The 54,834-nt window shown below is 68.6% G+C and carries 56 protein-coding genes and 1 pseudogene; 33 read left to right on the top strand and 24 right to left on the bottom strand.

Annotated features, from left to right (window positions below; genetic code table 11):
- A pseudogene (locus ACQ7HM_RS11485) lies at positions 1-704 on the bottom strand (DUF222 domain-containing protein); the annotation flags it as partial.
- Between the two features lie 298 nt (positions 705-1,002).
- Entirely contained in the window at positions 1,003-2,235 is a 1,233-nt protein-coding gene (locus ACQ7HM_RS11490) for a multidrug effflux MFS transporter (protein WP_434216415.1), read from the bottom strand.
- Between the two features lie 121 nt (positions 2,236-2,356).
- Between ACQ7HM_RS11490 and ACQ7HM_RS11495 the strand changes: the two genes are divergently transcribed.
- The 3 genes from ACQ7HM_RS11495 to ACQ7HM_RS11505 all read left to right on the top strand — a co-directional run bounded on the left by ACQ7HM_RS11495 (position 2,357) and on the right by ACQ7HM_RS11505 (position 4,354).
- On the top strand, positions 2,357-2,635 hold the full coding sequence (locus tag ACQ7HM_RS11495; protein WP_434216416.1) for a YrhK family protein: 279 nt from the start codon (positions 2,357-2,359) through the stop codon (positions 2,633-2,635).
- A 119-nt stretch (positions 2,636-2,754) separates the two neighbouring features.
- Positions 2,755-3,162, top strand: coding sequence for a YciI family protein (locus ACQ7HM_RS11500; RefSeq protein WP_434216939.1), 408 nt, complete (start codon positions 2,755-2,757; stop codon positions 3,160-3,162).
- A 28-nt stretch (positions 3,163-3,190) separates the two neighbouring features.
- On the top strand, positions 3,191-4,354 hold the full coding sequence (locus ACQ7HM_RS11505; protein WP_434216417.1) for an RNA polymerase sigma factor: 1,164 nt from the start codon (positions 3,191-3,193) through the stop codon (positions 4,352-4,354).
- A gap of 11 nt (positions 4,355-4,365) precedes the next feature.
- Here ACQ7HM_RS11505 and ACQ7HM_RS11510 read toward each other — a convergent pair whose 3' ends face one another.
- Entirely contained in the window at positions 4,366-4,650 is a 285-nt protein-coding gene (locus tag ACQ7HM_RS11510) for a hypothetical protein (protein WP_434216418.1), read from the bottom strand.
- Between the two features lie 208 nt (positions 4,651-4,858).
- Between ACQ7HM_RS11510 and ACQ7HM_RS11515 the strand changes: the two genes are divergently transcribed.
- From ACQ7HM_RS11515 to ACQ7HM_RS11550, 8 genes are all read left to right on the top strand, one after another.
- The gene (locus ACQ7HM_RS11515) at positions 4,859-5,425 is read left to right on the top strand and encodes an RNA polymerase sigma factor (protein ID WP_434216419.1); all 567 of its coding nucleotides are present in this window, start codon (positions 4,859-4,861) and stop codon (positions 5,423-5,425) included.
- Positions 5,422-5,925: a hypothetical protein gene (locus ACQ7HM_RS11520; RefSeq protein ID WP_434216420.1), complete on the top strand. Its 504-nt coding sequence runs from the start codon at positions 5,422-5,424 to the stop codon at positions 5,923-5,925. Before ACQ7HM_RS11515 ends, ACQ7HM_RS11520 begins: the two co-directional genes overlap by 4 nt.
- Positions 5,922-6,770 (top strand): ANTAR domain-containing protein, encoded by an 849-nt coding sequence (locus ACQ7HM_RS11525; protein ID WP_434216421.1) that lies wholly within the window; start codon positions 5,922-5,924, stop codon positions 6,768-6,770. Before ACQ7HM_RS11520 ends, ACQ7HM_RS11525 begins: the two co-directional genes overlap by 4 nt.
- 95 nt (positions 6,771-6,865) lie before the next feature.
- Positions 6,866-7,036, top strand: a complete 171-nt coding sequence (locus ACQ7HM_RS11530; RefSeq protein WP_434216422.1) for a CsbD family protein — start codon at positions 6,866-6,868, stop codon at positions 7,034-7,036.
- A gap of 317 nt (positions 7,037-7,353) precedes the next feature.
- On the top strand, positions 7,354-8,061 hold the full coding sequence (locus ACQ7HM_RS11535) for an aquaporin (protein WP_434216423.1): 708 nt from the start codon (positions 7,354-7,356) through the stop codon (positions 8,059-8,061).
- A 43-nt stretch (positions 8,062-8,104) separates the two neighbouring features.
- The gene (locus ACQ7HM_RS11540; protein ID WP_434216424.1) at positions 8,105-8,356 is read left to right on the top strand and encodes a DUF1049 domain-containing protein; all 252 of its coding nucleotides are present in this window, start codon (positions 8,105-8,107) and stop codon (positions 8,354-8,356) included.
- Between the two features lie 4 nt (positions 8,357-8,360).
- Positions 8,361-9,188: a hypothetical protein gene (locus tag ACQ7HM_RS11545; RefSeq protein ID WP_434216425.1), complete on the top strand. Its 828-nt coding sequence runs from the start codon at positions 8,361-8,363 to the stop codon at positions 9,186-9,188.
- A 70-nt stretch (positions 9,189-9,258) separates the two neighbouring features.
- The gene (locus ACQ7HM_RS11550; protein WP_434216426.1) at positions 9,259-10,332 is read left to right on the top strand and encodes an SDR family oxidoreductase; all 1,074 of its coding nucleotides are present in this window, start codon (positions 9,259-9,261) and stop codon (positions 10,330-10,332) included.
- Here ACQ7HM_RS11550 and ACQ7HM_RS11555 read toward each other — a convergent pair.
- The gene (locus ACQ7HM_RS11555; protein ID WP_434216427.1) at positions 10,322-10,966 is read right to left on the bottom strand and encodes a TetR/AcrR family transcriptional regulator; all 645 of its coding nucleotides are present in this window, start codon (positions 10,964-10,966) and stop codon (positions 10,322-10,324) included. The two genes, ACQ7HM_RS11550 and ACQ7HM_RS11555, sit on opposite strands and share 11 nt — an antisense overlap.
- A 71-nt stretch (positions 10,967-11,037) precedes the next feature.
- On the opposite strand from ACQ7HM_RS11555, the gene ACQ7HM_RS11560 reads away from it, so the two are divergent.
- The 7 genes from ACQ7HM_RS11560 to ACQ7HM_RS11590 all read left to right on the top strand — a co-directional run bounded on the left by ACQ7HM_RS11560 (position 11,038) and on the right by ACQ7HM_RS11590 (position 19,839).
- Positions 11,038-12,492, top strand: a complete 1,455-nt coding sequence (locus ACQ7HM_RS11560; protein WP_434216428.1) for an MFS transporter — start codon at positions 11,038-11,040, stop codon at positions 12,490-12,492.
- 38 nt (positions 12,493-12,530) lie between these two features.
- Entirely contained in the window at positions 12,531-15,134 is a 2,604-nt protein-coding gene (locus ACQ7HM_RS11565) for an alpha/beta fold hydrolase (RefSeq protein WP_434216429.1), read from the top strand.
- Positions 15,131-16,084 carry an ABC transporter permease gene (locus ACQ7HM_RS11570; RefSeq protein ID WP_434216430.1) on the top strand — a complete coding sequence of 318 codons (954 nt, stop codon included), beginning with the start codon at positions 15,131-15,133 and terminating at the stop codon, positions 16,082-16,084. Before ACQ7HM_RS11565 ends, ACQ7HM_RS11570 begins: the two co-directional genes overlap by 4 nt.
- Positions 16,085-16,236: 152 nt before the next feature.
- Complete coding sequence (locus ACQ7HM_RS11575; RefSeq protein ID WP_434216431.1) at positions 16,237-17,100, top strand: hypothetical protein; 864 nt, start codon at positions 16,237-16,239, stop codon at positions 17,098-17,100.
- Between the two features lie 147 nt (positions 17,101-17,247).
- Complete coding sequence (locus ACQ7HM_RS11580; RefSeq protein WP_434216432.1) at positions 17,248-17,826, top strand: TetR/AcrR family transcriptional regulator; 579 nt, start codon at positions 17,248-17,250, stop codon at positions 17,824-17,826.
- 2 nt (positions 17,827-17,828) lie between these two features.
- Positions 17,829-19,001, top strand: coding sequence for an NADH:flavin oxidoreductase (locus ACQ7HM_RS11585; protein ID WP_434216433.1), 1,173 nt, complete (start codon positions 17,829-17,831; stop codon positions 18,999-19,001).
- A gap of 16 nt (positions 19,002-19,017) precedes the next feature.
- Positions 19,018-19,839, top strand: coding sequence for an SDR family NAD(P)-dependent oxidoreductase (locus ACQ7HM_RS11590; RefSeq protein WP_434216434.1), 822 nt, complete (start codon positions 19,018-19,020; stop codon positions 19,837-19,839).
- Here ACQ7HM_RS11590 and ACQ7HM_RS11595 read toward each other — a convergent pair.
- Positions 19,827-20,678, bottom strand: a complete 852-nt coding sequence (locus tag ACQ7HM_RS11595) for a 3-hydroxybutyryl-CoA dehydrogenase (protein ID WP_434216435.1) — start codon at positions 20,676-20,678, stop codon at positions 19,827-19,829. The two genes, ACQ7HM_RS11590 and ACQ7HM_RS11595, sit on opposite strands and share 13 nt — an antisense overlap.
- Before the next feature lie 214 nt (positions 20,679-20,892).
- Here ACQ7HM_RS11595 and arr point away from each other — a divergent pair, with 214 nt between their 5' ends.
- On the top strand, positions 20,893-21,318 hold the full coding sequence (gene arr, locus ACQ7HM_RS11600) for an NAD(+)--rifampin ADP-ribosyltransferase (protein ID WP_434216436.1): 426 nt from the start codon (positions 20,893-20,895) through the stop codon (positions 21,316-21,318).
- 35 nt (positions 21,319-21,353) lie between these two features.
- Here the strand turns inward: arr and ACQ7HM_RS11605 are convergent, their stop codons facing one another.
- Positions 21,354-21,560: a three-helix bundle dimerization domain-containing protein gene (locus ACQ7HM_RS11605; RefSeq protein WP_434216437.1), complete on the bottom strand. Its 207-nt coding sequence runs from the start codon at positions 21,558-21,560 to the stop codon at positions 21,354-21,356.
- Positions 21,561-22,092: 532 nt separating this feature from the next.
- Here ACQ7HM_RS11605 and ACQ7HM_RS11610 point away from each other — a divergent pair.
- Together ACQ7HM_RS11610 and ACQ7HM_RS11615 are read left to right on the top strand one after the other, a co-directional pair.
- On the top strand, positions 22,093-22,791 hold the full coding sequence (locus tag ACQ7HM_RS11610) for a hypothetical protein (RefSeq protein WP_434216438.1): 699 nt from the start codon (positions 22,093-22,095) through the stop codon (positions 22,789-22,791).
- Positions 22,792-22,900: 109 nt separating this feature from the next.
- Positions 22,901-23,620 (top strand): GNAT family N-acetyltransferase, encoded by a 720-nt coding sequence (locus ACQ7HM_RS11615; RefSeq protein WP_434216439.1) that lies wholly within the window; start codon positions 22,901-22,903, stop codon positions 23,618-23,620.
- On the opposite strand, the gene ACQ7HM_RS11620 is transcribed toward ACQ7HM_RS11615, so the two are convergent.
- Genes ACQ7HM_RS11620 through ACQ7HM_RS11630 form a run of 3 tightly spaced genes read right to left on the bottom strand, consistent with a single transcriptional unit; the run spans position 23,611 to position 25,468 of the window.
- Positions 23,611-24,030, bottom strand: a complete 420-nt coding sequence (locus tag ACQ7HM_RS11620) for a low molecular weight phosphatase family protein (protein ID WP_434216440.1) — start codon at positions 24,028-24,030, stop codon at positions 23,611-23,613. The genes ACQ7HM_RS11615 and ACQ7HM_RS11620 overlap by 10 nt on opposite strands.
- Positions 24,027-25,106, bottom strand: a complete 1,080-nt coding sequence (arsB, locus tag ACQ7HM_RS11625) for an ACR3 family arsenite efflux transporter (RefSeq protein ID WP_434216441.1) — start codon at positions 25,104-25,106, stop codon at positions 24,027-24,029. Before arsB ends, ACQ7HM_RS11620 begins: the two co-directional genes overlap by 4 nt.
- Positions 25,103-25,468, bottom strand: a complete 366-nt coding sequence (locus ACQ7HM_RS11630) for a metalloregulator ArsR/SmtB family transcription factor (RefSeq protein WP_434216442.1) — start codon at positions 25,466-25,468, stop codon at positions 25,103-25,105. Before ACQ7HM_RS11630 ends, arsB begins: the two co-directional genes overlap by 4 nt.
- 116 nt (positions 25,469-25,584) lie before the next feature.
- Here ACQ7HM_RS11630 and ACQ7HM_RS11635 point away from each other — a divergent pair, with 116 nt between their 5' ends.
- Complete coding sequence (locus ACQ7HM_RS11635; protein ID WP_434216443.1) at positions 25,585-26,163, top strand: LGFP repeat-containing protein; 579 nt, start codon at positions 25,585-25,587, stop codon at positions 26,161-26,163.
- A 19-nt stretch (positions 26,164-26,182) separates the two neighbouring features.
- Here the strand turns inward: ACQ7HM_RS11635 and ACQ7HM_RS11640 are convergent, their stop codons facing one another.
- The gene (locus ACQ7HM_RS11640; RefSeq protein ID WP_434216444.1) at positions 26,183-28,507 is read right to left on the bottom strand and encodes a transketolase-like TK C-terminal-containing protein; all 2,325 of its coding nucleotides are present in this window, start codon (positions 28,505-28,507) and stop codon (positions 26,183-26,185) included.
- 132 nt (positions 28,508-28,639) lie between these two features.
- On the opposite strand from ACQ7HM_RS11640, the gene ACQ7HM_RS11645 reads away from it, so the two are divergent.
- A complete protein-coding gene (locus tag ACQ7HM_RS11645) occupies positions 28,640-29,125 on the top strand; it encodes an Lrp/AsnC family transcriptional regulator (protein WP_434216445.1) in 486 nt (161 codons plus the stop codon).
- Positions 29,126-29,236: 111 nt separating this feature from the next.
- Positions 29,237-30,703 (top strand): MFS transporter, encoded by a 1,467-nt coding sequence (locus ACQ7HM_RS11650; protein ID WP_434216446.1) that lies wholly within the window; start codon positions 29,237-29,239, stop codon positions 30,701-30,703.
- 34 nt (positions 30,704-30,737) lie between these two features.
- On the opposite strand, the gene ACQ7HM_RS11655 is transcribed toward ACQ7HM_RS11650, so the two are convergent.
- On the bottom strand, positions 30,738-31,574 hold the full coding sequence (locus ACQ7HM_RS11655; RefSeq protein ID WP_434216447.1) for a LysR family transcriptional regulator: 837 nt from the start codon (positions 31,572-31,574) through the stop codon (positions 30,738-30,740).
- 78 nt (positions 31,575-31,652) lie between these two features.
- Here ACQ7HM_RS11655 and ACQ7HM_RS11660 point away from each other — a divergent pair, with 78 nt between their 5' ends.
- Entirely contained in the window at positions 31,653-32,600 is a 948-nt protein-coding gene (locus tag ACQ7HM_RS11660; RefSeq protein WP_434216448.1) for a DMT family transporter, read from the top strand.
- Positions 32,601-32,644: 44 nt separating this feature from the next.
- On the opposite strand, the gene ACQ7HM_RS11665 is transcribed toward ACQ7HM_RS11660, so the two are convergent.
- Positions 32,645-33,559, bottom strand: a complete 915-nt coding sequence (locus tag ACQ7HM_RS11665) for a mechanosensitive ion channel family protein (RefSeq protein WP_434216449.1) — start codon at positions 33,557-33,559, stop codon at positions 32,645-32,647.
- 252 nt (positions 33,560-33,811) lie between these two features.
- Between ACQ7HM_RS11665 and ACQ7HM_RS11670 the strand changes: the two genes are divergently transcribed.
- Positions 33,812-34,285, top strand: a complete 474-nt coding sequence (locus ACQ7HM_RS11670; RefSeq protein ID WP_434216450.1) for an SRPBCC family protein — start codon at positions 33,812-33,814, stop codon at positions 34,283-34,285.
- Positions 34,286-34,303: 18 nt separating this feature from the next.
- Here the strand turns inward: ACQ7HM_RS11670 and ACQ7HM_RS11675 are convergent, their stop codons facing one another.
- The gene (locus ACQ7HM_RS11675; protein ID WP_434216451.1) at positions 34,304-34,855 is read right to left on the bottom strand and encodes a pyridoxamine 5'-phosphate oxidase family protein; all 552 of its coding nucleotides are present in this window, start codon (positions 34,853-34,855) and stop codon (positions 34,304-34,306) included.
- Positions 34,856-34,908: 53 nt separating this feature from the next.
- Complete coding sequence (locus tag ACQ7HM_RS11680; protein ID WP_434216452.1) at positions 34,909-35,739, bottom strand: alpha/beta fold hydrolase; 831 nt, start codon at positions 35,737-35,739, stop codon at positions 34,909-34,911.
- Positions 35,740-35,917: 178 nt separating this feature from the next.
- Between ACQ7HM_RS11680 and ACQ7HM_RS11685 the strand changes: the two genes are divergently transcribed.
- Entirely contained in the window at positions 35,918-37,069 is a 1,152-nt protein-coding gene (locus tag ACQ7HM_RS11685; protein ID WP_434216453.1) for a diguanylate cyclase domain-containing protein, read from the top strand.
- 11 nt (positions 37,070-37,080) lie between these two features.
- Here the strand turns inward: ACQ7HM_RS11685 and ACQ7HM_RS11690 are convergent, their stop codons facing one another.
- The 4 genes from ACQ7HM_RS11690 to ACQ7HM_RS11705 all read right to left on the bottom strand — a co-directional run bounded on the left by ACQ7HM_RS11690 (position 37,081) and on the right by ACQ7HM_RS11705 (position 40,169).
- A complete protein-coding gene (locus tag ACQ7HM_RS11690) occupies positions 37,081-38,163 on the bottom strand; it encodes a 2Fe-2S iron-sulfur cluster-binding protein (protein ID WP_434216454.1) in 1,083 nt (360 codons plus the stop codon).
- A gap of 2 nt (positions 38,164-38,165) precedes the next feature.
- A complete protein-coding gene (locus ACQ7HM_RS11695) occupies positions 38,166-39,098 on the bottom strand; it encodes a ferritin-like domain-containing protein (protein WP_434216455.1) in 933 nt (310 codons plus the stop codon).
- A gap of 175 nt (positions 39,099-39,273) precedes the next feature.
- Positions 39,274-39,699, bottom strand: coding sequence for a GAF domain-containing protein (locus ACQ7HM_RS11700; RefSeq protein ID WP_434216456.1), 426 nt, complete (start codon positions 39,697-39,699; stop codon positions 39,274-39,276).
- Entirely contained in the window at positions 39,696-40,169 is a 474-nt protein-coding gene (locus tag ACQ7HM_RS11705) for a hypothetical protein (RefSeq protein ID WP_434216457.1), read from the bottom strand. Before ACQ7HM_RS11705 ends, ACQ7HM_RS11700 begins: the two co-directional genes overlap by 4 nt.
- 100 nt (positions 40,170-40,269) lie before the next feature.
- On the opposite strand from ACQ7HM_RS11705, the gene ACQ7HM_RS11710 reads away from it, so the two are divergent.
- A complete protein-coding gene (locus ACQ7HM_RS11710; protein ID WP_434216458.1) occupies positions 40,270-40,692 on the top strand; it encodes a winged helix-turn-helix transcriptional regulator in 423 nt (140 codons plus the stop codon).
- Entirely contained in the window at positions 40,673-41,665 is a 993-nt protein-coding gene (locus ACQ7HM_RS11715; RefSeq protein ID WP_434216459.1) for a hypothetical protein, read from the top strand. The genes ACQ7HM_RS11710 and ACQ7HM_RS11715 overlap by 20 nt, the downstream gene beginning before the upstream one ends.
- On the opposite strand, the gene ACQ7HM_RS11720 is transcribed toward ACQ7HM_RS11715, so the two are convergent.
- A complete protein-coding gene (locus ACQ7HM_RS11720) occupies positions 41,614-43,182 on the bottom strand; it encodes a hypothetical protein (protein ID WP_434216460.1) in 1,569 nt (522 codons plus the stop codon). The genes ACQ7HM_RS11715 and ACQ7HM_RS11720 overlap by 52 nt on opposite strands.
- Before the next feature lie 137 nt (positions 43,183-43,319).
- Between ACQ7HM_RS11720 and ACQ7HM_RS11725 the strand changes: the two genes are divergently transcribed.
- Positions 43,320-43,733 (top strand): hypothetical protein, encoded by a 414-nt coding sequence (locus ACQ7HM_RS11725; RefSeq protein WP_434216461.1) that lies wholly within the window; start codon positions 43,320-43,322, stop codon positions 43,731-43,733.
- Positions 43,734-43,763: 30 nt separating this feature from the next.
- Here ACQ7HM_RS11725 and ACQ7HM_RS11730 read toward each other — a convergent pair whose 3' ends face one another.
- Positions 43,764-45,026 (bottom strand): EAL domain-containing protein, encoded by a 1,263-nt coding sequence (locus ACQ7HM_RS11730; protein ID WP_434216462.1) that lies wholly within the window; start codon positions 45,024-45,026, stop codon positions 43,764-43,766.
- A gap of 127 nt (positions 45,027-45,153) precedes the next feature.
- Here ACQ7HM_RS11730 and ACQ7HM_RS11735 point away from each other — a divergent pair, with 127 nt between their 5' ends.
- On the top strand, positions 45,154-46,473 hold the full coding sequence (locus tag ACQ7HM_RS11735) for a serine/threonine-protein kinase (protein ID WP_434216463.1): 1,320 nt from the start codon (positions 45,154-45,156) through the stop codon (positions 46,471-46,473).
- Positions 46,474-46,486: 13 nt separating this feature from the next.
- Here ACQ7HM_RS11735 and ACQ7HM_RS11740 read toward each other — a convergent pair whose 3' ends face one another.
- From ACQ7HM_RS11740 to ACQ7HM_RS11755, 4 genes are all read right to left on the bottom strand, one after another.
- The gene (locus ACQ7HM_RS11740; RefSeq protein ID WP_434216464.1) at positions 46,487-48,370 is read right to left on the bottom strand and encodes an FAD-dependent oxidoreductase; all 1,884 of its coding nucleotides are present in this window, start codon (positions 48,368-48,370) and stop codon (positions 46,487-46,489) included.
- Positions 48,367-49,005, bottom strand: coding sequence for a VOC family protein (locus ACQ7HM_RS11745; protein WP_434216465.1), 639 nt, complete (start codon positions 49,003-49,005; stop codon positions 48,367-48,369). The genes ACQ7HM_RS11740 and ACQ7HM_RS11745 overlap by 4 nt, the downstream gene beginning before the upstream one ends.
- 16 nt (positions 49,006-49,021) lie before the next feature.
- On the bottom strand, positions 49,022-49,978 hold the full coding sequence (locus ACQ7HM_RS11750; protein WP_434216466.1) for a fumarylacetoacetate hydrolase family protein: 957 nt from the start codon (positions 49,976-49,978) through the stop codon (positions 49,022-49,024).
- A gap of 84 nt (positions 49,979-50,062) precedes the next feature.
- Positions 50,063-50,743: a TetR/AcrR family transcriptional regulator gene (locus ACQ7HM_RS11755; RefSeq protein WP_434216467.1), complete on the bottom strand. Its 681-nt coding sequence runs from the start codon at positions 50,741-50,743 to the stop codon at positions 50,063-50,065.
- Positions 50,744-50,804: 61 nt separating this feature from the next.
- Between ACQ7HM_RS11755 and ACQ7HM_RS11760 the strand changes: the two genes are divergently transcribed.
- Positions 50,805-51,800 (top strand): amidohydrolase family protein, encoded by a 996-nt coding sequence (locus ACQ7HM_RS11760; protein WP_434216468.1) that lies wholly within the window; start codon positions 50,805-50,807, stop codon positions 51,798-51,800.
- Between the two features lie 227 nt (positions 51,801-52,027).
- Positions 52,028-54,499 (top strand): alpha/beta fold hydrolase, encoded by a 2,472-nt coding sequence (locus tag ACQ7HM_RS11765; RefSeq protein WP_434216469.1) that lies wholly within the window; start codon positions 52,028-52,030, stop codon positions 54,497-54,499.
- Positions 54,500-54,834 lie beyond the last annotated feature (335 nt).

Raw genomic sequence — 54,834 nt, forward strand, 5'->3', positions numbered from 1 at the left:
ATCGGACTTCCGGGCCGCAAGGGTTCTGTCGTCTTTCCCGCAGACCGCTCGAGCCAGCGCCTCCACCCGCCGCGACACCTGGATCGCTTTCTCCGCAGTGGTGGTGGTTTCGACGCGTGCCATGCCGTCCTCGAGGCGTTCGATCCAGAATCCGCGAGCATCGACCGCGGTCTTGCGGCGGGCGCGGACGGCGTCGGGGTCGACGCGGTAGACGCTGCGGTCGACCATGTCCCGGATCCGCGACGGCGACCAGGAACCCCGCCGCCGAAGAGCGGCCGCGATCTCTGCGTCGACGATTTGTTGGGCCTCGCGGTCGATGAGCAGGTCGGTGCGTTCGTGCGGACGTAGCGCGGTGCGAGCCGACCGTCCCGCAAGCACGTCGCGACCTTGGGTAGGCGGTCTCGGAGCGCGACGGCGGTGTCGACGAGTCGTTCGGCTGCGCCCTGTGACATCGCGTGGGTGACCGCGATCCGGGCTGCGCACTGCATCAAGGCGTCGAAGGTGCGGCGGTCCGATGCTTCCTCCGGCACCACGAGTCGGCGGTGGAGCTCTCCGGCGTCGCGGTAGCGGGTCCATTCCAGGAATGCCTGCCCGGCTGCGGCGTGAACCATGTTGTCCAACAACGAGTTCACCGGTGCGTCAGCGTGATCGGTGAGCAACCCCACCGACCCCGCATCCACCCCGACCCAACCCCCGTCGACCATGAACCCACTCTAGAACAGGGGTACGACAATCCCCGGTTGCACAAGTTCCGGGCTGTGGACAACGATGGTCAGGCGCGCAGGTGGGAGTGTGAAACATCGCGGTGTGGTCACGCTTCCGTCTGAGTCCGGACGAACTGAGTCCGGACGAATCGTGTTGGCGCCGAACACGATCATGGTCACGTCAGCGACAGATCGCTCGTCGATCGATCGCTGACCGAGCACGACACACGTCACCCCGCTGACCTCGACCCCGGGTACGAAGCCACGCCGAGGCGGCACACACCCTGGAGTGACCCAGTCAGCCAGTGCGTCGACCCGCCGCCGCGAAGGCACCCAGCGCGATCAGGGCGCAGGTGACCATCACGATCGCCAGGGGCAGAGGGTCGTTCTCGCCGCCGAGACTGACCAGCGGCGAGACGGCGGCGCCGAGCCCGAACTGCAACGCGCCCAACAGGGCCGACCCCGACCCCGCCGCGCGGGGAACCGCCTGCAGGGCCATCGCCGTGGCGTTGCCGAGCACGAGTCCGAGGCCGGACACGGCGACGAAGATCGGGATCGGGATGAGCCAGTGGGGTGCGCCGATCACGACGACGACGAGCAGCGCGACGGTCGCGACGCCGACCACCGACAACCCGAGTCCGAGCATCCCGCGGATCGAACGGGTCGTGGCCAGCCGTGCCGCCACACTGCCGACGATCACGAGTCCCGCCGCGTTCGCGCCGAACGACACCCCGTACGCGATCTCGCTCATGCCCAGCAGCACCTGGTACAGGAACGGCGACGCCGCGATGTAGGCCATCATCACCGCAAAACCGAATCCGTAGGCCAGAGTGTTGCCGACGAACTCGCGTGACAGGAGATCCCCTGCGCTCGTGCCGTTCTCGGTGCGTTCGGTACGGGCCTGTTCCCGTCGGCGCGGTGTGTGGGTCTCGCGCACCACGGCGACGACCGCGACGAGCATCACGGCGGTCAGCGCGAAGACCACCCAGAGGACCCCACGCCACCCGATGCCGCCCACGAGCAGGCTGCCGACGAACGGGGCGAGAATCGGCGCGACGCCGGTCACCAACGTCATGATGCTGAACGCCCGGGCAGCGGCGGGCCCGACGGCGAGGTCACTGATGATCGCTCGTCCGATCACCATCCCCGCTGCGCCGGCCAAGCCCTGGACGAAGCGTGCGGCGACGAGCAGTTCGATCGACGGTGCGAGCGCGGACAGGGCGCTGGCGACCACGCAGATCACCGCACCGCCGAGCAGCGGTCGGAGGCGTCCCACCCGATCCGACAACGGGCCGAAGACGAGCTGGCCCACCGCGACACCCACGAGGAAGGCGGTGAGCGTGAGTTGGACTGCGGTGGCGCCGGTGGCCAGATCGCCGGTCATGGTCGGGAACGCCGGCAGGTAGAGGTCGGTGGCGATCGGTGCGATCGCCGACAGCAACGCCAGCACGATCAGCAGAAGGGTGCCGATCGGCGCGCGGTCGTCCGTGGTGTCGCCGGGACGGGCCCCGGAACGGGATGTGGTCGTCATGGGTGCCTCCTGGTCGGTTCCGGACATACCTACCACGCGAATCTCAACAGCTGTTGAATCGGGTGTCGAGCCGAAGGAGAGAAGCGCACGACCGACGAGGACACCGATGGAAGATGGGGCCATGAGCAACGAATTGACCTTCACCATCGGCCGCGAGGAACTCGTGATCCGTCAGCGCTGGGAGGTGGTCAGCATCGTCAACGACATCCTCGTGGCGATCTGGTTCATCGTCGGCAGCATCCTCTTCTTCGGAGAGTCCACCGCGTACGCCGGGACATGGCTGTTCCTCGCCGGCAGTGTCGAGCTGTTGATCCGCCCCGTCATCCGCCTCGCGCGCCGCGTCCACCTGCAACGACTGAGCCCCACAGGCACCGCGGTCGACACCTCGAACGACTACTAGGGCCCATTCGGCGGGATCCGGCGAAAAAATCTTCCGCGGTGATGTCGAGAACCGCCGAACGGTTCCGTCTCTGTGTCGAGCGCGGCCAGAATGGGCCGCACCGCACCGAGGAGAACATGATGGCGAAGTACCTGCTGCTGAAGCATTACCGCGGAGCCCCGGCGCCCGAGAACGACGTGCCCATGGACCGGTGGACCGAGGACGAGATCTCGGCACACATGCAGTACATGCGCGCGTTCGCGGACCGACTCGAGGGCACCGGCGAGTTCGTCGACGGTCAGGCGCTGGCACCCGAGGGGGCGTGGGTCCGCTACGACGGCGAGGGCAGGCCGCCGGTGACCGATGGGCCGTTCGCGGAGACCAAGGACCTCATCGCGGGCTGGATGATCATCGACGTCGAGGACTTCGACCGCGCGGTGGAGTTGGCCGGTGAACTCTCCGCGGCCCCCGGTCGTGGCGGAGAGCCCATCCACGAGTGGCTCGAGGTGCGTCCGTTCCTCACCGAGCCCCCGGCGATCACGGAGTGACCGCCAGATGACTGTGACGGGGTGACCGGTGCCGTCGAACGCGGTCGACGGCGACCTCATCCGATCCCTCGTGCCGGGGGTGATCGAGGTGGTCGTCGGCCGCGGCGCGGATTTCGCCCGCGCCGAGGACGCGGTGCAGGACGCGGTGGTCGAGGCGCTGCGTGTCTGGCCCGAGGATCCACCGCGTGAACCGCGCGGGTGGTTGATCACGGTGGCGTGGCGCAAGTTCGTCGACGCCACACGCGCCGACTCCTCGCGCCGTCTGCGTGAGGAGCGGGTGGAGGACGAGCCGACGCCCGGACCTGTGCCCGCCACCGACGACACCCTCGCGCTCTACCTGCTGTGCGCACACCCGTCCCTCACGCCCGCGTCGGCGGTGGCATTGACGCTGCGCGCCGTCGGCGGGTTGACCACACGGCAGATCGCGGAGGCGTACCTGGTGCCGGAAGCGACCATGGCGCAACGCATCAGCCGCGCCAAATGCACGATCGCCGGAGTCCGATTCGACGCCCCGGGCGACGTGGCGACCGTGGTGCGCGTCCTGTACCTCGTCTTCAACGAGGGGTATTCGGGGGACGTCGATCTCGCCGCGGAGGCCATCCGGTTGACCCGCGCACTGTGTGCGGTCACCGACCACGAGGAGGTGGTCGGGTTGCTCGCGCTGATGCTGTTGCACCACGCCCGGCGCCCGGCCCGATACGCGCGCGACGGCTCGCTGGTGGCGCTGGCCGATCAGGACCGGAGCCGTTGGGACACAGCACTCATCGGTGAGGGGGTGTCGCTGCTCCAGACCGCGCTGGCTCGAGATCGGTTGGGGGAGTACCAGGCTCAGGCCGCGATCGCGGCGCTGCACGCCGACGCGCCCTCGGCGGCGGAGACCGACTGGGTGCAGATCGTCGAGTGGTACGACGAGCTGATAGCGATCACCGACAGTCCGGTCGCACGACTCAACCGGGCGGTCGCGGTCGGGGAGGCCGATGGTGGCCCGGCCGGTCTCGCCGCCCTGGCGGGTCTCGATCCGGACCTCCCGCGGCACACCGCCGTCGCCGCCCATCTGCACGAACGCGCCGGCGACCCGGTGACGGCCGCGGCGCTGTATGCCCGCGCCGCGACGCAGGCGTCGAACCTGCTCGAGCGTGACCACCTGACCCGTCAGGCCGCACGACTCCACGCCACCGCCCGAGAGCGCTGACCACCGGCGCGTCAGTGCTCGAGGATCTCCTCGATCGTCACGTCGACCCGACCTCCGGTCACGCGGTGGGCCGCATCCTGCACGTTCTGCGCGGTAGTCGTCGGGTCGTGGGCGTCGGTGACCGTCACGTGCACGTGGGTCGCGCCGGGGAACCCGCGGTCGGCCGTCACGCGGCCCGGGGCGCCGGCATCACGGTCGTCTGTGCCGCCGGGGTCGTCGACGATCGCCACGACGCCGTCGACGGCGAGGACCGCATCGACCAGCGCGGCAGCGGTGTCACCGCGTTCGGGGTTCATGGCCGAGCCTCCTCACGGGGATGTCGGGATCGCCCGACATGGGCGTAGTCGTCCACTGTCCTCGCCTTCGCATGCCCGGGCGGTGTGACACACGCCACGTTCGTTCTCGCCCCCTGCGTACATCGCCGCGTCGAACGACATAGTGTTGGTCTGCCTCTTCCACGTGATGGCTTGTCGAGCGGAGCCATCGCTGTGAAGGGGTTTTTCTGTGTGGGGAGATGACCAGGACGCCGTCGTCCTGACCGATCGTGAGCTCGTCGAGCGCGCGCGCCTCGGTGATCGTGGCGCTTTCGACCGCCTGGTTGATCGGTTCGGTCCGCGTCTGCACGGTTATGCGCGCCGCATGCTCTCCGACGAGTGCACCGTGCAGGAGGTGGTGCAGGACTCCTTCGTCGCGGCGTGGCGCGGGCTCGATCACTTCCGACACGACAGCTCGATCCAGACGTGGCTGTTCGCCATCTGTTCCCGCAAGATCGTCGACGCCTATCGCAAGCGGTCGCCGATCCCCATCGGCGATGACATCCTCGATCTCGGTGGACCCTCCACGCTGGGGCTGCCGCTCTCGGCGACCACCTCCGACGCGTTCGTCGACGCACTCGAGAAGGAGTTGTCGGTCTTGCCCCCTCGCCAGCGTGCGGCCTGGATCCTCCGCGAGGTCGAACAGATGCCGTTCGGCGACATCGGCGAGGTGCTCGGCGTCGCGTCGGCGGCCGCGCGTGGCCACTACGTCCGCGCCCGCACCGCGCTGCGCGGATCGATGAGGAGTTGGCAGTGAGCTCGACACCCGACGCCCCCGACGACGACGTCGTCACCCGACAGATCGTCGCCGACCTCCGTGACCGTGCCCAGGCCAGTTGGGACGCCGTCGCCGACAGCGTCCTCGAACGGGTGCGGACCACCGCCCGCAGCGGACGGCTGCTATCGCTCGGCACCCCGGCCGACGGGGATCGTGGGGACCTCACCGTGCGGGAGCACGCGCTGCGCGCCGTCCTCGCGCGCGCTCTGCGCGGTGACTCCCATCGACCGTCGGCGGTCGACCTCGACATCGACGACGGACAGCTCACCGGCGTCCGGGTCGGGCTGCGCGGACCGGAACCCACCGACCTCGACGCGCTCATCGCGCGAGTCCGGAGACTCGTGCTCGACGTCGTCCGCGATGTGCTCGGCGACGCCCGCCACGCGGTGCTGACGCAGTCGGTCGACGTGCACGTGCGGAGCACGCCCGAGCCCCTGCGGCGTACCGACACCCCACCCGACGAGGAGATCTCGCGATGACCACTCAGATCAGCGGTGACGATCCGGCGTCGGATCCCCGGACCAGCACGTCGCTGCTGGCGGCGACGCCCGACGGCGCCACCGAGGAGGCCGTCGAGGTCGCGACCGCCGTCGCCGCCTCCGACGCGACGCCGGCGACGCTCGCGACCATGCTCGTCGCCCTCGGCGGCAGCATCGTCGACGAGGACGACCTCGTGGTCCTGCTGCAGCGGGTCGTCGATGTGGCCCACCAGGCCATCGACGGGGCCACCTGCACCAGCATCACCATCGCTCTGGGCGGCCGCACCTACACCGCGGTGCACACCGACTCGCGCACCCTGAGGGTCGACCAGGAGCAGTACGACGCCGGCGACGGTCCGTGTCTGCACGCGGCGCGCACCGGCGAGACCGTGCTCGTCGACGTCGATGCCGGCACCCAGCGGTGGCCCGAGTTCGCCGCGTCGGCCGCGCAGGAGGACATCCATTCGTTCCTCGCCGCAGCCCTCGCGGCCCAGGACCAGCCCCTCGGCGCCCTCAACCTCTACGGCCAGGGTGCCGCGGCCTTCGACACCGTCGACGCCGACATCATCGAACTGCTGACGACCACGGTGTCGCGGGCCATCGGCGACTTCGCGCGGTTCAAGTCCGCGGTCGAGGTGGCCGACGCGCTGCGTGCCGCGCTCAACTCCCGCGCGCCGATCGAGCAGGCCAAGGGCATGATCATGGGCCGCCACGGGGTGAGCGCCGAGCAGGCGTTCGCGATGTTGCGGGCACAGTCGCAGAACACCAACCGCAGGGTGCGCGACATCGCCGCCGAGATGATCGCCGGTCACACCGCCGTACCCGATGCCGATCCCGCCGTGTGACTCACTTCACAGAACTCGCGCGTGCACAACGCGGGGTGCGCCCCGACTACCTCATCGTGACCCCACACAGGGGCCCCAGACGAAAGAGGTTTGCTATGGGAATCGTTGACAAGGCGAAGAACGCCGCCGAAGACGCCGTCGGCAAGGCCAAAGAGGTCATCGGGGACGTCACCGACAACTCCGACCTCGAGGCAGAGGGCAAGAAGGACCAGGGTTCGGCCGGCGTGAAGAAGGTCGGCGAGAACATCAAGGACACCTTCAAGTAATCGCTTCCGCGTCACCCGGTCCGGCGTCTGCGCCGGCCGGGTGACGACCGCGGCCTCACCGGCCGCGCGGGCGTGTGCAGGGCACCGCCCACCACCCGACGGGCCACTCGGCCGCGTCGCCTCTCATTTCGCACCCACCTCTCGGCCGTCGCCCACCGGGCCCCGGCCGGATGACGCGTGCGCAGAACAAGTTCGGAGACACCGATGAGTGAACACAGGAGCGTGGCGAGCCGGCTGTACGCCGGACTGGGCCGCGTCACATGGGGATACGCCAAGAAGAAGTGGAACGAGCGCCGCGAGAACCGCTCGAAGCAGAAATGAGCGAGGTGTCGACGGCGCGCGCCGCGACCGCCGAGGGCATCGGGACCGGTCTGCTCGTCATCGGCGGCGTGGGTACCGCGGTACTCGCCGGTGACAGCGTCGGCACCATAGGCATCGCGCTGGCCTTCGGCCTCACGCTGCTCGCGCTGGTCTTCGCGATCGGGCCCATCTCGGGCTGCCACGTGAACCCCGCGGTGACGCTGGGCGTGCTGCTCAGCAAGGGCATCGAACCGGCACGTGCGGCGGCCTACGTCGTCGCGCAGGTCATCGGCGGCATCGTCGGTGCCGCCGTGGTCCTCGTGGTGGCCGCGGGGCGCCCGGGTTACAGCATCGACTCGGACGGCCTGGGCACCAACGGATTCGGTTCGGCCTCGACCGGTGGCTACGGACTCCTGCCCGTCGCGATCATCGAGGTCGTCGCGACCGCGATCCTGGTGTTCGTGGTGCTGTCGGCGACATCACGCACCGCCGCGGCGCCTCAGGCCGCGGGTGTCCCCATCGGCCTCACCCTCACCGTTCTCCATCTGGTGGCGATCGGCATCGACTCCACGTCGGTCAATCCGGCGCGGTCCATCGGTCCGGCCGTGCTCACCGGAAACCTCGCGCTGTCACAGCTCTGGGTGTTCATCGTCTTCCCGCTCGTCGGCGCCGTGATCGCGGCGGCGGTGCACCGGTTGCTCGTCACACCTGCCCGCACGGCCTGATCCACACCCATCACCAGCTCGACCCTCCCGAAAGGAACCGTTCATGACCACCTCCACTCCCGCGAAGCGTTCCGGCACCAGTGCGTTCACGAAGATCTCGCTCGTCGTCGCACTGATCCTGATCATCGCCCTCGTCGTGTTCGTCCTGCAGAACACGGTGCACACCACCATCACGTTCATCAGCTTCGACTTCGATCTCGGCGTGGGCGTCGCGCTCCTCGGTGCCGCCGTCGTCGGTGCGGTCATCGCCCTCATCGTCAGCGCTGCGGTACGGGTTCGCCGCGCGGTCAAGTGATCTTGTGAAAGACCTGACCGACGCCGAGGTCGCCGGGATCCTGCACCGGGCCACCGGAATGATCTCGCCCGTCCTCGACGTCCTCGAGAACAGTCATCCCTTCGGCGAGGAGCGCCCCGACTCCGGGGTGACCACCGAACCCGAGGACGGCACGACCGACGATCTCGCCGACGGCGACGAGGACTCCTTCTCGGACAGGGCCATCGCGAAGGTGGCCGACTCCCTGGCGTGGGTCACCAATGCGGCGTCGGCCCCGGGGTCGGCGAAATGGGAGCGGCTCGACACCGACGAACGCACCGACTGGTGGGTCGACCGCGTCGGGTCGCTCACCGCGGTGCTGGTGGCCTACCCGGGCGTGTTCGGCGCGGCGGCCGACCGGCTGCCGATCCAGGACGTGCTCGGGTTCACCCAGCAGGCGTTCGTCCTGTGCGCCGTCGCCCGCGTGCACGGTGTCACCGACCGCACCAAGCAAACCGATCTGCTCGCGGCCGTGCTCTGCGGCCGGGAGATCGCCTCGGCGGACCTGCTCGAGCCCGCCACCGCCGACGCCGACATCGAACCGCTCGAGGCCGACGCGGCCGACGACGACGACCGGTCGGTGGTCCGCTCGGCACGTGCGGTCGTGAAGCGGATCTGGTCGACCGCGCAACTCCTGCGCAAGGTCGCCGGCGAGGCGAAGCGCCGCCCCCGCCCGTCGCGCCTGTGGCGGACGCTGAGCGCGGTGCCGGTGGTCGGAGCTGCCGCCGACTATGTCGGCGAACGGTCGGCGCTGAAGGAGGCCGTCGGTGCGGGCGTGGAATGGTTGCGGGCCGACAAGCCCACCGTCGCCTGAGTGCGGCACGTCCTGTACTGGTCACGGTCGCGATGGAACAAACCGACCCGCCGGGCGTGCTGCACAGGGCATGACTGAACACACCCCAGGTGTCGCGCTCGTGGTGGGCGCCACCGGTATCTCCGGGCAGGCCATCAGCCGGCGACTCGTCGACGAGGGCTGGACGACCTACGGGCTGTCGCGCCACGACACGCTGCCGGTCGAGGGCGTGACCCCGATCGCGGCCGACCTCCTCGACGTCGACGACCTCACAACGAAACTGCGCGACGTCCGGCCCGAGGTCGTGTTCCTCGTGGCGTGGATGAAGAAGGACACCGAGGCCGAGAACATCGAGGTCAATTCGCAGTTGCTGCGCAACGTGTTCACCGCGCTGCAGGGCACGTCGGTACGGCACGTCGCGCTGATGACCGGACTCAAGCACTACCTCGGACCGTTCGAGGACTACGGCACCGCGGTGATGGCCGAGACGCCGTTCCACGAATCCGAGCCGCGCCTCGACAACGAGAACTTCTACTACGCACAGGAAGACGAGCTGTTCGCGGCCGCCGAACGCATGGGCTTCACGTGGAGCGTGCACCGGGCGCACACCATCTTCGGGTTCGCGGTCGGCAACGCCATGAACATGGCGCTCACGTTGTCGGTGTACGCCACCCTCTGCAAGCAGAACGGTCGACCGTTCGTCTTCCCCGGGTCGAAGACCCAGTGGGACGGGCTCACCGATGTGACCGACGTCGGGTTGCTGGCCGAGCAGATGATCTGGGCCGCAACACATGACGCCGGAGCGAACGAGCCGTTCAACGTCGCCAACGGTGACGTGTTCCGGTGGCGGTGGCTCTGGCCGCAGATCGCCGCATTGTTCGACGTGGAGCCGGTGGGCTTCGACTCCGAGCCACGACCACTCGACGACCGGATGGATTCCGCCGCCGCCGAATGGGCCGAGATCGCACAGGCCCACGAGCTCGTCGAACCCGATGTCGACCGTCTCGCATCGTGGTGGCACACCGACAGTGACCTCGGTCGCGACATCGAGTGCCTCACCGACATGACCAAGAGTCGTCAGGCCGGTTTCCTCGGATTCCGCTCCACGCCCGACAGTTTCGCCGACGCTGTCGCCCGCTATCGGGAGGCGCGCATCATCCCGTGACGCCGGTGCGCGCGATGGTGGCGGCGATCTCGGTGAGGACCGAACGCAGCTCGGGTGTGCCGGTGGCGTCGAAGACGCTGTCGGGCAACGCCGAATGCAGCGACACGACCCCGATCATCATGGCGAAGAGCAGTGCACCGCGCAGGCGCGCCTCCTCGCCGGTCACGTCACCCTCGGCGATGTCGTCGGCGAACCGCGCGATCACCGCGTCGAGGGTCCGCCGGCGGAGGTGCGCCGTCGCCTCGTCGCCCGCAGCATCGCGCAGCAGCAACAACAGCGGGTTCTCGTGTCCGAACTCCGGCCACGCGTCGGGATCGAGACCGGCGAGCACCTCGTCGACGACGGTCTCCGGACGCGCTGCGCCGACGGTCGGTCGGCCGTCGAACACGAGCGCGGTCTCGGCCAGTACGGCGGCGAGCAGACCGTCCTTCGACCCGAAGTAGCGATTGATCAGCGACACGTTGGCGCCGGCGTCGGCGGCGATCTCGCGCACCGTGGTCCGCTCGAAGCCGTAGACCGTGAATCGGCGTTTGGCGGCTTTGAGCAGCTCCGCGCGGGTGGCGTCGGCGTTGCGCTCGCGGCCCGCTGTCTCGCCGGAGCCGGCCGAGGGCTGCGACGGCTCATGTAAACGCATGTTGACCAGGATGCCACAGCGGTCTACCGTCACTGTGTAAACAAGCGTTTGCACAGTGAGGGAGTGACGGCATGGCGAAGGCGACTCGTACGCAGGGAGAGGTGCACGCCGGATCGGCGTGGCGGGCGAACCTCGAGATCATCGCGATCGGACTCGGGGCACTGATGGCGGCGCTCGCGCAGACCCTCGTGCTCCCCGTGCTGCCGACGATCTCGCGCGACATCGGCGCCTCGACCACCGAGGCGCAGTGGCTGCTGACCTCGACCTTGCTCGTCGGCGCGGCGGCAGTACCGGTGATCGGTCGTCTGGCCGACATGTACGGGCGACGACTGATGCTCGTCGTCGCGCTCGGGGCGTTGCTCGTCGGCTCCGTCATCGATGCCCTGACCGACGACATCCGCGTGATGATCGTCGGTCGTGCCATCACGGGACTGTCCAGCGCCGCCATCCCCCTGGGCATCAGCCTGCTGTCGGCGGTGCTGCCCGAGGCCCGTAAGGGCTCGGCCGTCGCGCTCGTGAGCGCGATGCTGGGTGTCGGTGGCGCACTGGGTCTCCCGCTGGCCGGGATCGTCGCCGAGCACTTCGACTACCACGCGCTGTACTGGATCGGCGCGGTCGGCGCGCTGGCCAGCATCGGTTTGGTGCTCGCCGTCGTCGGCAACCCGCGCGGCGAGCGTCCCGGCGCCATCGACGTCCCCGGGATCGTGCTGCTCGTCGGCGGTCTGGTCTGCCTCGTGCTGCCGCTGTCGCAGGGATCGTCCTGGGGCTGGGGTTCGTTCGCGACCATCGGTCTGCTCGTCGCGTCGGTGGTGTTGCTCGCGCTGCTCGTGCTCGTCGAGAAGCGTTCGCACGACCCGCTCGTCGACATGCGTGCCCTGTCGAACCCGCCGGTCGCCATCACCAACGTCGCCTCGATCTTCGTGGGGTTCGCCCTGTTCGCCAGCTTCGTGGGCACGGCGAACTACGTGCAGGCGCCCGAGGCGACCGGCTACGGATTCGGGTCGTCGGTCCTCGTCGCGGGCCTGTGCCTCATGCCCAGCGGCATCCTGATGCTCCTGCTCGCGCCGGTCGCGGCCCGGTTGATGGCCGCGTGGGGCCCCGGCAAGGTGCTGTTCGCCGGTGGTCTCATCATCGCCGCGGGGCTCGTGGTGCGCATCGTGCTCACCGATTCGCTGTGGCAGATCATCCTGGGCAGCACCATCGTCGGTGCCGGCACGGGTATCGCCTACGCGTCGCTGCCCTCGCTGATCAACGTGCACACCCCCGCCGCGGATCTCGCCGCCGCCAACGGGATCAACACCCTGGCCCGGTCGTTGGGCAGCACGCTGGCCAGTGCGGTGGGCGGCAGCCTCCTCGCCGCGATCACCGTCACCGTCGGCGGTGCGGCGCTGCCGTCGCTGGGCGGCTACCAGGTCCTGTTCACCATCTGCGCGGTGGCGGCCACCCTCGCCGCGCTCGCGGGCCTGGTGGTGTCGTCGCCGGCGCTCGCGACCCACGATCGCGAGGATGTGCTCGAACCGGTCTGACGCCTGTCGCCCGGGAGCACCGATCGTCGATTACGGGCATGATCGACGGAGACGACCCACCGGGGTCGCGGGCATCGAGGGAGGACAGCATCGGTATCTGCCAGACGGTGCGCGGGGGTCGTCGACTCTGGCTGATCGTGGCCGCGCTCGTGGTCGTGGTGCTGGCGGTGGTGATCACCGTGATCGCGACCTCCGGCGGCGACGATCGGTCGATCTCCGAACGGTCGATGACCATCGCAGGGGTCCCCGAGGGCACGACCCCGGTCTCGCTCGACGCCTCGGTGTTCCTGCCGGCCACGCTGCCCGCCCCCGCGGTGATCCTCGCGCACGGCTTCGGCGGTTCGAAGGACGACCTGACCTCGCAGGCCCGCACCCTGGCCGGCCGCGGGTACGTGGTGGTCGCATACTCGGCGCGCGGCTTCGGCGCGTCCGGCGGCCTCGTCCATCTCGACAGTCCCGACTACGAGATCGCCGACGCCCGGCGCATCATCGACCGCCTCGCGACCATGCCCGAGGTCGAACGCGACGGACCGAACGATCCCCGCGTGGGCATCGCCGGCGGTTCCTACGGCGGCGGCGTCGCCCTGCTGACCGCGGCCTACGACCGGCGCGTCGACGCCATCGCGGCCGACATCACGTGGAACGACCTGTCGCAGGCACTCTTCCCCAACGGCGTGTTCAAACGCGCGTGGGCCGGGCAGCTGTTCAGCCAGGCCGCGAGCACCGCCACCGAGAACGGCTGCGGGAAGTTCGCGCCCGACGTCTGCGCCGCCTACCAGGCGTCGGCCACGGCCGGGTCACCGACACCCGCGCTGCAGGCGCTCATGCGTGCATCGAGCCCGGCGTCGGTGCTGGGCCGCATCACCGCCCCGACCCTGCTCACCCAGGGCCAGCAGGATTCGCTGTTCCCGATAGACCAGGCCGTGCGCAACGCCACCGGCATCGCCGCGAACGGCACCCCCGTGCGGATGCAGTGGCGGACTGGTGGCCACGACCAACCCGGTGGAGACATCTCCTCGGCGGTGCAGTCGTGGTTCGCGACGGTGTTGCAGGACAAGCAGACCCCAAAGAGCGGTTTCTCCGCCGATGTCGCCGACGGTGCCCTGTCGTCGGACACGGGCCGCGCGACGGCGCGACCGCTGAGCGCGCCGTCGCTCGCCGATGCCCAGACGACCCGTCAGATGCCGCTTCTCGGCGGAACCCAACTCGTGAACGCACCCGCCGGCGGCACCCCGACGGCCATCACGGCGGTGCCGGGTATCGGAAGCCTGTTGGCGACAGCGACCTCGGTGACCGGTGGGGTGTCTCTGTCGGCGCTCCCCGGCCAGGCCGGCGGATTCGTCTCGGCGCCGTTGTCATCGGACACCCTCGTCGGCGGCTCGTCGACCGTGCGGCTGCGCATCACACCGCAGACCACCACCGACGCAACGCTGTTCGTCTCGCTGGTCGACGTCGACGGCGAGGGCAAGCGCACCCAACCCTCGGGGCTCGTGACGCCGGTCCTGCTGACCGGACTCACCCCCGGGCGATCGACGTCGGTGACGGTGAACCTGCCGACGGTGGTGCGAACGGTCGCCGCGGGACATCGCGTCGCGGTGCAGGTGTCGACCACCGACCTCGGGTTCGCCCTGCCCACCGACGCCCGAACCTATTCCATCGCACTGGATTCGCCGACGCTGTCGCTCACCACACTCACCGGTGAGGCGCGCTCGGCGCCGTTCCCGTGGGCCTGGCCGATCGCCGGCATCGTCGTGCTGCTGGCCCTCATCGCGGGGATCTCCTTCGCCGGCTGGCGTCGTGGTCGTGCCGAGAGCGCCGACGTGCCCTCCGATGACGTGTCGCCGATCGTCGTCGAGGGTCTGGTGAAGGAGTACGGCGACTCCTATCGCGCGGTCGACGGGGTGTCGTTCAGCGTCGAGAAGGGCCAGGTGGTCGGACTTCTCGGTCCCAACGGCGCGGGCAAGACCACCGTCCTGCGCATGATGGTCGGGCTCATCTCACCCACCGCCGGATCGATCAGGCTGTTCGGTCAGCACGTCGGACCCGGGTCGGCCGTCCTGGCCCGCGTCGGCGCGTTCATCGAGGGTCCGGGCCTTCTCCCGCATCTGTCGGGCCGCGAGAACCTCGACCTCTACTGGGCCGCCACCGGCCGTCCTCGCGCCGAGGCCGATGTCGAGACCGCCCTCGAGATCGCCGGTCTCGGAGCTTCGGTCGACCGCAAGGTCCGCAAGTACAGCCAGGGCATGCGACAGCGTCTCGCCATCGCGCAGGCGATGCTCGGGCTGCCGGAGCTGCTGATCCTCGACGAACCGACCAATGGCCTCGACCCGCCCCAGATCGCCGAGATGCGCGAGGTCATGCGGCGGTACGCCGCCACCGGACGCACGGTCGTGGTGTCGAGTCACCTGCTGTCGGAGGTCGAGCAGACCTGTAGCCACGTGGTGGTCATGCACAAGGGCCGGCTCATCACCGCCGGGTCGGTGGAAGAACTCGCCGGTGCGGCGACCTCTACCCTCGCCGTCGCGGATGTGGCCGCGGCACGACGAGTCCTGACCGCCGCCGGTATCGACGCCGACGTCGTCGAATCCCGTCGGCACCTCGAAGAGGCGTTCCTCGACCTGATCGGAGAGGAGTCCTCGTGACCGATCCATCGTCCACTGACGAGACCGCTACGACGCGGGTGGCCGCGACCCGAAAGGGGGTGCACGACCGACTCGACTCCATCGGCCCGGTCGCGCCGGTCGAGTTCCGCTCACGTCGCACACTGGGGCTGCGCGTGGAAGCGGTGCGTCAGCTGCGTCGTCGCCGTACGCAGGTGGCCGCGCTGCTCGTGCTGATCCTGCCGCCCATCATCGCGATCGCGTTCTCGCTCAGCTCCGATGATCCCTCGACCGCCGGCGGCGACCAGGGTGGTCGGCAGACCTCGGCGCTGTACGGCCTCGCCACCGCGGGTGGCGCGAACTTCGCCCTCTTCACCGAGTTCGCCGCGGGCTCGTTCCTGCTGACGGTGCTGGTCGCGCTGTTCTGTGGCGACACCGTCGCCGGCGAGGCCGGCTGGGCATCATTGCGCTACCTGCTGGTGATCCCGGTGCGACGCTCACATCTGTTGCGGCAGAAGCTGTTCATCGGGCTGGCGTCGAGCGCGATCGTGCTGATACTCCTCCCGGTGTGGGCGTATGTGATCGGTGGGCTGTTCTTCGGATGGGGGCCGGCACAGTCGCCTCTCGGAGGCGACTTCACCGGTTCCGAGACGCTGCAGCGCCTGGCGATCGTGGTGGGGTACACGCTGATCCAGTCGATGGTGGTCGCCGGGTTCGCGTTCCTGCTGAGCGTCCTCACCGACGCCCCGCTCGGCGCGGTGGGTGGCGCGACGATGCTGGTGATCCTGTCGAACATCCTCGACTCGATCTCCGCCCTCGACCCGTACCGACAGTTCCTGCCCACCCACTACCAGTTCGCCTGGCTGGATGCGTTGGGACCGAACGTGATCTGGGAGGACATGGCCCGCGGGGTCGGCATCTCGCTGATCTACTCCTCGGTCCTCTTCGGTGCAGCCTGGTGGTGGTTCCACCGCAAGGACATCGTCAGCTGACCCTCCGCCGACCGTGCACTCAACGGCGTCGATCGGGCAGCAATCTGCGTCGATCGTGCACTTAACCGCGTCGATAGGGCAGTTCTGCTCGTCGATCGGGCAGTTCTCGATTCAGGAGAACCGTTTCGGGTGTTCTGAACGTCCAAGCTGGCATGACCATCGACAAACCGTTCCTGATCACGTCCTCGGAATTGCCACAGCCGGTGGTCGCCCGCGACTTCCAACGGATTCATCGCGGGGTGTACGCAGACCCCCGGGTTGAACTCGCTCCGATCGACGCCATCCGCGCCGCGTGGTTGCGCGCCGGTCCGGGTGCTGTCGTCGGTGGCGTGAGCGCCGCGACGATGTACGGAGTGTCGTTCTACCGGGACGCGGGTCGCCTCGAACTGTTTCGCTGCCCGACCGGCCAGGGGCGTGAACTCGACAGAATCAAGGTGGTTCGGACCGACCTCGATCCGCGCGACGTTCTCACGCTTGACGGTATGCCGGTGACATCGCCGATCCGAACGGCCTACGACCTGGGTCGCCGGACGCCGACATGGTCCGCGTTGGGATACCTCGACGCACTCGTTGCCGCCACCGACCTGGACCGCGGTCAGTTGTGGCGGTTCATCGTCGACCATCCGCGGACGCGCGGGATCCGCCAGATCCGCGGACTGGTCCCATGGATCGATCCGCAGGCGGAGTCGTTCGGCGAGAGTTGGATGCGACACCTCGTGCTGGCCGCCGACCTGCCTCGACCGGAGACCCAGGTCGTGATTCGCGGCGCGTTCGGACGAAAGATCGCCCGGTTCGATCACGCCTACCGCGCCGAGAAGATCGCCTTCGAGTTCGACGGGTTCGACTACCACTACTCCGAGGAGCAACGCGAGTCCGATGCCGCCCGCGATCGGGCCACCGCCGAACTCGGATGGCACACGGAACGCCGCAACAGCGTGCAACTGCGCGACGATCCCCTCGGCTTCGTCACCCGGATCGGGCGCCTGCGCGACGAACGACGGCCCCGACGACGGTGATGTGCCCGATCGATCGCGACAACTGCCCGGTCGACGAAGTCAACTGCCCGGTCGACGAAGATAACTGCCCGGTCGGCGCGGGGCGCGTCGCATCGTGGTTGTCAATCAGTGATTGAACTACTGATTGAAACGTGTTCTACTCGATCGATGGAACAAGCCGAGGTCGACACGCGCGAACGACTGCTGGTGGCCGCGGAGTCGTTGCTGCTGCGATCGGGGTACGACGCGGTGTCGGTGCGCGCGGTGTGCACCGAGGCCGGGATGAACGCCGCTGCGGTGCACTATCACTTCGGATCAAAGGAACGTCTCGTCGCCGCATTGCTTGAGGCCCGTCTCGGCCCTGCGTGGTGGGAACCGGTGTCGCGGATGGACACCGAGGCCCTCGACGTGCGTGAGATCGTCGACGGCGTCGTCGCGCCGCTGATCACCTTGGCCGCCGACCCCGCGGGTCGCCTCTATCTCCATCTCCTGGCCCGGGTGGTGCTCGGCCGCCGCGAGATGGCCTGGACCGATCGCTGGTTCGGCCTCGACCCCTTCGTGGAGATGCTGCGCCGCAACGTCTCCGGACTGTCGGTGGGAGAGGCGCGGCAGCGCTGGGCGCTTGCGTTCGAGTTGATCCTTGGGCAGTTCGGCGACCCGCTCGCCGGCGACCGTGTGCTGTCTCCGCGTCAGGTCGAGTCCCTGTGTCGGTTCGTGTCCGCAGGTCTGTCCGAGGAAAGTGAGTGACGATGAGCGACATCTTCGAGCCGGCGAGGTTGGGGCCGATCACGCTGCGCAACAGGGTCATCAAGTCGGCGACCTTCGAGGGGCGCACACCTGATGCGCTCGTCACCGACGATCTCATCGAGTACCACCGCGTGCCCGCCGCCGGTGGCGTCGGGATGACGACGGTCGCGTACTGCGCCGTCGCGCCCGGGGGACGTACCGACCGACACCAGATCTGGATGCGACCCGACGCCGTGCCCGGGTTGCGGCGACTCGCCGACGCCGTCCACGCCGAAGGCGCCGCGGTCAGTGCCCAGATCGGTCACGCCGGACCCGTGGCCAACGCCGCGTCGAACCGGTCGCCGGCCCTGGCCCCGACACGACTCTTCAGCCCGCTGAGCATGAAGATGATGCAGCGCCCCGACGCCGCCGCGCTCCGCGAGGTGGTGCAGGCGCACGCCGACGCCGCGGGATACGCCCAGCGGGCCGGCTTCGACGCCGTCGAGATCCACTTCGGCCACAACTATCTCGTGAGTTCCTTCTTCAGTCCGCTGCTCAACCGACGCCGCGACGACTACGGCGGCTCGCTGCGCAACCGGGCCCGTCTGGCCCGCGACATCGCGACCGCCGTACGGGACAGGGTCGGCGACCGCCTCGCCGTCACGGCGAAACTGAACATGGACGACGGTGTCGCACCCGGCCTGCACATCGATGAGAGCCTGCAGATCGGTCGCTGGCTGCAGGACGACGGCGCTCTCGATGCACTCGAATTGACCGCCGGGAGTTCGCTTCTCAATCCGATGTACCTGTTCCGCGGCGACGCCCCGCGGCGTAGCTTCGCCCGGGCGTTCCCGCCGCCGCTCGGATGGGGGATGCGACTGGCCGGTCCGTTCCTGCGTGCCTACCCGTACGAAGATGCGTTCCTGCTCGACATGGCCCGGCAGTTCCGACACGAGCTCACGATGCCGCTGATCCTCCTCGGCGGTATCACGTCGCGGGAGACGATGGACCTCGCGCGCAGTGAGGGTTTCGAGTTCGTGGCCATGGCGCGGGCCCTGCTGCGGCAACCGGATCTCATCAACCGCATCCAGGCGAACGACCGCCCGCGGTCGCTCTGCACGCACTGCAACGAATGCATGCCGACCATCTACAGCCGGACCCACTGCGTGTTGACCCGTGATCGCGTCGCCGGGTGACCGCGGTACGAACGCGGTGACCCCGACGATCCTCATCACCGGAGCCGGTGGGGGACTCGGCGGGTCCGCTGCCCGACTGTTCGCCGAACGCGGATGGCGCGTGCTCGCCGCCGACCTGCGGCCGCCGCCCGCTGCGGAACGCACGATCCCCATCGAGATCGACGTCACGCGAGCCGAATCCGTCGAGACGGCGATGGAGATCGTCCGCCGCGAAGCACCCGAGGGGCTCGACGCCGTCGTCACCTTCGCCGGTGTGATGCGCGTCGGTTCCGTGGCCGAGATCGATGAGGCCGAGCTCGTCGGGCTTCTCCAGGTGAACCTGCTCGGCACCTATCGGGTGGTGAAATCCGCGCTACCGCAGGTGATCCAGGGGAGGGGGCGGGTCATCACCATCAGTTCCGAGACCGGTTGGCAGAGCGCGCTGATGCTCAACGGACCGTATGCGATCACCAAGCACGCGATCGAGGCCTACTCCGACGCCCTGCGTCGCGAACTGATGTTCCTCGGGATACCGGTGAGCACCATCCGCCCCGGGCCGTTCCGTACCGACATGGTCGACGGGATAGGCCGTGCCTTCGCGCACGCACGCGACAGCACGACCCATTTCGGTGCGCTCATCGACAGGGTCGGAGCACTCGCGATACGAGAGCAGGAACGCGCACACGACCCGCACCTGCTCGCCGAGGTGGTGTGGCGCGCGGCCACCGCGAGGCGACCGCGGGCGCACTACTCCGTCCGCGCCGATCTACGGCGCAGCGTGCTCCACCACCTGCCGACGCCTGTGGTGGATCGACTCCTGGTGCAGCTCTTCCGATCTACCCGCGTTCAGCGCGAGTAGTCGTAGAAACCTCGGCCCGACTTCTTGCCCAGGAACCCGGCATCGACCATCCGACGCAACAGCGGCGGCGCGGCCAGGTGGGGTTCGGCGAACTCGGCGTACAGCGATTCGGAGACGTCGAGGACGACGTCGAGACCGACGGTGTCACAGAGGGTCAGCGGTCCCATCGGGTGCGCACACCCGTTGACCATGCCGGTGTCGATGTCCTCCTTGGTGGCGTATCCGCTCTCGCACATGCGGATCGCCGACAGCAGGTAGGGGATCAGCAGCGCGTTGACCACGAAACCACCGCGGTCGCCGGCGGCGATCGTGCGCTTGCCGAGATGGTCACGCGCGTAGGCTGTCACGGTCTCGACGGCGTGATCGGAACTCACGAGGCTGGAGATGATCTCGACGAGAGGCATCACCGGGACGGGGTTGAAGAAGTGCACACCCACCACGCGGCTCGGGTCGGCGACGTCCTTCGCGACCCGGATGATCGGGATGGACGAGGTGTTGGTGGCGAGGATGGCCTCGGGTGCGGTCGCCTTGTCCAGATCGGCGAAGAAGCCGATCTTCAGTGACTCGATCTCGGGAAGCGCCTCGATCACCAGCTCGCGATCGCCGAGATCGCCGATCGAGGTGGTGGTGCGCAGGCGGCCGAGTGCGGCACCGGAATCGTCGTCGCCGAGCTTGCCGGACTTGACCGCGCGCGCCAGCGACTTCTCGATACGCGCCGTCGCGGCATCGGCGGCGGTCTGATCGCGTTCGAGGACGATGACCTCGTCACCTGCGCGTGCAGCCACTTCTGCGATACCCGCGCCCATCGTGCCGCCGCCGACCACTCCCAGCAATGTCATGGCTGTCCTTCGTCCTCGTCGATCGTGAAACGCGCAGCGCGAACGCCGGCAACTGATGAGGACAATCTATCGGGCGCCACCACACGGCGACGCACACGACCGTTGCTCTCAGGATATGCGGCAGAGGGGGTCTTGCGGCAAGACCCCGGTGGGGGCGCATCATCTGGCGTGCTCGCGTCTGGACCCGACGCGGCCCGATGAGGGGAGTCCATTCATGGCTCAGGTACCGACACCGTTCGAGGTGCACGAATCCGGTGCGTGGCTGCACGGCACCAAGGCAGATCTGGTCGTGGGGGACAGGCTCGTGCCGGGTCATCGGTCGAACTTCCGCGAACGACCGCTGCGTCACGTCTACATGACGAGAACCCTCGATGCCGCCGTGTGGGGTGCGGAGATGGCGGTCGGCGACGGTCCGGGCCGCATCTATCTCGTCGAGCCGACCGGAGCGGTCGAGGACGACCCGAACGTGACCGACAAGAAGTTCCCCGGCAACCCGACGCAGTCGTTTCGCACGATCGATCCCGTTGTCGTCGTCGGTGAGCTCACCGACTGGGTGGGCCACCCGCCGGAGCGGATCCAGGCCATGCGGGACGGCCTCGCCACGCTGCGCCGCGAGAACAGCGCGGTCATCATCGACTGAGCAGGGCCGGCGGAACGTCAGGCCAGGTCTCGGGGTCAGTCGATCGGTGTGCGATCGAGGTCGCGCAGGGCGCGACGCTCCACCAGCAGCGGCACGAAGTCGCGGATCCGGTTCTGTTCGAGTTCTCGATAGGCCTTGTCGACAACACCGGCCACACGTTCGCGAGGTAGTTCCCTGCTCGCGGCGATGCGGTCGATGACCATGTCGATCTGTTGGCGTTCTTCTACACCGTCGGTCGTCATGCGTTCCACGGTACGTGGAGCCTGTCGTCCGATCCGTGGACAGCGAGCCGTCGGCCGATGGCCGGCCACCCGCACCCGCGCGCACGATGACACCGCTGCCGTCCACGACCGATCGCGACGCGTCGCAGTGATCACAAGGGTGTCCGGGCGGACCACGACAACACCGTGTCCGCCCGGGCACCCATGAGATCACTCCGTCCGACCCGACGAATCGACGTCCCTATCAAGTTGGCACGCAACGCTTTCACGAGTCGCATGAGCTCGTCGCCTGGTCGATCGTCATGAAGTCGTTCGTTGCCGCGCCGACGCCGGATGGGTCATGAGCCGCATGAGCGGAAGAAAACGGGACAAAGCTCCGCCGATGCGGAGAAAATTGAGAAACTTGCCGTCGGGACCAAGCCGAACGGTTCGGCGTGCCGAATGCTCTGTGTACACACTCTGATGGCCCAGCGGCCGTCGTCTGCGCAGTGTGTCACAGAGTCGCCACGAAATCCGTTGCGACCGAACACGTTCATGAACGGAAATCACACCCATGATGCTCAAGTCCCGCAAGATCGTGGTCGCCGCGGCGATCGCTGCCATCGCCGTTCTTCCGGCGGCTGCCTGCTCGAGTGACGACTCGTCGGATTCGGCGTCGTCGTCGACCGCCGCGACCTCCTCGGCGTCGTCTGCGGCCGAGTCGAGCGCTCCGGCCCCCGTGGCGACCATCCCGACCCTCACCGGCCGCGACACGGCCGTCGCTCTCGACACCGGGTTCACCGATGCACTCACCGCGCTCAAGCTCACCCCGGGTGTCGTCGGTGGCGCGAAGCTCGAGAACGGTTCGCTGGTCTTCCCGATCACCGGCGGAAACGTCACGTACTACACGCCCGGATCGATCCAGCCGTACGTGCAGGGCAAGATCGAGCACGCCAACGCCGGCTTCTCCCTGACCGCGGGCCAGACCGTCGTCGACATCACGAATCTGACCATCGACCCGGGCACCTCCAAGCTCATGGCCGACGTGTCGGTCAACGGCCAGGTCGCCGCGACCCAGGCGATCGTCTTCGATCTAGACGGCAGCACGCTCAAGCCGCTGCAGACCAACCCCGACGGCACCGCAGTTCTCGAGGGCACTCGCGTCCTGATCTCGGACACCGCCGCAGGCCTGCTCAACAAGACCTTCAACACCGACGCCGTCAAGGCCGGTCTGCTGGTCGGAATCGCGAAGATCACCGTCAACACCAAGTGATCTCGTCGCCCTGAGCGATCGGGGTCTCCCAGCGGCGGTCGTCGGCGTCATGCCGGCGGCCGCCGCTGTGCTTGTCTGACGTACCGGTCGTCGTGGACACTGATCACTCGTGAACGCCTCGGACTACGCCGCACTCGACTTCCCGGTGAGAGGCGCGCTGCGAGGTCGCCATGCGCATCTCGCCCGAACGGTCGGCAGCGCATCGGGTTTCGCTCCCGGCGTGTGCAGTTTTGTCGCCGTCGACCCCTCCGATCCACGGCGGTGGGGTGACCTGGCCACACTGCTGGGGCCGGGTGGGTTCGCCGACATGTTCAGTGCGCCCGACCGCCCGCCGGACGGCTGGGAGCAGGTGTTCGGACTCGAGGGTCGGCAGATGGTGCACGACGGCTCGCCACCACCGCGGGGGCCTTCGCCCGACGCGATCCTGACGCTGGGACCCGACGACCTGCCCGACATCCTCGATCTCGTCGAACGCACCAGGCCGGGACCTTTCGGCCCCCGGACTCCCGAACTCGGTGTGTATCTCGGGATCCGCGACCAGGGGAGGCTCGTGGCGATGGTGGGCCAACGGCTGCGTCCGCCCGGATGGACCGAGATCAGCGCCGTCTGCACGGCGCCGGAGGCCCGCGGTCGCGGACTGGCCGCGCGGCTGCTCGCCGCGCAGGTCCGCCTCGTCGCCGCGACCGGCGACCGCCCGTTCCTGCATGTCGCCGAGACGAATTCGGGTGCCATCTCGGTCTACGAGCGTCTCGGTTTCCGTACTCGATCGTCGGTGGTCTTCCGTGGCTATCGGGTCCCCGACGACCGGTCCGGCCCGCGTCAGACCTGAGGGTGGTGGCTGTCGACGAAGGCCTGTACCCGCGCTGCGATGTCGTCCCGCACCAGACGCATGCGCTCGAGTCCCTCGATGCCGCGGGTCGATGGTTCGTCGGTGTCCCAGTTCTCGACTCCGGCGCGGTGGGCCGGATCGATGTGGGCCTCGCGCCCGAGGGTGATCACGTGGTCGACGCGGGAGAGCAGTCGAGGATCCACGGCGCGGGGTGTCTCACCGGAGATGTCGATGTCCCACTCGGCCAGGACCCTGTTCGACAGTGCGTTGACCTCTGTCCCCGGATGCGTTCCCGCAGAGTGCACCTCGATACGGTCGCCGACGAGCGAACGTAGAAGTGCTGCCGCCATCTGGGACTTGCCGGCGTTCTTCACGCAGACGAACAGCACGCTCGGCGGATCCTGACTCATCGCACCCCCTCGGTCCTGAGGCGACGCCGCAGCGCCAGCGACACGTAGACCAGCCCCACGAGCACCGGCACCTCGATCAGCGGGCCGACGACACCGGCGAGCGCCTGCCCGGAGGTGGCGCCGTACGTGGCGATCGCGACGGCGATCGCGAGCTCGAAGTTGTTGCCCGCAGCGGTGAATGCGAGTGTGGTCGTGCGCTCGTAGCTCAGCCCCAGGGCGGTGCCGACGGCGTATCCGCCACCCCACATCACCGCGAAATACGCCAGCAGCGGCAGGGCGATCCGCAGCACGTCGACGGGCTGCGAGGTGATCTGCCGTCCCTGGAGTGCGAACAGGACGACGATCGTGAACAGGAGCCCGTAGAGCGCCCACGGGCCGATGCGCGGCAGAAAACGTGTTTCGTACCAGTCCCGCCCGCGGGTGCGCTCGCCGATCCTGCGGGACAGATAACCCAGTACCAGTGGTACCCCGAGGAACACGAGAACCGATGTCGCGATCTGCCACGGCGACGTCGAGATCGTCGTCCGGGGGAGGCCCAACCAACTCGGGAGCACCGACAGGTAGAACCAACCGAGAACGGCGAACATGACCACCTGGAACACCGAGTTGATCGCGACCAGAACGGCCGCGGCGTCGGTGTCGCCACATGCGAGATCATTCCAGATGATGACCATGGCGATGCAGCGCGCGAGGCCCACGATGATCAGACCGGTGCGGTACTCCGGCAGATCGGGGAGGAGCAGCCATGCCAGTGCGAACATCACGGCCGGCCCGACGATCCAGTTCAGGGCCAACGACGCGATCAGCATCCTCCGGTCGGCGGTCACCGAGTCGAGCCGGTCGTAGCGCACCTTCGCGAGAACCGGATACATCATCACGAGCAGGCCGATCGCGATCGGCAGCGAGACCCCGTCGACGGAGACCGCCGACAGTGCGTCCCCCAGTCCGTCGACCAGGCGACCGAGGACCAGTCCGACCACCATGGCGACACCGATCCACACCGGCAGCCAGCGGTCGAGGACCGAGAGTCGACCCACGACGCGCGGCGGCCCCGCGGTCGAGACGTCCGAGGTCATGTCGGCACGGCCGCAGAGCTCGACGCGGAACCGAGGAACGACGACAGCGTCTGCAGGGCAGCGGGAACGACACGGTAGTGGACCCAGGTCCCGCGTCGCTCGCTCTCGAGGAGTCCTGCCTCGCGCAGCACCTTGAGGTGGTGCGACACGGTCGGTTGTGAGACGTCCACCGCTCCGGAGATGTCGCAGACACACGCTTGTCCGCCGTCGTGGGCGGCCACCTGACTCAGGAGTCGCAGGCGCACGGGGTCGGCGATCGCCTTGAACATGGTCGCGAGCTCCACTGAGGAGGTGGGCGTGAGCGGTTCGCGGACCAGTGGCGGGCCGCAACGCTCGGCCGAGAGCGCCGTTTGATTCGACATCTGTCTATATTGACACACATCGAATCAGGTTCGGGTCCCGTCGCCGCGTACTCCGATCGGACCACACCTCCCGGCAACGGGCAGACCAGTTAGCGTCCGTATGTAAGGATCCGACAATGCAGATCAAGAAGCGTGCAACTGCCCTGACCGTGGCGGCGATGGCGGCGGTGCTGGTGGGCTCGGCGCAGACCACCGCGATCGCCGGTGCCGACGAGATCGGCGAGTACACCGTCGGTGGTCGGATCCTCGAGGCGTTCAAGGCCACCGGTGGTGTGGAGAAGTGGGGAGAGCCCACGATGGACGAGGCGTTCGCGGCCGACCGCGGGCGGTTCCAACGATTCGACAAGGGCACGTCGTTCTACTGGAAGGCCAACGTCAGCAACGGGATCGCGCACCCCGTCAGCGACCCGATCCGGACCAAGTGGGGCAGCCTGGGATTCGAGCGCGGCGCGCTGAAGTTCCCGACGACCAACGAGATCGACGCCGCGGGCAAGGGCCGCAAACAGTTCTTCCAGGGCGGCAACGTCTACAGCGGCGACAAGACCGGACAGTTCGCCGTGTGGGGCGGCATCCTCGGCAAGTACGCCGCCGTGGGCGGTCCCGGCGGCAAATACGGTATGCCCACCAGCAATGAGTACCGCATCGGTCGCAACTACGCGCAGAACTTCGAGGGTGGGCGGCTCGTCTGGCCGTGATCCGGCCACGCCGGGGCCGTCAGGCGGTGACGTCGAGGGCGGCGCGCACGATGCTGTCGGTGTCGATACCGTGGAGTCGATAGACGTCGTCGAGTGATCCGACCTGACCGAAACTGCTGACGCCCAACGACACCGACGCAACCCGGTTGACACCGGCGAGGAACGCCAGGGTGTGCGGGTGCCCGTCGAGGACGGTCACCATCGGGGTCGCGCGATCGGCGGGGAGCACCTGATCGAGGATCCAGGTCGGCGCCGAACCCTGCCCGCGTCGTGCCTGCAGCGCCTCGAACAACAGTCCCGCACTCGTCACCACCAGGACGTCGGCCGCGACACCGGCCTGTTCGAGGCGGTCGGCGGCGGCGAGTGCCTCGGGGACCACCGCCCCCATCGCGACCAGCGTGACGGCCGGGTTCGCTTGGCGCACCAGCGGATAGCCGCCGGCGACCACCTGACGGCGGCGGCGTTCGCGTGCCGCCGGATCGTCGGGGACGTTCGCCATCGACTGGTCGACCGGTCGGGTCGACAGCCGCAGGTACGCCGACGTGCCGTCCGGGCGGCCCAGACGTCCCATGCTGGCCAGTAGCGTCCACTCCACGTCGATCCCGAACGCCGGCTCGTAGGCGACACAGCCCGGCTGCTCGAGTCCGATCGACGGGGTCGTGATCGATTGGTGCGCGCCACCTTCGGCAGCGAGGCTCACCCCCGACGGCGTCCCGACGAGGATCGACTGACCGCCCGCGTAGATGCCGTACGACCACGGCTCGAGGGCGCGTTCGACGAACGGGTCGTACATGACGCCGATCGGGAACAGCGGCTCACCCCACCGACTCCACGTCGCACCCAGTTCGCCGATGAGGCCCACCAGGTTGGTCTCGGCGATACCCAACTCCATGTGTTGCCCGGTCGGCTTCTCCCTCCAGTGCATGAGGGTCTCGGGATCGTCGTCGAACCAGTTGTGGCGCTCGGCCGCCGACCACACACCGACCTTGTTGACCCAGCCGGCGAGGTTGGTGGTCGAGCTGACGTCGGGGCTCACGGTGACGACCCGCCGCGCGATCTCGGGGGCGCTGCGGTTCAGGTCGAGCAGCACCCGACCGAGACCGGCCTGTGTGCTCGAGGTGCCCTTCGGGGTGCGCCCGCTGTCGGTGGGCACCTCGAGCCGCGGTGCGGTCGGCACCGGATCGCGTCGAAGCCGTTCGGCGGTCGCGGCGCACAGTCGACCGGGTGCGCTCTCGTCGTCGAAGCGTTGCCAGGGATGCGCTGGGTCGTGGCCGAGATCATTTGCGAACGAGGCGAATTCGTCGACGGTGAGCAACGACGAGTGGTTCTGCGGGTGGCCCTCGGTGGGCAGTCCGTAGCCCTTGATCGTGTAGGCGATGATGGCGGTCGGACGGGTGTCGTCGATCTCGCGGTACGCCCGGATCAACGCCGACATGTCGTGGCCGCCGAGATTGCGGATCGCCGCGGCCAGTGTCGTGTCGTCGAGATCGGCGATCAACGCCGCGACCTCGGCCGCGCCGGCGCCGTCACCGGGGAGGCGGTCGCGTACCTCGGCGGGCGAACACCGCAGCAGGCGTTGGTATTCGGCGTTGGGCATGCCCAGGATCCGGTCGCGCAGCTCGGGGCCGCCGACGCGCGTGAAGAGCGACTCGAGCAGTGCGCCGAAGGTGACGGTGATGACCTGCCAACCGGCGGCGGCGAACATGGCCTCGAGTCGACCGCTGGCGATCATGGGCACCACCCGGTCGAGCGACTGCCGGTTGAGGTCGATGATCCACACGACCTCGCCGAGTTCGGCGACACCGGGATCGAGGATCGCCTCCCACACCGCACCCTCGTCGAGCTCGGCGTCTCCGACGAGGGAGTACTGACGCCCGCTGGCCGTCTGGCCGGTCGAGGTCTGCACGTAACGTCGCGCCATCGCACCCCAGATCGGTGCGGTGGCACCGATTCCCACCGAGCCCGTCGAGTAGTCGACGGTGTCGGGATCCTTCGATCGACTCGGGTACGACTGCAGCCCGCCGAACTCGCGCAGTGTGGTGAGGTATTTCTCCTCGAGATCCCCGAGGAGGTAGTTGAGGCTGTGCAGGACCGGCGATGCGTGTGGCTTCACCGAGACCCGATCACCGGGCTGCAGTTGGTCGAACCACAGCGCCGTCATGATCGACACCATCGACGCGCACGACGCCTGGTGACCACCGACCTTCAGTCCCGACGGGTTGGGCCGCACCCGGTTGGCGTGGTGGATGATCGCCGTCGACAGCCAGAGGACGCGCTCACCGATCTCGTCGAGGTGCTCGGGCGAGGCCTGGTGAACGGGGTCGGTGTGGCTGGGTGATGACATGGGCACTCTCCTCGACACTGGCGATCTGTCCTTCGAACGGTGCTCTCGGTTGGCCGATTGCGCAACCACCCCGCCGCGGGCTGCGCATAATGCACATATCAGCGACGCACGACCAGGACCGAGGTGTGCACAATGACCCATCCGCGCAGTGTCGACGCAACCGATGCCCGACTCCTGATGGCGCTGAACGCCGAACCGAGGGCGACCACGCTCGCCCTCGCCGAACGCGCACACCTCTCCCGCAACACCGTGCAGTCGCGTGTGGCGAGACTGGAGAAGGGGCATGTGCTCCGCTCGTTCGAGAGGCGTGTCGACCCGGCCGCGCTCGGGTACCCGGTGCGGGCGTTCATCATGACCAACCTCCGTCAACGGGAACTCGACGCCGTCGGCGCCGCGCTCGCGCTGATCCCCGAGGTGGTCGAGGTTCACGGGCTCAGCGGGGTGGCGGATCTGCTGATCCAGGTGGTTGCCCGACACGTCGAGGACCTCTATCGGATCGCCGGGGAGATCCTCGCGATCGACGGGGTGGAGCGCACCACGACCGGGCTGGTGATGCGGGAGATGGTCGACTTCCGCGTCTCGCCCCTGCTGGAGGAGCTCGCCGGCGACGCGACGTGAGATCGACGGGCCGGCGGGCGCGACAGACCGGCGACAGCGCGCGACAGGCCCACGACAGCGACAATTCCTAACGTCTGGTCTCGACACCGACCTCACACGTCAGGAGACCTCATGACCACGACACCCGCGCCCACCACGCCGGCGCCGATCGCGTCGGCGCGCACCTACACCTCACTCGCCGCGGCCTGGATCCCCCTCGCCGCCCTCTGCCTCGCCTTCTTCGTCGAGATGGTCGACAACACGCTGCTGTCGATCGCCCTGCCCACCATCGGTCGCGACCTGGGCAGCAGCACCACCGCGCTGCAATGGATCACCGGCGCCTACTCGCTCACGTTCGGCGGACTCCTGCTGACCGCGGGATCCATCGCCGACCGGTTCGGCCGCCGTCGCGTGCTCCTCGTCGGACTCGCGGCGTTCGGCACGCTGAGCCTGCTCGTCGTCGCGGTCACCAGCACCGGTGAACTCGTGGCCCTGCGCGCCGCCCTCGGCGTCGCGGCCGCGGCGATGGCGCCCATCACCAACTCGCTCGTGTTCCGGCTGTTCGACGACAAGGCGCTGCGGATGCGCGCCATGACCGTGATGATCGTCGTCGGAATGGCCGGCTTCGTCCTCGGACCTGTGCTGGGCGGCACCGCACTCGCGCACGTGCGCTGGGAATGGCTGCTCGTCGTCAACGCGCCGATCGCGCTCATCGCCGGCATCGGTGTGTGGCGCGGTGTGGCGCCCGACCGGCGCGACGGCCTCACCCGCGATCGGCTCGACCTCCCCGGCGCGGTCCTCAGCATCGCCACCATCGGGCTCGCGTGCTGGTCGCTGACCAGTGGGGTCCAGCACGGCTGGCTCTCGACGCCCACACTCGCCTCCATCGCCGGTGCCGTCGCCGCGGGTGCGGCGTTCATCGTCCACGAACGTCGAAGCGCCGCACCCATGCTCGATCTCGGGTTGTTCTCGAACGGCACCGTCCGAGGTGCCGCGATCGCGCAGGTCGGTACCGCGATCGCCATGGCCGCGGTCATGTTCGGCCTGATCCTGCACTTCCAGTACGCCTACGGGTGGTCCCCGGTGCGGGCCGGCCTGGCCAACCTCCCGATCATCGTCACCATGATCGCGGCGACACCGTTCTCGGAATGGCTCGCAACGCGTTTCGGACATCGGATCGCCTGCCTCGTCGGCGCCGCCTGCCTCGGCGGTTCACTCGCCGGATTGTCGTGGGGCGTCGACCACGGCTACGTCGCGATCGCGGCCTGCATGGTGCTCATGACCATCGGTCTGCGGACGGTCATGACCATCTGCGCGGTCGCATTGGTCGACGCGATGCCCGCCAACCGCACCTCCATCGGCACCGCCCTCAACGACACCGCGCAGGAGGTGGGCACCAGCGTCGGCACCGCGGTCGTCGGCACGCTCATCGCCGTCCTCGTGACCACCCGACTTCCCGTGGGTGCGTGGAGCAGTGACCTCGTTGCGCAGTTCTTCCACGGCGAGCGCATCACCTACGGCATCCTCGCGGTCGTCGTCGGGCTCGTCGCCGCCGTCGGGGCGCTCACGCTCACCGATTCCCGCGCGGTCGAGGACTGATCGAATCCTCGGCCGGCCGTGGCCGCCCCGGTGGTCAGGCGACGCCGACCGGTCGTGAGGTCAACGCGCGGCGCAACAGCCCCACGATCTCGTGTCGGATGGATGCGTCGACGCGGTCGCCGGTGGAGACGAAGAGACTGATGTCGGGGATCGGCGGGAGGCCGCGAACCGTCCGCAGCCCGTCGGGCGCCGGGCCGATGCGGGGAAGCGGGGTCATCCCGACTCCTGCCCGCGCGGCGCCGACAACCGATGTGAGGTCGACACATTCGGCCGCCACCCGGTGGGGTCGCCGACCCAGCGAGGCCAGCGCCTCGTGCCGCACGGCGCACGGATCGGCGAACAGTACGAGGTCCTCGTTCGGCCGGGCGTCGTGGGCGAACCACTGCAGGGGGATCGGCGCGACGCGCACGCTGCCACGGGCAGGACGGGTCAGCATCAGGGCGACGTCGGCACGGTCGTCGTCGACCAGATCGCGGACATGGGCGCTGCGCGTGAGACGTAGCCGCACCGGCCGCTCCGGGTGCCGGGCGTGGACGAGCGACATCACGGTGGGGACCAGGAACTCCGCGGCGTGCTCGGTGGCGGCGACGAGGATCCCGTTGTCGTCGTGGGGCGTGAGCATCCGCACGGCATCGTCGTGCTGGGCGATGATGTCGCGGGCGCGTATCGCCAGTTCGTCACCGTCACTGGTGAGCGCGATCCCGCGGCCCTGGGGGATCACGAGGCGGCAACCGAGTTCGCGTTCCAGCTTGCGGATGTGGCCGGTCACCGCGGCCGGAGACAGGTGCAACGCGTCGGCGGCGCGACGCACACCGGAGAACGCGACCACCGCCGCGAAGCTCCGCAGCGGGGTGATGTCGAGGGTGGTCACGACGAGCAGTATGCGCCGATCGTTCACGATCTGCGAACGGTCTTGAAACCACCCCGACGCCCCGAGCACCGTGGACGCATGCCGAACCGCCCGCTCTCGCCCAGCCTGGCCGCCCCGACCGTGCTGCTCTACGCGGCCGGGTACCCGATCGGGTCGGCCACCGTCGCGGTCATGTCGCCGTTCCTCGTCATCGCGCTCCGCTTCGCGCTGTCGGCGGCCCTGCTGTGGGTCATCGTCGCGATCCGTCGCCCGGTGCGACCGACGCGGCGACAGGTCGGACACGCCATGATCGCGGGCCTGATGACCCAGGGGATCCAGTTCCTCGGGCTCTACTGGGCACTCGATCACGGTGTGCCGTCAGGGCTCGCGGCGTTGGTGATCGCGCTGAACCCGGTGGTGACCGCAGGCTTGATGATCGTGCTCCTGGGGCACCGCGAGTCCCGGCGCGGGATGGTCGCGCTCGTGCTCGCCGCCGCCGCGGTCGTTCTGGCCTGCGCACCGAAGATCGTCGCCGACCACGGCATCGGACTCGGGATCGTCGCGGTCGTCGTGGCCATGGTCGGTCTGTCGGCCGGCGGGATCTACCAGGGACGGTTCTGTGCCGACATGGACGTGTGGCTGGTGAGCGCGCTGGGCCTCACGGCGTCGACACCCGTCGCCGCGGTGTTCGCCGCCACCTCACCCGAACACACGACCGACCTGCCGCGGGCCCTCATCTTGTTGGCGACGATGATCGTGTTCAGTTCGGTGGGTGCGACCACGCTCTACGCCGCGTGCATCAAGACCTCGGGCGCGCGGTCGGCGTCGATCGTGTTCGCGGTCATCCCCGCGGCCGCCTCGGTGATGGCGTGGATCGCGCTGGGGGAGAGCCTGTCTCCGCTCACCATCGGCGGCCTCGCGCTCGGCGCCGCGGCATGCGTGTTGCAGGCGCGCAGCACATCCGACGAAGCAACGGCGCCGGCCGAGGGTGACGGTGCCGCCGAGCACGTCGAGCCCATCGCCGACGAGCACTGCCTGCGGCGCTGACGGCACGTGACTCACCGACCCTCGAGCGGGCGAGGACGCAACGCTCAGTCACACGCCAGAGCCGGTGTCGGCAGAGCGATCCGGTGGGTTTCGAAGGCTTCGAGGACTTTCATGCGGACGAGTCGGGCCACCGCCCACTGCTCGTTCGGACGCGTCGTGATGACCATGCGCAGCGTGACCATGTAGGCCGACACGTCCTGGACTCCCAGCATCTGCGGCTCGTCGAGCACTGCGTCGAACGCCGGTGGTCCGGCGACCGCCTCTCGTGCCGCCGCCAACCCGACCCGTTGCGCCCGGTCGAGGTCGGCGGTACGCGCGACCGGGATCTCGACCCGCGCGACCGCGTAATCCTGGCTCATGTTCCCGACCCGGATGATCTCGCCGTTGCGCACGTACCAGAGGGTGCCGTCGATGTCGCGGATCGTGGTCACACGCAATCCGACGCTCTCGACGGTTCCCGACGCCTCCCCGAGATCGACGATGTCCCCGACTCCGTACTGGTCTTCGAGCAGCATGAACGCCCCGGACACGAAGTCCCTGACGAGATTCTGGGCGCCGAACCCGATCGCCAGACCGACGATCCCGGCCGATGCCAGGAACGGAGCGATGTTCACGTGCAACACGCTCAGACCGGACAACACCACCCAGAGCAGCAGCACGATCGAGGCACACGATTTGGCCACCGAGCCGATCGTCTCGGCGCGCTGCGCTCGCCGTTCGATCAGCTCTGGGTCGCGCAGTGCCTGCGGCGCCCGCTCGCGTAGGTGGCGGACGAGGGTCGGCGCCGTCGGCGCACCGTCACGGCGTAGTGGTCTCCGCGTCGCCCGGTCGATCAAGCGGTGCATCAGCCACCGGGTGACGAGACCGGCGACGATGTAAGCAGTTATCCGTATCGGGTTCTCCAACAACCACATCCGGTTCGTTTCGGTCCATTCGAAAGCAAGGGCACTCGACGTCATCGCGCCGACCATACGGCCGACGGGGCCGGGGGCGTCAAGCTGCGGCGATTAGACATCGCTCGTCGACCGACCTGAGTGGCCCCACCTCGCGAGACGTGTGGTCGTTTCGTATATGTGGCAACGGGTCTGCACGGTGCGCGGCTCCCCGATGCCTGATGGGGGCTTGACGCTGACCGAACGCGTGCGGTCACGCGTGCGAACGGAAGTGAATCGGTCCCCCGCGACCGCCTGAGCACCACTACGGTGTCGACCATGGCTGCTTCCGCGTACACCGTCACCCGGTCGATCGACATCGCCGCTCCCGCAGATGTCGTCTACGCGCTCATCGCCGATTTCCACCACTGGACCACGTGGTCGCCGTGGGAACAGACCGATCCGAACGTGGAGCGCACCTATTCGGGGCCCGATTCCGGCGTCGGGGCCAGCTACTCGTGGAAGGGCAACCGTAAGGCCGGTGCCGGCAGCATGACCATCTCCGACGTCGACCCCCGTCGCCGCGTCACCATCGGTCTGGAATTCCTCAAGCCGTTCAAGTCCACCAGTACGGTGGTGTTCACCATCGCCGAACAGATCAACGGCACCACCGGTGTCGAGTGGACGATGACGGGCGAACGCTCCGGGGTCACCAAGCTGATGACGAAGGTCGTCCCCCTCGACAAGCTCATCGGCGGCGATTTCGCCCGCGGGCTCGAACAACTCAAGGCGCGCGCCGAGTCCGCTGTGTGAGGTCAGGACTCGACGACATCAGACGCCGGGCGCGAGCCCTCGGAGGCCGTCGAGACTGTGTGCGTTCTTCTGCGACCGATAGCGAACCATTCCGTCGGGCCCCTTCTTCTCGGCGTGCTGACGGATCAGGTCACGCTCGCCGTCCATCGTCATGACCGGCACGCCCCACCCGCACGAGTCGCTGATGCGTGTGACATCGACGGTGATGACGGCTCGCGTGCTCGGGTTCTCCGGGTGTCGCGCGACCACGTCCTCGAATACGGGTTCGCCGGGGTACGACACCGAGCCGCGACCGTGGAGCCGGACGATGCGGGGGCGACCCTCGAAGGAGGTGAACATGATGCAGACGCGTTCGTTCTCCCTCAGGTGTGCGATGGTCTCGACGCCGCTGCCCGTGTAGTCGACCCACTCGACGCGATGCGGCCCGAGGACGGAGAACGAATCATGGCCGCGCGGAGACACGTTGACGTGGCCGTCGGCCGCGAGCGGGGCTGTCGCGACGAACCACATCGGTTGTCGCTCGATCCAGGCGCGCAGGGTGTCGTCGATGGAATCGAACACTTTTCCCATGCGCCGAGCGTAACCGGCGCGGGCAAGTCGGTTTCCGGGCCGCGAGTGGCGTCTCACTCCGTCGAGATGAATTCCCGGATGGCCGCCGCGAATTGCTCCGGTTGATCCTCGGGGATCAGGGTCCACGAATCATCCACGTGCACGAGGCGTGCATCGGCGAAGAGGTCCACGAGTCGCGAGGCGTGGTCGATCGGCATCATCCGGTCCTCGGTGGCCCAGACGACGAGCACCGGACGATCGAAGTCGGCGAGTCGAGACGACCACTGCAGGAGGGTCTTCCGGGACGGCGTACCGGTGGCGAACTTGGCCAGGTCGCGGCGGATGGCGGCACTGCGTGTGGCCGGCGTGAACCAGTCGTCGAGCACGTCGTCGGGGATTCCGCGCTTGCTCAGGCCGCCCCATGCGCGCTTGTCGTGGCGGACGAACGACGTGGCCAGCAGCCGCAGGAACAATGCCGCGCCGCCGGGCAGCCGACACAGGGCCACCGCCGGTCGCGCGGGTTTCGGCGGGAAGTTGTCGAAGGCCTCGCACGAGGCGAGGACGAGCCGACCGACTCGTTCGGCGCGACCGTCCGACACGATGAACTGGCCTCCACCCCAATCGTTGAGCACCAGGGTGACGTCGGTGAGATCGAGCGCGTCGAGGAAGTCGGCGAGGATGCGCGCGACACCGAGCTGGGACAGATCGGCATCCGCGTGCATCGGGCGGCGGTGACCACCGAGCGGCAGAGTCGGTGCCACGCACCGGTGATCGCCGAGGAGAGGGATGACGTGCCGCCACTGCAATTCGTTCATGAGCAGGCCGTGCGCGAACACCACCACCGGACCGGTGCCGCCGGTGTCGAGATAGTCGATGGGGCCGGCGGGTAGGTCGACGCTGCTCATCGGGAGCTCCCGTGTCGGAGGTGTGTCGGTGTGGGTGCACGCTACGCCGACACCCCGGGATCGGCGACGACTCCCGCCCCGTCGAGGATGCCGCCGCGGTGTGACCGGTGAAGGCCGGGCGGGACATGTCCTAACCTCGATGACGACAGGTCGGCGATGAACACGATGGCGAGAGGCGGTGGCTGTGGTGCCGCCTCCGCATCCCCCGGGGCCCGGTGCGGCGCGCATCCGCGACAAGTCGACGGGTGAGCTGCTCCGCTGGTGGTGGGAGCAGCCGTTCGAATACGAGTGGGTCCACGCGTTCGCGGAGTCGCGTGCGTGGTTGCGGGTGGACCGACTGCTGGTGGCCGTGGGCTTCGCGTTGTTCGCCGTCGTGGGGATCGTCCTGATCGCGACCGGCCGACCGGGAACAGTCGTGAACGTCAGTACCGCGATCGCGGTGGTGGTGTTCGCATCCAGCGCCTGGTGGTGGAGGTCGCACAGACCGTGGCCCGGCGAGCGCGTGTCACTGGGATTCGTGGTCGTCGGCGAGTTGGCGGGCGTCGCCCTCGCCGCGGCCGCTCCGTCGCCGACCGCTGCCCTCGCGTTGATGTCGCTCTACGTGCTGCCGGGCATCTATCTGATGTTCATCCACAGTCCCGTCATCCTGATCGGGCACTGTGTCTGGGTGACGGCGGTGATAGCCGGAACCGGCACATATGCGCTCGTGGCCACCGACATCGACACCGTGACCGCGATCGTCGTCATGGTCACGCAGTTCGCGGCGTGCAACGGTGGGTTGATCGCCGGTCAGATCGCGCTGACCTTCCTGCGCAACGACGCCCGCAATTCGTTCACCGACCCGTTGACGGGGCTGCTGAATCGGCGTGGATTCGAGGAGGCGGTGTCCCACTCGACCACACGGGTCCGGACGGGCGAGCCCGTCAGCGTCCTCATGGCCGACATCGACAAGTTCAAGTCGATCAACGACACGAACGGTCACAGCCACGGAGACGCGCTCCTCGTCGCTGTGGCGCAGGCGCTCTCGGCGGTCTGCGACGGCCACGCCGATGCCATCGCACGTATCGGCGGTGACGAGTTCGTCGCGATCCTGCACGTCGGTGCCGAGCCGGCGAGTGCGTTGGCGCACCGTGTCCGCGCGATGATGGCCGACTCGTCGCGGTCGGAGCCGGTCACGATGAGCATCGGCGTCCACACGACGTTGCCGTCGACCTGGCCACCCCCCGAGCACGAGATCGGAGAGATGATGGCCCGCGCCGACGCCGTTCTCTACTCGACGAAGCGCGGCGGTGGTGACGCTGTGACCGCTGCCCACGATCCCGCGCCCTGACGGGCGCAGGGTCAGCTGTCGTAGGAGATGGCCACGGTGTCGGTCACCGGAACCGACTGGCAGGCGAGACGGGCGCCTCGCCGCAGATCGAAGTCGTCGAGGGTGTCGTTGACCCGCATCTCCACCTCACCCTCGGTGAGGATGAACTCGCATCCACCGCAGTTGCCCTCGCGGCACACGTACGGCGCCTCGATCCCGTTGTCCAGCAGCACGTCGAGCAGGATCGCGTCGCGCGGCCACTCCACCTCGTGGGTCTCGCCCTCGATCTCGACGGTGACACGGGCGCCCGATTCCGCGGGTCTCCCCGGCGACACCGGCGCCGCGGGCGTGGTCGCCGCTGCGGCCGCGAACGGGTTCGTGGTCAGCGAGTAGAACAGCTCGCGATGGATCCGTCCCGTGGGTAGTCCGGCGGCCTCGAGTGCCTCGTGCGCGACGTCCATGAAGGGCGTCGGCCCGCAGAGGTACGCGGCGGCGTCGTCGATTGCGGCGATCAGCGACCCGATCCCGGCTGCGGTCGGCAACCCACGCTCTGACTCCAGCCAGTGCTGCACGACGAACCTGGAGGGATAGGTCTCCTGCAGGGTCGCGAGGGTGTCGGAGAAGATCACCGACTGTTCGTCGCGATTGGCGTAGATCAACGTGACGGCGTTGTCGTGGGTCATCAACGCCGTCTTGATGATCGACATCGCCGGGGTGATGCCACTGCCCGCGGCGACCACCACGAAATCGTGCGTCCAGTCGCGCGGGGTGAACGCACCTGTCGGCGCGATGACGTCGACACTCATCCCCGGCGCCGCGTTGTCCACCAGCCAGTTCGACACCCGCCCACCGTCCACCCGTTTCACGGTGATGGCCGGGTGGGGATCATGGCCGGGCGCACTCGACAGGGAGTAGCACCGCGGGGCCAATCCGTCCGCGAGGTGCGCACCGACGGTGATGAACTGTCCTGGGCGGTAATTGAATCCACCGTCGGGGGCCTCGAACACCACCGATGCGGCGTCGGCGGTCTCGCGGATGACCTCGCGCACCCGGAGCTGCAGGCGCCCCGAGGTGGGCGGTGTCGCCCCTGTGGCGGCGTCGTCGGTGGACCCCACGATCAGGCGATGGGCTCGTAGGTGAGTTCCTTCGACCAGGTGGGGCTCGAGTTGAGCGTGCGGGTCGGGTAGTGCTGGCTGATCTTGACCAGACGGTCGGCCAGGAGGTGGTACGGGTGGCTGCGGTCGATCACCATGTCGCCGTGCCACTGGATGAAGCGGTACATGGGAACCCGCAGTGCGGCGGGATTGCGCTGCCCGACCTTCTTGAAACGCTTCATGGCGCTGTACAGCCGCTCCTCGTCGACACCCATCGTGACGATGTTGTCGCGCATCTTGTTCAGCAGCGGGATGTAGCGGAGGGTGCCGATGATCAACGACGGGTTCATCCACGCGCCGACGGTGTCGACGAGCAGCTTGCGCATCGTGGCGCCACCGAGCAGCTCGATCACGGCGAAATCGACGGCCAGGTGCCGTGATTCGTCGGCGTTGATGTGCTTGAAGGCGTCCTGACAGATCGGGTCGTGGATCTCGTCCATGATGAACTTGACCAGGGCGCCGTCGAGAGCGACCTCCAGCATCGGGATGACCGTGCCCAGCACGCTGAGGCTGAGCCCGTCGGCGTGCTTGTCGAGCCAGTCGATGACCAGCTTGACGTTGACATTGGGCTCGGGCATCTCGTCGCCGTCGAGCATGCCCCACCGACGCATCAGTGCCAGTTCGGCATTGGCGTGCTTCTGCTCCTCGGCGTGGAAGTAGGTGTAGATCTCGCGGAGGGTGTCGGTCGGAGCCTTCTTGGCCATCGCCGCGAAGCCACGCGCGCCGACGTTCTCGATCCACATGAGGTCGGACATGAACGGCTTGAGCCGCGCGTGCAGCTCGGGCTCGATCAGTTCGGCGCCGGGGGCGTCCCAGTCGATGTCGGCCAGCGACCACTGCTTGTCCTTGATCTTGGCGAGCATCGCGTCGAAGTCGAAAGCGGCTGGTGCAGTCATCTGGAGGTCTCCTGTTCGAAGCGCGCTGGGCGCGATGCAACGGGGCCCGCGAGAGGGGGTCGCCGCTGAGCGGGTGTCCTCAACAGTGTCACCAGAGATTGTCACAGTTGTCAATGGCGCAGGTGAGCGGTGAGGAGACCGTCCCTCCCACCAGCGCCGCAGCCGGCGGTGAGGCTCAGGTGCCGCGTGTTCGCCACACGGTGGCGGACTGATCGGACACATCCGGGTCGTGCGTCTGTTGAAAGTTGCGGCCGCCCCGGGCGAACGTCCGCAGGGTCGCGGCGGGCACCTCGTGCTCGGGGACGGGTGTCGGCGTCCACCGGCAGGGTCGGCAATACATCAGTCCGGTGGCCGTGGCGTCGTCGGTGTGATCCTCGCGTAGCGGTCCGTCGATGCGCCCGAGGAAGAACTCCCCGTCGTCGGTTCTCGTCCACACGAACGCGCCGTCGGCCACCCGCTCGAACCGTTCGACGCGTCGCATCCCGCGCTCGTCCGACGCCGACATGCCGCACACCCCCAGGCGCAGAGCCCTGTTTGCGCCGCCGATCATCGGTGCGCGGTAGACCGCTGGTGGTCCGTGATCGCCGTCAGGTCGGGTCATCGTCGGACTCCTTGATCGGCCGCGGCCTGTGGTGGAGATGTCGTGCGGGATCGAGGCGCCCGCGCCAGGTGTCGCACGTGCATCACCACACACGCGGCACACGTCGTCAGCGTGAGCATGCCACCGGCGGCTCCGGCGGCCAGCAGGTACAGCGCGACCACCGACGTGGTGAGCATGCACGCCACCACGACACAGTCCCCCCAGCGCCCATCGCGGAGTGTGGCGACCGCGGCCTGGAGCTGGAGTCCCAGATGCGCTGTGATCAGCACGGCTGCCGAGGTGAGGAGGGCGATCAGTGCGCCGAAGCCGTGCACAGCGACACATGCCGCCGTCGTGAGGGTCGCGGCAACCGTCGTAGCGCCCAGTGTCGCGCCGACGAGCGGGGACATGAGGCGGTCGACGGCGTCGGCATCGTCGTGGTCGTCCCCTCGTCGATGGTCGACGAGGCTGAGCTGGTCGATCGAGGTCATGGTCTCTGTGTAGTGCGCTACGGTCCGTCGCGGTAGTACGCACAATTGTGTCCATGGGGACGAGATCGTCCCCGTGGCCATTGCCGAGGAGGCACGCGTCGTGAGCAGCCACAGCGAATCCACCCTGCGCGAACCGGTGCGACGCGCCTTCGAGGTGTGTCCGGTCGAGGTCAGCGTCGCGGTGCTCGGTGGTTCCTGGAAGATGACCATCGTCAAGAACCTGCTCGACGCCCCGATGAGGTACGGCGCGCTCGGGCGTGCGGTGGGTCCGGTGGCGCCCAGGGTGCTCACGCGACAACTCCGCGAGCTCGAAGCGGACGGGATCGTGGAACGTGCGGTGTTCCCCGAGGTACCGCCGAAGGTGGTCTATTCGCTGACCGAGCAGGGGAAGGCGTTGGCGCCGTTCGTCGCAGCGCTCAATGCGTGGGGTGCGCGGTACGCCGAGAAGGTGATCGTCCCGAGGATCGAAGCGGCCGCAGCCGGTCGCGAGCCCGAGGTCGCCGATGGCGGAGCGCTCCGATGACGACCGTGCTGTGCTGACGACGCGAACGACGTCGGCGACGGTGATGGTCACCGCGATGGTGGCGTTGTCGGCCGGGTGTGGATGGTTCTCGGACGGGACGGAGTCGTATCGGCCGCCGGACGCGCCGATCTCGTCGCGCGCCTCGTGCACCGAGCCCGACATCCTCGCCGGCTTCGGCGTCACCGCCTCCGACGATCTCCGACCCGGTGAGGGTTCGGTGCCCGACGGTTTCCGGGCGACGACGGTGGTGAGCTGCCAGACCGCGGACGGTCCCGGCGGCACCACGACGGTCGACGAGGTGGAGCTCGCCGGCGACGTCGACGCGTTCGTGCGCGCTGTCGACCGCCCGTCGGTGCGTACCGACAAGAACACCTCGGTCAGCTGTGCGTTCGGTGTCGATGCGCCCGTTGCCATCTGGTTGGTGTCGGACGCAGGTGCCATCCGAGTGGCGTGGCCTCGCGTCGTGTGTGGCTTTCGTGACGAACCGCTCGCGGCACTCGAAGCGCTCACCGAGATCCGGCGGACCCAGGTCGGTGATCTCGGAGTGATCGCGGCGGGAATCTGCCGGGGGAGCTCAGTGGGTTTCGCCCGGACCGACGGTGGCGGGTCCCGCCCGGTACGCGAACGCCTGCTGCGATTCCCGACTCGCACTGTGGCGGGAGCGACGGTCTGTACGTATCGGACGTCGCGATCGTCGACCGGCGACCTCCGGTTGTCCGGAGCCGAGGCGCGACGGGTGACGGGCGCCATCGCGAGTCGGCTTCTGGCCGCGTCCATCTCGGCGCCGGGCGCATCGGACTGCGACACCGACGCCACCGAGGTCGCGGTGATGCCTCTTCGTCGGCCGGACGGATCCGGCGGCGCGACACTCACGGTGGAGACCGACGGCTGCCGTCGCATCTCGCTCGACGGCGGTGCCGGCTACCGCGCGGCGTCGGGGGAGGTGACCGCGCTGCTGCGCGGGGAGAGCTGAGGTGTCCCCGCCCGCGCGGTGAGGAACGGTCGTGAGATCCACAGCGCCACAGCCACCACGACGACGAGAACGTAGAGCGGCAGCAGGTGACTCAGCGTGGTGTAGCCGATGTCGAGGTGGACGGCCAGCGCCGGCGCGGTGCCGAACAGACATCCGAGGAGCAGTGACCACCACACCCATCGTTCGCCGCGTCGCCATCCCCACAACGAGATCAGGAGCACGGCGAGACCGGATCCGACGAGCGCTCCACCGAATCCCGCGCGGTCGTGGGCGATGAAGGGCAGCAGGTTCTGGTTCGCATCGCGGAGTGCGTCCGCGCTCGTCTCGAGGTAGCCGAGATCGGTGGGGACGAACACCGCGGTGAGGCCGACGGTCGAGATGACCGTGCCGGCGACCGCCAGTCCGCCGCCGACGCCGATCATCATCAGCTGACCCCACAGCGCGGCAGCGCGTTCGCGCGCGGGCCCATCGGACACGCGCGGAGACACGGGCACCACCGGTGCCCGCCACACCGCGACGATGAGCGGTGGTGTGAGCACGGCGACCACGAGCGTGTGCAGGGGCTCGACGAACCCGGTCGCGAGAAAGTAGAACCAGGTGCCGAACGCGACCACCGCCGACACCGCCAGTGCGGTGCGGGCCCAGCGGCGACCGCGTCGAAGCCCACCCAGTGCCAGCCCGCAGTACAACGTGCCGAGTCCGACCATGTTGCCGGCCATGGTGATCCGGTCGTGCTGGAGAAATCCGACGAGATGGGTGTCGACCCCGTTGAGTCCCGACACCGACAGGCCGAGGTAGTCGCGGTCGTATCCCAGGAGGACCGGCCCGATGGTGATGATCGCGGCCCCGACCCCGCCGACGATGAGACCCACGCCGACGAGCACCGCCCAGATCCAGGCCGGCCACCCGCGCACATTCGTGATCTCGCGACGCGTGGGCCGTCGCAGGGGTACGGCGTCGTCCCCGTGAGCGATGCCGGCGTGCGCCTCGATGACGCGATGGAACCATCCCGGTCCCGCTGCGATCAGGAGTTGCGGATGGGCCAGTACGACCGAGTTCGGCTGCGCCAGTGCTGTTGTCGCCTCGTCGATGTCCGGGTCACGCAGGACGGTGACGTCGGGATCGGTGCCGACACGTGTGTCGTCGACGTGGGGTGCGACGGCGGCCGCGGTCGCCGCCGAATCGCAGAGGGCGACCACTCGGCAGTGTCGACCCGCGGCCGCGGAACGCACGACCTCGACGTCGCGCGAGGTCACCGGGCCGACGTGGATCACCGTGGCTCCCTGGACCGGGAGGCAGGTGATCGCGTCACGCGCGACCGAGACCGGGACCGTGGCGCCGAACCGGCCATGCCACTGCGCCGGGACCTCGGGATGGGCGAAAACGATCGGGATCCACCGCCGTCCGCCCAGACGGACGAATGCGGCCAGGAACGCGAGGGCGTATCGCCGGGTCCGGCGCTCGCCGATCATCCTCGACGCGATGGGTTCCAGCGGTACGTATGTCCAGTCGGGCATGGGCTCATCATCTCCCCCGGCCCGTGTGCAGGCGGAACCGCCCGAGATTCTCAGGTTCTGAACAGGTAGTTCAGCTGCGGGCGGCGGTACTCTGAGCTGACGATGTGGCCCAGATCACACCGTAGGAGGATCGCGACATGGCCGTCACCATGAGTTTCTCATCGCCCCATCTGCGTCACGCGCCACCGATGAGTGCGGCCCGGCAACGCCGGGCACGCCTTCGGCGTGCAGCCATCTGGGGTCAGGTCGGGTGGGCGGCGTTCATGTTCGGGTCCGCCGCGTTCGCACTCGGTCTGGCCGGCATCGCCACCGGCCTCACCATCCCCGGCGTCATCGCTCTCGTCGTCTGGGTTGTCGCGTACGGACTGGCCATCTACTCGGTCCGCTCACGCGCCATGGCCCGCGGTGACCGCACCCTGCAGGAGCACATCGCACGCGTGAAGCGCTCGCGCTACCGCCGCGCGTACCCCGGCACAGCTGCGGCGACGGGCACCAACTACGTGGAGCCGTACCGCCCGCCGGTGTCGCTGCTCGCCCCCGGCGCCGACTGACACCGACCGGCGCGCGGAACTCGACGCCCGTCAGTCGGCGGGGTCGAGCGCAGGGATGCGGCGGGTCAACAGCGTCGCCGCTCCCAGCGCCGCCTCACGGTCCTCGGTCAACACGGACTCGTAGATCGCGAAACCGTCATCCGACAGCCCGATCTCAAGAGCGATCGACGCCGCGGCATAGGTCGGCGACACCACGATGACCGACCGTTCCCGCGCCAACGGCTCGTACGGATCGACCGTCACGTGGCGGTAGGCGTCGCCCTCGACCACGGGAGAGGCGTGGAAAACCGCGGTCAACGCCGTGTGTGCCGCCGCGTCTCGAAGGCGGGTCCGGTGTTCGGCCGAGATGGTCGTCGATGCGGGAACCGTGACGAAGACCATCGCGGTCGCCCCGAGTTGTGTCGCACGGTTGACGAGGCGGCGTTCGGCCTCGAGCAACCCGGCCTCGTCGATGCGTCGACGCCCGTCGACGTGACGACTCAGTCCCCAGGGCGTGACCGCGGCCGGGTCCCGGACGGTCACCGCCGGCGGTGTCGCCGTCGCGGTCGTCCCGGCGGCCTCGTCCGTCGGCCCGAAGGTCGGGAGTCGAGTCGGGTGGCCGTAGAGGTACCCCTGGCCGTGGTGCGCGCCCAACTCGATCGCGTGGCGCTCGTGTCGCTCGTTCTCGATGCCCTCGGCGACGATCACGGCCCCGGTCCGATCGGCCTCGGTCGTGACCGCGGACCGGATCGCTGCCGCGGCGGCGGCCGGCATCCGATCCTGGACCAAGCTCATGTCCAGCTTGATCACGTCGGGCCGCAGCAACTCGAGCAGGGCAAGACTCGAGGAATCGGCCCCGACGTCGTCGAGAGCGATGCGCCATCCCAGTCGTCGCGCGTGCTCCACAGCCCGCAGCAGGCCGGCCGGATCGCGCATCAGGTGTCGTTCGGTGATCTCGACGGTGATCGACAACCCTCTCGCGGCCCCGAGCAGGGGGAGGGCGTCGGCCGGGGGCGCCGCGTCGAGCCCCGTCGGCTCGGCGTTGAGGAACAGCATCATGTCGGTCGGGAACGCCGCGGCCAGGGCCGCGCGCAGCGATGTGACCCGGCAGCGCCAGTCGAACTCGACGACCAGGTTCTGCCTCTCCGCGGCGTGGAACAGTCCCGCCGCCGAGGTCCAGATGCCCGACGGCGCCCGCGTGAGTGCCTCGAAACCGACCACCGTGCGCGTGCCGACCTCGACGACGGGCTGGAAGACCGTGTCGAGGTCGACCGCCATCGGCGATGGCTCCGACGCGTCTGTCGATGGACGCACGCACAGATCCTTCCTCGGTCCCCGCCGACCCCTACCCACCGCGCATTGTGCCAACACGCGCCCCCGGCCACGCGAATCGGCGGCGATAGGCTCAGCACGACCTCGGGGCGGTGGCAGGAGTGCATCGATGACGACAGGTGCGGGCGGTGCCGCGACCGGACCGCGGATGATCGCCGAACGCTATCGGCTGGGCCGCGCGCTCGGACGGGGAGCGATGGCGAACGTGTACGCCGCCGTCGACGAGACCCTCGGCAGGTCGGTCGCGGTGAAACTGTTCCGCGTCCACCCTCGATCGGTGGACGATCTCCGGCGCGTCGAGGCCGAGATGCGCACCCTGGCGTCGTTGTCGCATCCGGGTCTGATCAGTCTGTACGACGCGGGTACCACTCGGGATGTCGACGGGTTCGATGTCCCCTACCTGGTCATGGAACTGGTCGACGGACCCACTCTCGGTACCTTCCGCGGCGAGCACGCGCTCGAGCCGTTCGCCGTGGCGCGGATCGGTCGGGAACTGGCTGATGCGTTGGGGTACATCCACGCCGAGGGTGTCGTGCACCGAGACATCAAGCCTGCCAACATCTTGATACCCACCGGTTCGTTCGACGGCCGCGGGCAGTGCTCGAAGCTCGCCGATTTCGGCATCGCCCGCGTGATCGACGCCGACCACCTGACCGAGCACGGGACCACGGTGGGGACCGTGCACTACATGAGTCCCGAACAGGCCACCGGGAGCAGCGCGACGGGCCCGCCGGGGGACATCTACGCGCTCGGGCTCGTTCTCCTCGAATGCCTCACCGGCCGAATGGTCTTCGAGGGCACCGCTGTGGTGTCCGCGATGGCGCGGTTGCATCGAGACCCAGAGGTGCCGCGTGAACTCGGCCCGGCGTGGGTGTCGCTGTTGTCGGACATGACATCTCGCGCACCCGCAGACCGTCCGACCGCCACTTCGGTCGCCGACCGCCTGCGCGCCATCGAGAACGGGGCGGTGCCCACCCCGACGGCGATCCTGATGACGCAGGAGCCCGAACCGCCGCTCGTCGAGCCGGAGGTGTTCTCGTCTCCGTCTGCCCGCACGGGGTGGTGGATGGGGGCAGCCGGTCTCGCGCTGGTCGCCGCGGTGGTCGGTCTGATGCTCTGGGGCACGTCGCGTCCGGACACCACTCCGGGCGAACCCGATCGATCACCGGCGATCACGTCCGTGGTGACGGCGTCATCCGGTACCGCATCTGCTTCTGCGCCGGCCACCTCGGTCCCGACGACGACCTCCACGGCGCCGCCCGCCGCGGTCGTCCCCGCTCCGCCTCCCGCGGGCAACCGCAACGGCAACGGCAACGGGGACGGGAACGCGGGCAGGGGGAACGGGAACAGCGGCGGGGGGAGCGGGAACGGCAACGGCAACAACAACGGCAACGGTGGGAACGGGAACGGGAAGGGCAACGGGAGGTAGCAGGTGACAGCGGCTACAGCCGTGACGATCTCTCGGCCACGTCGCGGTGCGACCGATCGGTGCCCGGCGTGGATCGACCGCCATCGACGTCGTTGCGCGGCGGGAAGTACGCGCGCCATGAGCGGCTGAGGGTCTTCGCGAGGAGCGTGCCGCCGGTCTCGGCGCACTCGGCGGTGCGCCAGACGACGTGACCATCGGCCCGGACAGCCACCGCGCCATGGCGACCCACCTCGAACAGATCGACCGCCGACGCCGGCGTGGTCACCGCGCCGAGATCGATCACCCGGGTGGTCAACGGCGCCAGGGCATCGGTCTGCGCGTCGAGGACCTCGGTCCATGCCCCGGGCGCGAACGTGAACACGGTGAGACAGGTCGGTGTCGTGTCGACCAGTTGCAGTGTCGACCGCGGCCCGTCGGGGCCGGCGACCACCGCGTGGGGCAGCCGGCCGCCGGGCGAGGTCGTGGGAACGTACTCGATGACGTCCTGTGGCGACGGGTCGCGCACCTCGCCGGAGAGCTCGGGTGCGATGAGCGGACCGTCGTATCGGTAGCCGAACTCCAGCCCCGTCGACACGAAATGTGGCAACTGGCCGAAGATCTCGCCCGCTGCGAGATCGCGGGCGCGTCGAGCCCGCCACCCGGTGCCGTCGAGGATCGCCGTGCGCGCCAGCCCCGCGCGGGTGATCCCGTCGGCCAACGGTGCGGCGATCCGGCCGGGCAGCAGGCTCAGCGGTCCACGGGACATGGCGGTCGTCGCGCGCTGCAGCGCACGGTTGGTCACGCCGAAGTGCCGCGTGGCGGTGTCGAGGTGGAAATGGTTCGCCACGCTGTGGCGCGCGAACAGGTCGATGACCGGACGGCGCTCCGCCTCGTAGGTGTCCAGAAGGCCCTCTGCGGCCTGCCCGTCGAGAACGGCGCTGATCTTCCAGGCGATGTTGTGGGCGTCCTGGACGCCGCTGTTGAGTCCGTATCCGCCGGTGTGGGGGAACCGATGCGCGGCATCGCCGGCGAGGACGAGGCGCCCACTCCGGAACACCCTCGCGGTCTGCGAGGTCATCGTCCATGTTCCGGTGGAGACGATGTCGACGTCGACATCGTCTCCGAGAACCTGGGGGAGCGTTGTCGCCCAATACCTCTGTCGGTCCGACGACACATCCTGGTCGGCGTGGAGATAGGTGTTCATCAGGACGTAGTGATCGTCGGCGTGGGCGATCAGGACACCGGCGAAACGTGGTTGATAGATCCAGCTCAGCAGCGGGCGGGAATCGGCGGGGTAGAGGTTCGGCGCGTGGAAGAACGCGCTGCCCATCTCGGCCAGTACCGGGCCGTCCATCTCGATGCCCGCGGACTCCCTCACCCTGCTGTTCGCCCCGTCGGCGCCGATCACGTAATCCGTCGTGATGGTCGTGCCGTCGTTGGTGACGACGGTGGCCGAACTGCCCTGTGAACGGACGGATCGCACGCTCGTGTCCCGGCGGAAGTCGATCAACGGCTCCCTGTCGAGTGCGGACCACAGGATCGGCATCAACTGGTGTTGGCCGATGTGGGAGATGAGGAAGTCGCTGTGCGATCGGACGCGTTCCAGCTGCTCGGGGCGGGACGCCAGATCGATCTCGCCGAGGGGCGTCGTGTCGAGCCGTGAGCACCAGCGGATCAGGTTCACCGACTCGATGGGCGGAGCGATGGCCGCGATCTGTTCGGCGAGAGCGGGATCCGCCTCGCGCCAGATCTCCGACGATCGCCCGTGGATCACATGTGCGGCGGGGTGGGTGAGTGCGGCGCTGCGGCGGTCGAGCACCACCGACCGGATACCGCGACGCGCCAGGAGCAATGCGGCTGTCGCACCGGTGGACCCGGCGCCGACGATCACGACAGGCGCGGTGTCGCCGGTGCTCACAGCGTCCGGAGGGTGATGGCGCGTCGGTTCACCCGTGGTGTGGTGCCGGGGCGTACCCCGGCGTCACGGCGCAGCAGCGAGGCGATCGGTGCACCGGCGCGAAGGCGTTCGAGCAGATACGACGGGTCGATGGTGACGCCGATCGGGTTGGCCTCGAAGTCCGAGCTCGAGAAGAACGCCGCTGTCTCCTCGGGCGTCGCGAAGTTCTCGGTCTGGAACTCCAGCCGGATGCCGTCGGGGTCCTCGTAGTACAGAGACGTGGTGGGCCCGTGGTTGATCGACCACACCGGGACGATGCCCTTCGCCGCGAGCCGCTCGTGGTTGAGAAGCAGCGGCTCGAGCGAGTGGTAGGTGAAGGCGAGGTGGTCGACGCCGTAGACCTTGCGCTTGAGCTTGGCCAGCGGGAACAGATACCGCACGAGCGGAGGGACCTTGACCAGCGCGAGCCGGTGACTCTCGTCGTCCCATGTGAGGAACGCGATCTGACTGTCCTCGTGGACGACGTGCGCGCCGAGCACCGTCGAATACCACTCGATCATCTCTTTCGGACGCGCGGTCTTCACCACGAAGTGCGCCAACAGGTTCGGGGCCAGGGGTGTGTCCACCGGTGCGGGTGATGGGCTCGAGGTCGTCATGGTCGTGTCCCTTCTCTCATCGTGCGGCGACGATGGGCGTGCGCTGCTCGCCGAGATCGAGCACACCGTCGGAGGATCGGATGGTCGCGGTGATGGTGTCGCCCGGTCGCAGGAACGGCCCGTCGAGGTTGCGGCGGACGAACAGCTTCCACATCACGTGCTCGGGCAGCAACGCGGTGGCCAGCCGCCGCACGATCGCCGGTGGGGACGTGGCCGCGGTGCCGTGCGGGGTGCCGGTCAACACCACGTCGCCGACCGAGAGGTTCGCGAATTCGCTGAGCTCGGTGAGGGTCTCGGCAGGTCGGTAGACGAAGTTGGCGGTGGTGTCGATCTGACGGAGGTCGCCGTTGACGTGGAGTTGCAGCTCGAGGTCGTCGAGGCGGGCGTAGTCCGCGTCGTCCAGGACGGCCAGCACCGGGCCGAGCGGGCAGAAACCGCGATAGCTCTTGCCTTTCAGGTACTGGCCCTGGGGAAGCTGCACGTCGCGAGCGGAGAGATCGTCGGCGATGGTCACCGCCACGACGTACTCGCGCAGCGTCTCGTCGGTGACGGTGACCGGCCCGTCGATCCGCTTGCCGATCACCAGTGCCAGCTCGATCTCGTGGTCGAGCAACTGCACGTGGGGCGGACGCACCACAGGCGAGTGCGGCCCGGTGACGGAGGCATCGGTCTTGTCGAAGAAGAGGTTGAAGGAGCGGTTGTCGGGATCCATACCCGAATCGATGGCGTGCTGTCGGAAGTTCGCGCCCTGACACAGCACTCGACACGGTGTCGTGATCGGCGACACCACGTCGACTGCGTCGATCTGATGGGTCGCCGGCCTTCCGCTCGCCGCGATCCAGTCGTCACGACCGGATTCGAGCAGTTCGGCGGTGGTCTCGTACTCGCCGCCGAGCGCGACGACGCCGTGGGACGTCACCACACCCCACCGCGCGACGTCCCCGGTGGTGAAGCGGATGAGATGAGTCGCCATCAGGTGGAGCTCCGTTCCGTCGAGGTCGCGGAACCGAGCGTAGCGCGTTCGTTGAACAGCAGTCAACGAACGTCGTTCAGTGGATCAGGCGCTGGGTGTCGAGCCGTGCGCGGCGGCCCGCAACGTGTCGATGGCGTCGTCGACGTCGGGGCAGCCCTCGAGGGAGCGGGCACCCTGCAACGCGCCGATCGCGAGTTCGATCAGTGACGTGACGACCACGTCGACCGGGAACGGGTCGGGGTGGTGCAGCCACCAGTGGGTGGCCTCGTCGAACGCGGCCACCAGCGTCGCGCCGACGAACTGCATGACCGGGTCGGCCGTGTCGAGATCGAGGAGTTCGGCGAGCGCGTACAGCGCTCGCGCTCGACTGCGATCGGACACCTCCGCCGCGATGGGATCGGCGTGGCGTCGGCCGACGATGAGTTTGAGGGCGACGCCGCGGTGGGTGGCCAGATAGTCCAGATGGGTCGCCAGCGCGGCTCGGATGATGGTGGATGCATCGCCGCCGATCGGAGTGGTGAACGCCGAATCCATCTCGGCGACAACCGCATCGAGTACGGCTCGGTAGAGGCCCTCCTTGTTGGAGAAGTGGTGGAACAGCAGCCCGTGGGCCACTCCGGCGTGCGCGGCGAGATCGGCGATGGTGACGTCGCCGTAGTCGCGTTCGGCGAAGAGTTCTCCGGCCGCGGCGACCAGTCGGGCGCGGGTGGCCGCCTTCTGTTCGGCGCGCGACATCCCCGGACGCCGTGTCACGTCATCGGGCACGGCGCGCGCCTTCACCAGTCACCCGGGGATCGTATGTCGAGCGCCGGTGTAGAACGGCTTCATGGCAACCGACTACGGGATCGTGGCACTCGAGGAGCACCTCCTGACGAGGGAGATCGCCGAGGCCTGGGCTGCCGATGCGGCGTCGGACGCGGCGCCGAGGATGACGATTCCCGGCGCGGAACCGGACAAGTTGTTCGAGCTCGGACGTGTGCGCATCGCCGACATGGACGATCAGGGCGTCGACGTCCAGGTCCTCTCGGTGACGACACCGGGTGTGCAGAGCCTGGACGCGGCCAGGGCTGTACCGCTCGCCGCGGCGGCCAACGACGCCATCGCCGACGTCGTCGCCGAACACCCGGACCGATTCGACGGGCTGGCCACGCTGCCCACCACAGATCCGCACGCAGCCGCCGACGAGCTACGCCGCGCGGTGTCGGAGAAGGGTCACCTGGGGGCCATGGTCTACGGCCGAACCGGGTCGATGCACCTGGGAGATGCGGCGATGGAACCCATCTGGGCCGCCGCCGCCGGGCTCCGCGCGCCGGTGGTGCTGCATCCGCAGACACCCACCGCCGCGGTGCGCGACGCCTATTACACCGGAATCGGGGCAGAGGTCGATGCCCTGTTCTCCGGCCCGATGATCGGGTGGCACTACGAGACCGGTGTCGAACTGCTGCACATGATCTTCGGTGGCGTCTTCGACAGGCATCCGGATCTGCAGGTCGTCGTGGGGCACTGGGGTGAGGCGGTCCTGTTCTACGCCGATCGGATCGGCAACGTGGGGGCGTTGACCGGCGCGACGGCGCACCCGTTCGAGCACTACCTCACCCACAACGTCCTCGTCATGGGGTCGGGTGTGTTCTCCCAGCGCGCTTTTCGGTGGACGCGCGAGGTCGTGGGGATCGATCGCATCGTCTACGCGACGGACTACCCGTACATCGATGCGTCCGCGGGCAAGGCTCGCCGCTTCCTCGACGAGGCCGATCTGACGGCCGACGAACGGGTGCAGGTCGCCTCCGGGAACTGGGACCGCGTCACGCGCCACCTACGGTGATCTTTGCGTCACCACCGGTCGGCCGACGAGCCCACCGACCCGGCGTGCAGAGGCGCCCGGTGAGTCGATTCGTCGCAGGTCGAGCTCGTGTGTCCATCTGCACGTAAACTCTCCCGTCGGGGAGAGGGACGACCATGACCGACGCGACAGGAATGCACGCACAGCTCGATCCGGCGACGGCACCTGCTGTCCCGGGGGGCCGCCCGGTTCCGAGAACCGTCGCCGCGATGCTGACCGCGTCCGCGACCGACGTGCCCCACGCCGTCGCGATCGTCGGCCGTGACGGGCAGATCACGTATGCGGATCTGCTCGAACGGGCGTCGCAGGCGGCGTCGGTCCTGGCGGGTGCGGGCCGCGGGGCCGTGGCGATCGGTCTCGATGACCGCATCGAACCCCTGGTGACGGCATTCGGGGCCCTGATCGCGGGACGCGCGCTGGTGCCGCTCGATCCGCAGCTGACGGCGGAGCGCGTGACCCGGATCCTCGCGTTGGCCGACGCCGAGCTCGCCGATGCCGAGCGCATCGGGGACGCACTCGAGGGGGCGTCGATCTCGCCGCCGAGTGCACAGCCGACCGATGTCGCGACGATCGTGTTCACCTCGGGATCGACGGGTGAGCCCAAGGGTGTCGTCTTCGATCACGAGAACGCCGTCGGCAAGGCGTACGAGGCGGTCGTGGGCCAGCGTCTGACTCACGGTGACCGGATCGCCGACGTGCTGCCGCTCGGTTTCAGTGCCGGACTGACGACTCTGTTCTCCGGCCTCCTCGCCGGTGCCACCGTGCTGCTGGCCGATGCGCGTCGGATGGGTGTCGAGACCCTGATGGACTGGTTGCACGACCAGCGTCCGACGGCGATCAACTCCTCGGTCAGTCTCGTACGACGTCTCGCGGCGGGTGTCCGCGACGGGGCCCACGCGCCGTTGCCGTCCGTCCGCCAGATCACGTTCTACGGTGAACCGTCCACCCGCGAGGATGTTCTTCTGGCCAGGCATCTCGCCGAACCCGCACCGCGGGTGGTCAATTGGTACGGGGCGACCGAGGTCGGGCTCGTCGGGCACACCGTCATCGATCCGGACGACGAGGTACCCCCGGGTCGGGTGGCCGCGGGAAGGGGCCTGCCCGGCCTCCGACAGGTGACGATCGTCGACGACGGGGGACACGCCCTGCCCGCCGGTGGGGTCGGCGAGGTGATCGTGGTCGGCGGGACCATCGCGGTGGGGTATGCGAACCGTTCGTCAGACCGCTTCCTCCCCGATGCGGGATCAGGTCGCGGATATCGAACGGGCGACCGGGGTTTCCTCGACCCCGATGGGACACTGCACATCCTGGGTCGCGCGGACGACGCGGTGAAGATCCGCGGTTACCTGGTGGAGCCGGCCGAGATCGAGGTCGCCATCACGGCGATGTCGAATGTCGACGAGGCGTTCGTGCGGGGTGTCGAGACGGACGGTGGCACCGAACTGGTCGCCTACGTGGGGAGCACGACGGTGACGAGCGGGGAACTGGAGCAGCAGGTGCGCACTCGGGTGGCGGGCACCCTCGCGCCGTGGATGGTCCCGAGGTTCGTGGTCGGTATGGCCGCCCTGCCGCGTACCGATCGCGGCAAGGTCGACCGCGCGGCACTGCCACCGCCGACGGCGTTGCCGCCGCTGTCGGCGCCACCCGGACGGCGTCGCCGTCGCCGCGCACCTGACGTCGTCGAATCCGCCGTACGCCTCGCGCTCACGCGGGCATCGGTACCCGGCGATCTCGACGCCGATCAGGACCTCGTGGCGGCAGGGGTGGACTCACTCATGTTGGCGCGGATCACCTCGACCCTCCGTCAGATGCTCCATGTCGAGGTGGATCTGGCGGTGTTCATCGCATCGCCCACCATCGCCACACTCACTCGCGTTGTGCGGGAGGCGAACAGCGACGCCACACGCCGTGCCGGAGGTGGCGGGGGCGTTCTGGTGCCCCTGCGTACCGAGGGCGTCGACACCCCGCTGGCGCTCGTCGCCGGTGCCGGCGCCCCGGCCTCCGCGTTCATCCCGCTGGTGCGGGCGTTGGCGCCCGGGCGTCGGATCGTCGGGCTGCAGGCACGAGGCCTCGAACAACCAGGTCGCCCCGACCGCACTGTCGTCGCCATGGCGTCCAGGAACATCGAGCATCTCCGCACCGTGCAACCCCGTGGTCCCTACCATCTGGCCGGTCATTCGATGGGCGGGCTGGTCGCGCTCGAGATGGCGGCGCAACTCGCCGCTGACGGTGAGTCCGTGGAGCACGTCGTTCTCATCGATTCCGCACTCACGTTCGCGTCGATCGCCGAACTCGACGTCGCATCACCGCCCGCCGACGACGTCATCCACTTCGACGCCGAGGGCCCGGAGCAGGTCGAGATGACGATGACCCATCGGCAACTCGTGGGTCTCTTCCTGCGATTGCCGGTGGCCGGGCGCAAGGTCTTCGACCCCGTGACGCAGTGGATCGTGTTCTACCACCGCGGTGTTCGGATGCTCCGTCGCCACCGTGTTCGGCGTATCGATGCCCCGGTCACCGTGTTGTGCGCGCAGGGCAGTACCCATCAGCGGTCCTGGTGGGAATCGGTGACTTCGGGTCAGGTCCACCTGGTTGCCGTCCCGGGAGGTCATGTCGACGTCCTCCACGCACCGCATGTCGCCGCAGTGGCCCGCGTCATCGACGCTGCGCTCCGCGACTGACCTGCCGGAACGCGCGAATACCGCTTGTGCCGAACAGATTTGAGAAAGCAAAGCACGATTTAGCGACTACCGAGAACCTCCGGGTGCCGCGAAAGCGCGGGCGGAACCGACGTCAAATAGTTACCATCGCGATGTCCGAATGCAGTATCTGATATCTGCTGCGTGACCGGAGTGGCCACGCGGTGACCACATCGAAGGAGAAACGCATGTTGCTCGGAGGACTCGGATTGCTCGTCGGAAGTCTGCTCGGCGGTCTCGGTGTCGGCAACCTGTTGCTGGGACTCGGTGCAGGACTGTTCGGTTCGAGCTAGGCCCGATGCCGATCCGACCGGTCT

It is taken from the genome of Williamsia sp. MIQD14, from assembly GCF_051025635.1.
Taxonomy (GTDB): domain Bacteria; phylum Actinomycetota; class Actinomycetes; order Mycobacteriales; family Mycobacteriaceae; genus Williamsia_A.

Bases quoted from the DNA above. Each gene is read 5' to 3' on its own strand.
- ACQ7HM_RS11575 (WP_434216431.1), top strand. From the start codon at position 16,237: ATGACCATCGACAAACCGTTCCTGATCACGTCCTCGGAATTGCCACAG.
- ACQ7HM_RS11725 (WP_434216461.1), top strand. From the start codon at position 43,320: ATGGCCGTCACCATGAGTTTCTCATCGCCCCATCTGCGTCACGCGCCA.
- ACQ7HM_RS11660 (WP_434216448.1), top strand. From the start codon at position 31,653: ATGCCGAACCGCCCGCTCTCGCCCAGCCTGGCCGCCCCGACCGTGCTG.
- ACQ7HM_RS11700 (WP_434216456.1), bottom strand. From the start codon at position 39,699: ATGACCCGACCTGACGGCGATCACGGACCACCAGCGGTCTACCGCGCA.
- ACQ7HM_RS11580 (WP_434216432.1), top strand. From the start codon at position 17,248: ATGGAACAAGCCGAGGTCGACACGCGCGAACGACTGCTGGTGGCCGCG.
- ACQ7HM_RS11670 (WP_434216450.1), top strand. From the start codon at position 33,812: ATGGCTGCTTCCGCGTACACCGTCACCCGGTCGATCGACATCGCCGCT.
- ACQ7HM_RS11540 (WP_434216424.1), top strand. From the start codon at position 8,105: ATGACCACCTCCACTCCCGCGAAGCGTTCCGGCACCAGTGCGTTCACG.
- ACQ7HM_RS11620 (WP_434216440.1), bottom strand. From the start codon at position 24,030: ATGAGTCAGGATCCGCCGAGCGTGCTGTTCGTCTGCGTGAAGAACGCC.
- ACQ7HM_RS11695 (WP_434216455.1), bottom strand. From the start codon at position 39,098: ATGACTGCACCAGCCGCTTTCGACTTCGACGCGATGCTCGCCAAGATC.
- ACQ7HM_RS11500 (WP_434216939.1), top strand. From the start codon at position 2,755: ATGGCGAAGTACCTGCTGCTGAAGCATTACCGCGGAGCCCCGGCGCCC.
- arr (WP_434216436.1), top strand. From the start codon at position 20,893: ATGGCTCAGGTACCGACACCGTTCGAGGTGCACGAATCCGGTGCGTGG.
- ACQ7HM_RS11495 (WP_434216416.1), top strand. From the start codon at position 2,357: ATGAGCAACGAATTGACCTTCACCATCGGCCGCGAGGAACTCGTGATC.
- ACQ7HM_RS11605 (WP_434216437.1), bottom strand. From the start codon at position 21,560: ATGACGACCGACGGTGTAGAAGAACGCCAACAGATCGACATGGTCATC.
- ACQ7HM_RS11635 (WP_434216443.1), top strand. From the start codon at position 25,585: ATGCAGATCAAGAAGCGTGCAACTGCCCTGACCGTGGCGGCGATGGCG.
- ACQ7HM_RS11630 (WP_434216442.1), bottom strand. From the start codon at position 25,468: ATGTCGAATCAAACGGCGCTCTCGGCCGAGCGTTGCGGCCCGCCACTG.
- ACQ7HM_RS11510 (WP_434216418.1), bottom strand. From the start codon at position 4,650: ATGAACCCCGAACGCGGTGACACCGCTGCCGCGCTGGTCGATGCGGTC.
- ACQ7HM_RS11745 (WP_434216465.1), bottom strand. From the start codon at position 49,005: ATGACGACCTCGAGCCCATCACCCGCACCGGTGGACACACCCCTGGCC.
- ACQ7HM_RS11560 (WP_434216428.1), top strand. From the start codon at position 11,038: ATGGCGAAGGCGACTCGTACGCAGGGAGAGGTGCACGCCGGATCGGCG.
- ACQ7HM_RS11550 (WP_434216426.1), top strand. From the start codon at position 9,259: ATGACTGAACACACCCCAGGTGTCGCGCTCGTGGTGGGCGCCACCGGT.
- ACQ7HM_RS11585 (WP_434216433.1), top strand. From the start codon at position 17,829: ATGAGCGACATCTTCGAGCCGGCGAGGTTGGGGCCGATCACGCTGCGC.
- ACQ7HM_RS11715 (WP_434216459.1), top strand. From the start codon at position 40,673: ATGGCGGAGCGCTCCGATGACGACCGTGCTGTGCTGACGACGCGAACG.
- ACQ7HM_RS11665 (WP_434216449.1), bottom strand. From the start codon at position 33,559: ATGACGTCGAGTGCCCTTGCTTTCGAATGGACCGAAACGAACCGGATG.
- ACQ7HM_RS11530 (WP_434216422.1), top strand. From the start codon at position 6,866: ATGGGAATCGTTGACAAGGCGAAGAACGCCGCCGAAGACGCCGTCGGC.
- ACQ7HM_RS11675 (WP_434216451.1), bottom strand. From the start codon at position 34,855: ATGGGAAAAGTGTTCGATTCCATCGACGACACCCTGCGCGCCTGGATC.
- ACQ7HM_RS11720 (WP_434216460.1), bottom strand. From the start codon at position 43,182: ATGCCCGACTGGACATACGTACCGCTGGAACCCATCGCGTCGAGGATG.
- ACQ7HM_RS11735 (WP_434216463.1), top strand. From the start codon at position 45,154: ATGACGACAGGTGCGGGCGGTGCCGCGACCGGACCGCGGATGATCGCC.
- ACQ7HM_RS11765 (WP_434216469.1), top strand. From the start codon at position 52,028: ATGCTGACCGCGTCCGCGACCGACGTGCCCCACGCCGTCGCGATCGTC.
- ACQ7HM_RS11525 (WP_434216421.1), top strand. From the start codon at position 5,922: ATGACCACTCAGATCAGCGGTGACGATCCGGCGTCGGATCCCCGGACC.
- ACQ7HM_RS11750 (WP_434216466.1), bottom strand. From the start codon at position 49,978: ATGGCGACTCATCTCATCCGCTTCACCACCGGGGACGTCGCGCGGTGG.
- ACQ7HM_RS11760 (WP_434216468.1), top strand. From the start codon at position 50,805: ATGGCAACCGACTACGGGATCGTGGCACTCGAGGAGCACCTCCTGACG.
- ACQ7HM_RS11680 (WP_434216452.1), bottom strand. From the start codon at position 35,739: ATGAGCAGCGTCGACCTACCCGCCGGCCCCATCGACTATCTCGACACC.
- ACQ7HM_RS11595 (WP_434216435.1), bottom strand. From the start codon at position 20,678: ATGACATTGCTGGGAGTGGTCGGCGGCGGCACGATGGGCGCGGGTATC.
- ACQ7HM_RS11555 (WP_434216427.1), bottom strand. From the start codon at position 10,966: ATGCGTTTACATGAGCCGTCGCAGCCCTCGGCCGGCTCCGGCGAGACA.
- ACQ7HM_RS11535 (WP_434216423.1), top strand. From the start codon at position 7,354: ATGAGCGAGGTGTCGACGGCGCGCGCCGCGACCGCCGAGGGCATCGGG.
- ACQ7HM_RS11705 (WP_434216457.1), bottom strand. From the start codon at position 40,169: ATGACCTCGATCGACCAGCTCAGCCTCGTCGACCATCGACGAGGGGAC.
- ACQ7HM_RS11640 (WP_434216444.1), bottom strand. From the start codon at position 28,507: ATGTCATCACCCAGCCACACCGACCCCGTTCACCAGGCCTCGCCCGAG.
- ACQ7HM_RS11490 (WP_434216415.1), bottom strand. From the start codon at position 2,235: ATGACGACCACATCCCGTTCCGGGGCCCGTCCCGGCGACACCACGGAC.
- ACQ7HM_RS11645 (WP_434216445.1), top strand. From the start codon at position 28,640: ATGACCCATCCGCGCAGTGTCGACGCAACCGATGCCCGACTCCTGATG.
- ACQ7HM_RS11610 (WP_434216438.1), top strand. From the start codon at position 22,093: ATGATGCTCAAGTCCCGCAAGATCGTGGTCGCCGCGGCGATCGCTGCC.
- ACQ7HM_RS11565 (WP_434216429.1), top strand. From the start codon at position 12,531: ATGATCGACGGAGACGACCCACCGGGGTCGCGGGCATCGAGGGAGGAC.
- ACQ7HM_RS11650 (WP_434216446.1), top strand. From the start codon at position 29,237: ATGACCACGACACCCGCGCCCACCACGCCGGCGCCGATCGCGTCGGCG.
- arsB (WP_434216441.1), bottom strand. From the start codon at position 25,106: ATGACCTCGGACGTCTCGACCGCGGGGCCGCCGCGCGTCGTGGGTCGA.